The organism is Novosphingobium sp. FW305-C-30-35 (genome assembly GCF_058783135.1).
Genome location: NZ_JBYSYJ010000004.1, coordinates 54,734 through 110,952, shown reverse-complemented (window position 1 = coordinate 110,952; position 56,219 = coordinate 54,734). Strand labels below are relative to the sequence as shown.

General features: G+C 62.9%; 55 protein-coding genes and 4 pseudogenes (2 of these 59 running past the window's edge). 30 read left to right on the top strand and 29 right to left on the bottom strand.

Translation table 11 applies throughout. From position 1 onward, the window contains the following. Nucleotides 1–551: the 3' end of a tyrosine-type recombinase/integrase gene (locus tag AC3WLM_RS21685; protein ID WP_492478744.1), read on the top strand. It extends 727 nt beyond the left edge of the window; only the last 551 of its 1,278 coding nucleotides appear in the window; its start codon lies beyond the left edge, outside the window; the stop codon is at nt 549–551. Nucleotides 552–1,492: 941 nt separating this feature from the next. Here the strand turns inward: AC3WLM_RS21685 and AC3WLM_RS21680 are convergent. The 8 genes from AC3WLM_RS21680 to AC3WLM_RS21645 all read right to left on the bottom strand — a co-directional run bounded on the left by AC3WLM_RS21680 (nt 1,493) and on the right by AC3WLM_RS21645 (nt 11,842). Beyond that, complete coding sequence (locus AC3WLM_RS21680; protein ID WP_324332864.1) at nt 1,493–1,897, bottom strand: RidA family protein; 405 nt, start codon at nt 1,895–1,897, stop codon at nt 1,493–1,495. A gap of 29 nt (nt 1,898–1,926) precedes the next feature. Further along, nucleotides 1,927–3,288 (bottom strand): flavin monoamine oxidase family protein, encoded by a 1,362-nt coding sequence (locus tag AC3WLM_RS21675; protein ID WP_067401762.1) that lies wholly within the window; start codon nt 3,286–3,288, stop codon nt 1,927–1,929. Between the two features lie 137 nt (nt 3,289–3,425). Next, on the bottom strand, nt 3,426–4,190 hold the full coding sequence (locus AC3WLM_RS21670; protein ID WP_006949122.1) for an IS6 family transposase: 765 nt from the start codon (nt 4,188–4,190) through the stop codon (nt 3,426–3,428). A gap of 127 nt (nt 4,191–4,317) precedes the next feature. Continuing rightward, nucleotides 4,318–5,961, bottom strand: coding sequence for a flavin-containing monooxygenase (locus AC3WLM_RS21665; protein ID WP_492478743.1), 1,644 nt, complete (start codon nt 5,959–5,961; stop codon nt 4,318–4,320). A gap of 61 nt (nt 5,962–6,022) precedes the next feature. Beyond that, nucleotides 6,023–6,865 (bottom strand): alpha/beta hydrolase, encoded by an 843-nt coding sequence (locus tag AC3WLM_RS21660; RefSeq protein ID WP_371421232.1) that lies wholly within the window; start codon nt 6,863–6,865, stop codon nt 6,023–6,025. Nucleotides 6,866–7,093: 228 nt separating this feature from the next. Continuing rightward, nucleotides 7,094–8,299 carry a 3-oxoadipyl-CoA thiolase gene (gene pcaF / locus AC3WLM_RS21655; RefSeq protein ID WP_029995533.1) on the bottom strand — a complete coding sequence of 402 codons (1,206 nt, stop codon included), beginning with the start codon at nt 8,297–8,299 and terminating at the stop codon, nt 7,094–7,096. Between the two features lie 22 nt (nt 8,300–8,321). Beyond that, nucleotides 8,322–10,391: an FAD-dependent oxidoreductase gene (locus tag AC3WLM_RS21650; RefSeq protein WP_223806615.1), complete on the bottom strand. Its 2,070-nt coding sequence runs from the start codon at nt 10,389–10,391 to the stop codon at nt 8,322–8,324. After that, on the bottom strand, nt 10,388–11,842 hold the full coding sequence (locus tag AC3WLM_RS21645) for an NAD-dependent succinate-semialdehyde dehydrogenase (protein ID WP_492478742.1): 1,455 nt from the start codon (nt 11,840–11,842) through the stop codon (nt 10,388–10,390). Before AC3WLM_RS21645 ends, AC3WLM_RS21650 begins: the two co-directional genes overlap by 4 nt. A gap of 161 nt (nt 11,843–12,003) precedes the next feature. On the opposite strand from AC3WLM_RS21645, the gene AC3WLM_RS21640 reads away from it, so the two are divergent. The 6 genes and pseudogenes from AC3WLM_RS21640 to AC3WLM_RS21615 all read left to right on the top strand — a co-directional run. Beyond that, complete coding sequence (locus AC3WLM_RS21640; RefSeq protein ID WP_492478741.1) at nt 12,004–12,795, top strand: IclR family transcriptional regulator; 792 nt, start codon at nt 12,004–12,006, stop codon at nt 12,793–12,795. A 20-nt stretch (nt 12,796–12,815) separates the two neighbouring features. After that, nucleotides 12,816–13,976: an acyl-CoA dehydrogenase family protein gene (locus tag AC3WLM_RS21635; protein ID WP_029995529.1), complete on the top strand. Its 1,161-nt coding sequence runs from the start codon at nt 12,816–12,818 to the stop codon at nt 13,974–13,976. Between the two features lie 29 nt (nt 13,977–14,005). Further along, nucleotides 14,006–15,160, top strand: coding sequence for an iron-containing alcohol dehydrogenase (locus AC3WLM_RS21630; RefSeq protein ID WP_029995528.1), 1,155 nt, complete (start codon nt 14,006–14,008; stop codon nt 15,158–15,160). Next, nucleotides 15,157–16,365 (top strand): CaiB/BaiF CoA transferase family protein, encoded by a 1,209-nt coding sequence (locus AC3WLM_RS21625; RefSeq protein ID WP_051170537.1) that lies wholly within the window; start codon nt 15,157–15,159, stop codon nt 16,363–16,365. Before AC3WLM_RS21630 ends, AC3WLM_RS21625 begins: the two co-directional genes overlap by 4 nt. A 61-nt stretch (nt 16,366–16,426) precedes the next feature. Next, the gene (locus AC3WLM_RS21620) at nt 16,427–17,305 is read left to right on the top strand and encodes a helix-turn-helix domain-containing protein (RefSeq protein WP_081663831.1); all 879 of its coding nucleotides are present in this window, start codon (nt 16,427–16,429) and stop codon (nt 17,303–17,305) included. A gap of 46 nt (nt 17,306–17,351) precedes the next feature. Next, nucleotides 17,352–17,891: pseudogene (locus tag AC3WLM_RS21615) on the top strand (IS701 family transposase); the annotation flags it as partial. Nucleotides 17,892–17,944: 53 nt separating this feature from the next. Here the strand turns inward: AC3WLM_RS21615 and AC3WLM_RS21610 are convergent. From AC3WLM_RS21610 to AC3WLM_RS21580, 7 genes and pseudogenes are all read right to left on the bottom strand, one after another. Continuing rightward, a pseudogene (locus AC3WLM_RS21610) lies at nt 17,945–18,292 on the bottom strand (DDE-type integrase/transposase/recombinase); the annotation flags it as partial. 120 nt (nt 18,293–18,412) lie between these two features. Beyond that, the gene (locus AC3WLM_RS21605; protein ID WP_492476953.1) at nt 18,413–20,056 is read right to left on the bottom strand and encodes an IS1634 family transposase; all 1,644 of its coding nucleotides are present in this window, start codon (nt 20,054–20,056) and stop codon (nt 18,413–18,415) included. Nucleotides 20,057–20,219: 163 nt separating this feature from the next. Then, nucleotides 20,220–20,642: pseudogene (locus AC3WLM_RS21600) on the bottom strand (IS6 family transposase); the annotation flags it as partial. 65 nt (nt 20,643–20,707) lie between these two features. Further along, nucleotides 20,708–21,562: pseudogene (locus tag AC3WLM_RS21595) on the bottom strand (heavy metal translocating P-type ATPase); the annotation flags it as partial. Then, entirely contained in the window at nt 21,559–22,167 is a 609-nt protein-coding gene (locus tag AC3WLM_RS21590; RefSeq protein ID WP_004212885.1) for a cation efflux transmembrane domain-containing protein, read from the bottom strand. The pseudogene AC3WLM_RS21595 and the gene AC3WLM_RS21590, both read right to left, overlap by 4 nt. After that, nucleotides 22,164–22,850, bottom strand: coding sequence for a ZIP family metal transporter (locus AC3WLM_RS21585; RefSeq protein ID WP_004212882.1), 687 nt, complete (start codon nt 22,848–22,850; stop codon nt 22,164–22,166). The genes AC3WLM_RS21590 and AC3WLM_RS21585 overlap by 4 nt, the downstream gene beginning before the upstream one ends. Before the next feature lie 3 nt (nt 22,851–22,853). After that, nucleotides 22,854–23,078, bottom strand: coding sequence for a hypothetical protein (locus AC3WLM_RS21580; RefSeq protein WP_492478740.1), 225 nt, complete (start codon nt 23,076–23,078; stop codon nt 22,854–22,856). An 86-nt stretch (nt 23,079–23,164) separates the two neighbouring features. On the opposite strand from AC3WLM_RS21580, the gene AC3WLM_RS21575 reads away from it, so the two are divergent. After that, complete coding sequence (locus AC3WLM_RS21575; RefSeq protein ID WP_001389365.1) at nt 23,165–23,929, top strand: IS6-like element IS6100 family transposase; 765 nt, start codon at nt 23,165–23,167, stop codon at nt 23,927–23,929. A 164-nt stretch (nt 23,930–24,093) separates the two neighbouring features. Beyond that, nucleotides 24,094–24,384, top strand: a complete 291-nt coding sequence (locus tag AC3WLM_RS21570; RefSeq protein ID WP_492478739.1) for a helix-turn-helix domain-containing protein — start codon at nt 24,094–24,096, stop codon at nt 24,382–24,384. Between the two features lie 10 nt (nt 24,385–24,394). Here the strand turns inward: AC3WLM_RS21570 and AC3WLM_RS21565 are convergent, their stop codons facing one another. The 6 genes from AC3WLM_RS21565 to AC3WLM_RS21540 all read right to left on the bottom strand — a co-directional run bounded on the left by AC3WLM_RS21565 (nt 24,395) and on the right by AC3WLM_RS21540 (nt 28,845). Continuing rightward, the gene (locus tag AC3WLM_RS21565; protein ID WP_492478738.1) at nt 24,395–25,345 is read right to left on the bottom strand and encodes a phytanoyl-CoA dioxygenase family protein; all 951 of its coding nucleotides are present in this window, start codon (nt 25,343–25,345) and stop codon (nt 24,395–24,397) included. Between the two features lie 93 nt (nt 25,346–25,438). Then, the gene (locus tag AC3WLM_RS21560; protein WP_492478758.1) at nt 25,439–26,194 is read right to left on the bottom strand and encodes an IS6 family transposase; all 756 of its coding nucleotides are present in this window, start codon (nt 26,192–26,194) and stop codon (nt 25,439–25,441) included. 7 nt (nt 26,195–26,201) lie between these two features. Next, complete coding sequence (locus AC3WLM_RS21555) at nt 26,202–27,398, bottom strand: IS256 family transposase (RefSeq protein ID WP_004207098.1); 1,197 nt, start codon at nt 27,396–27,398, stop codon at nt 26,202–26,204. 232 nt (nt 27,399–27,630) lie between these two features. Beyond that, nucleotides 27,631–27,867, bottom strand: coding sequence for a hypothetical protein (locus AC3WLM_RS21550; RefSeq protein ID WP_492478737.1), 237 nt, complete (start codon nt 27,865–27,867; stop codon nt 27,631–27,633). Between the two features lie 7 nt (nt 27,868–27,874). After that, nucleotides 27,875–28,381, bottom strand: a complete 507-nt coding sequence (locus AC3WLM_RS21545; protein ID WP_492478736.1) for a hypothetical protein — start codon at nt 28,379–28,381, stop codon at nt 27,875–27,877. A 104-nt stretch (nt 28,382–28,485) separates the two neighbouring features. Further along, the gene (locus AC3WLM_RS21540) at nt 28,486–28,845 is read right to left on the bottom strand and encodes a hypothetical protein (RefSeq protein WP_492478735.1); all 360 of its coding nucleotides are present in this window, start codon (nt 28,843–28,845) and stop codon (nt 28,486–28,488) included. A 336-nt stretch (nt 28,846–29,181) separates the two neighbouring features. On the opposite strand from AC3WLM_RS21540, the gene AC3WLM_RS21535 reads away from it, so the two are divergent. The 20 genes from AC3WLM_RS21535 to AC3WLM_RS21440 all read left to right on the top strand — a co-directional run bounded on the left by AC3WLM_RS21535 (nt 29,182) and on the right by AC3WLM_RS21440 (nt 49,282). Beyond that, a complete protein-coding gene (locus tag AC3WLM_RS21535) occupies nt 29,182–29,496 on the top strand; it encodes a hypothetical protein (RefSeq protein ID WP_492478734.1) in 315 nt (104 codons plus the stop codon). A gap of 73 nt (nt 29,497–29,569) precedes the next feature. Further along, complete coding sequence (gene traL, locus AC3WLM_RS21530; RefSeq protein WP_062345589.1) at nt 29,570–29,854, top strand: type IV conjugative transfer system protein TraL; 285 nt, start codon at nt 29,570–29,572, stop codon at nt 29,852–29,854. Between the two features lies 1 nt (nt 29,855). Continuing rightward, nucleotides 29,856–30,473 (top strand): type IV conjugative transfer system protein TraE, encoded by a 618-nt coding sequence (locus AC3WLM_RS21525; protein WP_492478733.1) that lies wholly within the window; start codon nt 29,856–29,858, stop codon nt 30,471–30,473. Continuing rightward, nucleotides 30,473–31,267, top strand: a complete 795-nt coding sequence (locus AC3WLM_RS21520; RefSeq protein ID WP_492478732.1) for a type-F conjugative transfer system secretin TraK — start codon at nt 30,473–30,475, stop codon at nt 31,265–31,267. The genes AC3WLM_RS21525 and AC3WLM_RS21520 overlap by 1 nt, the downstream gene beginning before the upstream one ends. Next, a complete protein-coding gene (locus tag AC3WLM_RS21515; protein WP_492478731.1) occupies nt 31,267–32,646 on the top strand; it encodes a TraB/VirB10 family protein in 1,380 nt (459 codons plus the stop codon). Before AC3WLM_RS21520 ends, AC3WLM_RS21515 begins: the two co-directional genes overlap by 1 nt. 10 nt (nt 32,647–32,656) lie before the next feature. Then, on the top strand, nt 32,657–33,532 hold the full coding sequence (locus AC3WLM_RS21510) for a DsbC family protein (RefSeq protein ID WP_492478730.1): 876 nt from the start codon (nt 32,657–32,659) through the stop codon (nt 33,530–33,532). After that, nucleotides 33,508–34,674, top strand: a complete 1,167-nt coding sequence (locus AC3WLM_RS21505) for a hypothetical protein (protein WP_492478729.1) — start codon at nt 33,508–33,510, stop codon at nt 34,672–34,674. Before AC3WLM_RS21510 ends, AC3WLM_RS21505 begins: the two co-directional genes overlap by 25 nt. 5 nt (nt 34,675–34,679) lie before the next feature. Continuing rightward, entirely contained in the window at nt 34,680–37,286 is a 2,607-nt protein-coding gene (traC, locus tag AC3WLM_RS21500) for a type IV secretion system protein TraC (RefSeq protein WP_492478728.1), read from the top strand. Then, on the top strand, nt 37,283–37,633 hold the full coding sequence (locus tag AC3WLM_RS21495; RefSeq protein WP_492478727.1) for a hypothetical protein: 351 nt from the start codon (nt 37,283–37,285) through the stop codon (nt 37,631–37,633). The genes traC and AC3WLM_RS21495 overlap by 4 nt, the downstream gene beginning before the upstream one ends. Next, complete coding sequence (locus tag AC3WLM_RS21490) at nt 37,626–38,198, top strand: type-F conjugative transfer system protein TrbI (RefSeq protein ID WP_492478726.1); 573 nt, start codon at nt 37,626–37,628, stop codon at nt 38,196–38,198. The genes AC3WLM_RS21495 and AC3WLM_RS21490 overlap by 8 nt, the downstream gene beginning before the upstream one ends. 40 nt (nt 38,199–38,238) lie before the next feature. Further along, the gene (locus AC3WLM_RS21485; protein ID WP_492478757.1) at nt 38,239–38,712 is read left to right on the top strand and encodes a S26 family signal peptidase; all 474 of its coding nucleotides are present in this window, start codon (nt 38,239–38,241) and stop codon (nt 38,710–38,712) included. Next, nucleotides 38,709–39,380 carry a type-F conjugative transfer system protein TraW gene (gene traW, locus AC3WLM_RS21480; RefSeq protein ID WP_492478725.1) on the top strand — a complete coding sequence of 224 codons (672 nt, stop codon included), beginning with the start codon at nt 38,709–38,711 and terminating at the stop codon, nt 39,378–39,380. Before AC3WLM_RS21485 ends, traW begins: the two co-directional genes overlap by 4 nt. Then, nucleotides 39,377–39,643 carry a hypothetical protein gene (locus tag AC3WLM_RS21475; protein ID WP_492478724.1) on the top strand — a complete coding sequence of 89 codons (267 nt, stop codon included), beginning with the start codon at nt 39,377–39,379 and terminating at the stop codon, nt 39,641–39,643. The genes traW and AC3WLM_RS21475 overlap by 4 nt, the downstream gene beginning before the upstream one ends. Continuing rightward, nucleotides 39,643–40,662 (top strand): conjugal transfer pilus assembly protein TraU, encoded by a 1,020-nt coding sequence (gene traU, locus AC3WLM_RS21470; RefSeq protein WP_492478756.1) that lies wholly within the window; start codon nt 39,643–39,645, stop codon nt 40,660–40,662. The genes AC3WLM_RS21475 and traU overlap by 1 nt, the downstream gene beginning before the upstream one ends. 8 nt (nt 40,663–40,670) lie before the next feature. Continuing rightward, entirely contained in the window at nt 40,671–41,435 is a 765-nt protein-coding gene (gene trbC, locus AC3WLM_RS21465; protein ID WP_492478723.1) for a type-F conjugative transfer system pilin assembly protein TrbC, read from the top strand. Nucleotide 41,436: 1 nt separating this feature from the next. Next, nucleotides 41,437–43,563, top strand: a complete 2,127-nt coding sequence (traN, locus tag AC3WLM_RS21460; protein WP_492478722.1) for a conjugal transfer protein TraN — start codon at nt 41,437–41,439, stop codon at nt 43,561–43,563. Further along, on the top strand, nt 43,544–43,963 hold the full coding sequence (locus AC3WLM_RS21455) for a hypothetical protein (RefSeq protein ID WP_492478721.1): 420 nt from the start codon (nt 43,544–43,546) through the stop codon (nt 43,961–43,963). The genes traN and AC3WLM_RS21455 overlap by 20 nt, the downstream gene beginning before the upstream one ends. Beyond that, nucleotides 43,960–44,775: a thioredoxin family protein gene (locus tag AC3WLM_RS21450; protein ID WP_492478720.1), complete on the top strand. Its 816-nt coding sequence runs from the start codon at nt 43,960–43,962 to the stop codon at nt 44,773–44,775. Before AC3WLM_RS21455 ends, AC3WLM_RS21450 begins: the two co-directional genes overlap by 4 nt. Continuing rightward, entirely contained in the window at nt 44,775–46,214 is a 1,440-nt protein-coding gene (locus tag AC3WLM_RS21445; protein ID WP_492478719.1) for a conjugal transfer protein TraH, read from the top strand. Before AC3WLM_RS21450 ends, AC3WLM_RS21445 begins: the two co-directional genes overlap by 1 nt. 26 nt (nt 46,215–46,240) lie before the next feature. Further along, nucleotides 46,241–49,282: a conjugal transfer protein TraG N-terminal domain-containing protein gene (locus tag AC3WLM_RS21440; protein ID WP_492478718.1), complete on the top strand. Its 3,042-nt coding sequence runs from the start codon at nt 46,241–46,243 to the stop codon at nt 49,280–49,282. 4 nt (nt 49,283–49,286) lie between these two features. On the opposite strand, the gene AC3WLM_RS21435 is transcribed toward AC3WLM_RS21440, so the two are convergent. Then, on the bottom strand, nt 49,287–49,484 hold the full coding sequence (locus AC3WLM_RS21435) for a hypothetical protein (RefSeq protein ID WP_492478717.1): 198 nt from the start codon (nt 49,482–49,484) through the stop codon (nt 49,287–49,289). 130 nt (nt 49,485–49,614) lie between these two features. Beyond that, complete coding sequence (locus tag AC3WLM_RS21430) at nt 49,615–50,238, bottom strand: FCD domain-containing protein (protein WP_492478716.1); 624 nt, start codon at nt 50,236–50,238, stop codon at nt 49,615–49,617. Nucleotides 50,239–50,420: 182 nt separating this feature from the next. Here AC3WLM_RS21430 and AC3WLM_RS21425 point away from each other — a divergent pair, with 182 nt between their 5' ends. Continuing rightward, complete coding sequence (locus tag AC3WLM_RS21425; RefSeq protein ID WP_492478715.1) at nt 50,421–51,239, top strand: GntR family transcriptional regulator; 819 nt, start codon at nt 50,421–50,423, stop codon at nt 51,237–51,239. Here AC3WLM_RS21425 and AC3WLM_RS21420 read toward each other — a convergent pair. The 6 genes from AC3WLM_RS21420 to AC3WLM_RS21395 form a co-directional block, all read right to left on the bottom strand. Then, nucleotides 51,236–51,424 (bottom strand): hypothetical protein, encoded by a 189-nt coding sequence (locus AC3WLM_RS21420; protein ID WP_492478714.1) that lies wholly within the window; start codon nt 51,422–51,424, stop codon nt 51,236–51,238. The two genes, AC3WLM_RS21425 and AC3WLM_RS21420, sit on opposite strands and share 4 nt — an antisense overlap. 243 nt (nt 51,425–51,667) lie before the next feature. Further along, entirely contained in the window at nt 51,668–52,012 is a 345-nt protein-coding gene (locus tag AC3WLM_RS21415; protein WP_492478713.1) for a hypothetical protein, read from the bottom strand. Nucleotides 52,013–52,027: 15 nt separating this feature from the next. Continuing rightward, complete coding sequence (locus AC3WLM_RS21410; protein ID WP_492478712.1) at nt 52,028–52,231, bottom strand: hypothetical protein; 204 nt, start codon at nt 52,229–52,231, stop codon at nt 52,028–52,030. After that, entirely contained in the window at nt 52,221–52,460 is a 240-nt protein-coding gene (locus tag AC3WLM_RS21405; RefSeq protein WP_492478711.1) for a hypothetical protein, read from the bottom strand. Before AC3WLM_RS21405 ends, AC3WLM_RS21410 begins: the two co-directional genes overlap by 11 nt. Beyond that, nucleotides 52,457–55,501 carry a MobF family relaxase gene (gene mobF / locus AC3WLM_RS21400; protein WP_492478710.1) on the bottom strand — a complete coding sequence of 1,015 codons (3,045 nt, stop codon included), beginning with the start codon at nt 55,499–55,501 and terminating at the stop codon, nt 52,457–52,459. Before mobF ends, AC3WLM_RS21405 begins: the two co-directional genes overlap by 4 nt. Nucleotides 55,502–55,504: 3 nt before the next feature. Then, nucleotides 55,505–56,219 carry the final stretch of a type IV secretion system DNA-binding domain-containing protein gene (locus AC3WLM_RS21395; protein ID WP_492478709.1) on the bottom strand. It continues 1,616 nt past the right edge of the window, so 715 of the gene's 2,331 nt are visible here — the last part of the coding sequence; its start codon lies beyond the right edge, outside the window; it ends in the stop codon at nt 55,505–55,507.

The window sequence follows — 56,219 nt, the reverse complement described above, 5'->3', positions numbered from 1 at the left end:
TGCACGTTCGGCGCCAGGTGAAGCTCGTCGGCAACAAGCAGATGTTCGGTCTGCCGAAGGGACGGAAGGTGCGCGACGTGCCGCTTCCCGATGCGGTCCTGGAGGCGATCAACTCGCACATGACCGCCTATCCGCCGATCGAGGTGACTCTCCCGTGGGACAGGACGGATGGGAAGCCCATGACCTTCTCGTTGCTCCTTTACAGCCGCGAGAAGAAGGCGCTGGGCCGGAACTACATCAACACCTTCATCTGGAAGCCGGCGCTGAAGCGAGCAGGCGTGCCGGTGACACGCGAGAACGGCAGCCACGCTCTCCGGCACTTCTACGCCAGCACAGCGCTCCATGAAGGTGAATCGATCAAGGCCCTCAGTGAGTACCTCGGTCACGCCGACCCCGGCTTCACCCTGCGCACCTACACCCACCTCGTCGAGGACAGCGCCGAGCGCACCAAGCGAGCCGTCGACGCAGTATTTGGTCATCGTGCATCGGGGCCCGGCGAGGAACAAGAGCAATCGGACGACTGGCCCGTCGCAGGAGCAGATACAGACTGAACGACGGAAAGTGATCGCGAGGCCGGCTGATCGACAGGCACGCCCGCCGACCTGCGCCACTCGGACCATTGCATCACCTGTGACATGCGGCATCGTGCCCAGGGTCAAACGAGTTGAAGGGCGTGGCAGGCTGGCGAACAGGCATTCTGCGCGAGCAGACCACATGCGCTATGGCCGCTAGAGACGAAAGCGCCGCGACTCTAAGGACCAGCTAGAGCGCAATTCCGTCTCCCCGACGTGTGTGACCCGTAGTGCCCGGTTTCCCGAACATTCCAACCAACCCAGTTCGATGAGGCGTGCCGTCAGCACACGGGCGAAGTCGCCCGCGAGGTGTTGGCCCGGCTCGCTGGAGTCGCCGTGGGATCGCAAACGTGTCCCTTCGGCGAACACGAGTCCGACCGCCTGGAGGGCTTGCGCGCCCGCTTGCGTCAGCCTGAATCGAACGGCGCTAGCTCCAGACGCCCGACAACCGGTCAGTTTTTCAAGCGCCGGTGTTGACCAGTCTTAGAGCGCCGCCCACAAGAGCAACATGATTCATTACTCCGACACGACGACAATCCCTCGCCCGGGGATCGCCACGCACGATGGAAGTTCATTTGCCAAGGGCACAGCGCCTGTCCGAGATAGCTGAACGGGTGTCAACAACGTGGCACGAGGGTCTGCCCCTCGAGTTCCACCCTTCGGGAAGCGGGCCGCATTTCTCGACGCTCGGTCACGTATTGCGGCTGTGCGCACGCTCGTCCTCTCGGGAGTTTTGAAAGAACGAATTCGTCGGCTTCCCGGTGCCCTCAATGCGCCGACTGGTGAGGGCGCCGCCGCGCGGGGTCAGGAGGGTCACTACCCGGCCCGACCCCGCGCTCGTCCCAATCGCGCCTGGATCGCCTCCATCCGGTTTGCGGCCGGACGACAGACGAGGATCCACCGAGTGTGCATCGAGGTGCTCAACGCTGAGCGATGGCAGTAATCTCGACCACGAGCCCCGGAAGCGCCAGTCCAGTGACCCCGATTGCCGTCCACGCCGGAAATGGCTCGACGATGAACTCGTCCTTCACCGTCGGAAACCACTCGAGGATGCGGTCGATCTCGCCCACGTGGTGACTTGTGAGGCTGACAATGTCGGTGAAGTCGAGGCCGGCCTTCGCCAGGACCTCGCCGATTGCCGTGAACGCGATCCTTGCCTGCTCCGCGGGATCCTCCGGGGCAGCTCCGTTCTCATCGAGGCCGATCTGGCCGGCGATGAAGAGGAAACCACCAGCCTCGACTCCCGGCGAGAAGTGGTAGTCTGTGTAGTCCGCCTGCATGGATTCGGGAACGATGGAACGCCGGCGGCGACGTGATTCGGACATGACTTCTTCTCCCTTTGTCGGTCGTCGCATCAGGCCAGGCGGGCGAGGACGTCGCCCGCCGCGATCTTCCCTGCTCGTAGCGCCCCCTCGATGTAGCCCGACCACATGGGCGCAGCCTCGGTGCCGGCGAAGTGCAGGCGGTCGACGGGCTCACGCAGCGCCGAACCGGCGCTGCTTAGGAGCCCGGTGGGCATGAAGGTGACCGGCGCGCCGCCGGTCCACGGCTGAACGGTCCAGTCGGTCTCGTGCACGTAGCGGACGTCTCGCGCCTTGTCTCCGAAGTTGTTCACGAGAATCTCGATGAACCGCTTCTCGCGCTCGTTCGGTGACAGGGCATGCCAGGCATCGAGGTGTTTGCCGCCGATGAACCCCACGATCGTCGCTAGGGAGTCGGTGGGCTTGCTCCCATCGAAGAGCCAGAAGGCGAGATCTCCACACTCGAAGGCGGCCCCGGACAGGCCTCGCTCCTGCCAGAACGGCTCGTCGTACCGCACCTGGATCTTCGCGAGTCGGCCCATCGGGGCCCTCGCCTGCAGCTGGGCGCGCTTGGGCGGCAGAGGCGGATCGAAGATCATCCGGGAACCCGCGCTGGGCGGAGCCGCCAGGATCGCGAAGCTCGCCCTGAGCCTGCGCTCGCCCGAGAAGACCGTGACACCGGTCGGGTCCTGTTCGATCCTCGTCACCGGCCAGTTGAGGTGGACGTCGTCACCCAGCTTGTCCGCAATCAGCTCGGTTACCTGTCCCATGCCACCGATGAACCAGGCGACCTGCGCGCCACTGCGGGTCCCGATGAGCGACTCGATCCCTTCGCCCTGGTGGACGAAGTACGCCCAGTAGGCCATCGAGACCTCGGTCGTGCTGGCGCCATTGAGGATGTTGACCATGACCTCGTGGATCAGGCGCACCTCGGAGCTCTGGACGTTCTGCTCCAGCCACTGCGCCACCGTCATGGAGTCGAGCTCGCCCACATGTTCCGAAGCCCAGGGCGCCGCCCAGCCCAGGCGAGTGCCCACCTCGTCGAGCAGCTCGAAGGACCTCGACAGCTCGCCTGCCCAGCTCGCGCCGGACGGGACCTGGTCCTCCTCACCTACTTCCACATCTCCGTTGAAGACGAACAGGTCGTTGCCGGGCTTCACGGATGAGACCGTCTCTAGGCCGAGCTCGGCGCCCAGCTCGGGCAGCAGGACGTGTGTCTCGCCGATCCATTGGCCTCCGAAGTCGATCGGTCCGCCGGGCGCGTCCGACTTGGTCGACCAGGTGCGGCCGCCGACTCGATCCTTCGCCTCCACGAGTTTGACCCTCACACCCTGGTCGTGCAGCAGCTTCGCCGCATACGAGCCAGAAGGGCCGGCCCCGATCACGATGACATCTGCATCTGTTTGGTTGCTCATTGTCTACTCCTTGATGATCACACCGCCGTCTTCGTCGATGATGCGCTTGACGATCTCAGGTGCTGTGCCAGCGGGTACTTCTCTGGGCTCTGTTGCAAACATGGGGCACGGCCGCGCGGCGTCACCCAGTTGGGGGATTAGGCAGCATTGGCGAAATGCTTATTGAGCATAATCATGGTTTCGGTCAGGGCCGAGGGTCCAATTCCGAATGCTCTTTCAACCAGGCGCACCTCCCCCATGATACCTGGCTGCAGGCACCATGCCTGGGCCTGTCCTTTGCGTAGGGCGCGCATGACCTCGAAGCCCTTGATCGTGGCGTAGGCCGTTGGCATCGACTTGAAGCCACGTACCGGCTTGATCAGCATCTTCAGCTTGCCGTGGTCGGCCTCGAGCACGTTGTTCAGATATTTCACCTGCCGGTGCTCGGTTTCCGCCGCCAGTTTGCCTTCGCGTTTCAGCTCAGCGATTGCTGCGCCGTAGCTGGGTGCCTTGTCGGTATTGAGTTTGGCCGGCTTTTCCCAGTCCTTCAGGCCACGAAGAGCTTTGCCCAGAAAGCGCTTCGCCGCTTTGGCGCTGCGTGTCGATGACAGATAGAAATCAATCGTGTCGCCCCGTTTGTCGACCGCCCGGTACAGGTAGGTCCATTTGCCCCGCACCTTTACGTAGGTCTCATCCAGACGCCAGCTCGGATCAAAGCCGCGCCGCCAGAACCAGCGGAGACGCTTCTCCATCTCCGGCGCGTAGCGCTGCACCCAGCGATAGATCGTCGTATGATCGACATCGATCCCACGCTCGGACAGCATTTCCTCGAGATCACGGTAGCTGATGCCGTATCGACAATACCAGCGCACCGCCCATAGGATGACCTCGCCGGTAAAATGCCGTCCTTTGAAATCGTTCATCGCAACTGACCTTGACAGTACATGAGCCCAATCTTGGAAACCGTGTCAGAGTTTGCAACAGAGCCCTTGCGGGGGATGGGGAATGCAACAGTCCGGTCGTTCAGACGCGAACGAATTTCGATGGTCATCAAAGCGCGGTGGTTGCAGTCTGACGATCGAATATCATCGATTCGTAGCCCGAATTCCGTACCGATTGAAGTTCTGAACGGTAATTGCCGAGACCACCGAGATAAAACATCACTGCGTTTTTCTTGCCAGGAATGTTCGCCCCGAAAATCCACGATTCCGCCTTAGGGAACAGTGTCATGTTGGCAATTGTCCGGCAGGTTTCCACCCAGGCATCTTCGGCTTCCTGCGTCGGCTCGATAGTGGAGCGGCCGTCAGCTTCCATGGTTGCAATCGTGTCGGAAATCCATTCCACCTGGCTTTCGAGAGTGGGAGGAAGGTTTGTGAATGGACCGTTGGGGCCCAGGATCATGAACATGTTCGGAAAGTCGGCTTCCATCATCCCGAGGTAACCCAGAGGGCCATCGGCCCACTTGTCCCGGATGGTGACGCCACCGCGTCCCCGAATATCGATCTTCGTATAGTTTCCATCGACCGCATCGAAACCTGTAGCGAAAATCACCGCGTCAAGTTCGTGTTCGATCCCACTGGCCAAGCGGATGCCTCTTGTCGTGAATTCTGCGATCGGATCGTCCTTGACGTCTGCCAGCGATACGTTTTTCCGGTTGTAAACACCGTAATAATCCGTCGCGCACAGCGGGCGCTTGGCATAGATATCGCCGGGCGTCAGTTTCCGGGCGATTTCTGGATCCTTCACGATCTTGGCAATTTTCCGCTTGATGAAGTTTGCCGCCGAGGTGTTAACCTCATCGCTGATCGCGACATCGTTGAAGGTCTCGAACATGAAGCGGAATCCACCACCGCGCTGCCACGCTTCCTCGAATACGCACTCCCGCTCGGCCTCGGGGACGTCGATTCCCGCAACGGTGCTCTCGACAAAACCGAAGGCGACATTCGAACTCTTTATCTGCTTCCAGATTTCGTCATAGTTGGCCTTGTAGGTATCGATCGTCTCAGTGTCTTCGGGCCAGTTTCCGATCGGAACGACGTATTGGGCAGATCGTTGGAATACGGTCAGGTGCTTTACCTGGGGCGCCAGGGCAATGATCACCTGAATTCCGGTTGAGCCCGTCCCGATTATGCCGACACGCTTTCCGCTGAGATCGACCCCTTCAGGCCACGCGCCTGTATGGTAAATGTCACCGGCATAGTCGTCGATGCCACAGAACGTCGGCTTGTTGATCGCCGAAAGAAGTCCCAGGCCGGTAATGAGATACTTGGCCGATGCCGTCTCACCCTTGTCCGTTACTACATGCCATAGCCCAGTCGCTTCGTCGAAACGGGTCGATACTATCTTGGTGTTGAACTGATAGCTGCTGCGCAAGTCGAAGCGGTCAGCGACATTGTTGAGATATTCCAAAATCTCGGGCTGAGTGAGATAGCGGGTCTGCCAGCTGCCTTGATCAAGGAGTTCCTTGTCGAATGAGAAGCGATAGCAGAAGCTCTCGGTATCCGAGAGCGCTCCCGGGTAACGATTCCAGTACCAGGTCCCTCCGACATCGCTCGCATTGTCATAGGCCTTTACGTGGAGACCCTGGTCATTACGCAGCTTGTGGACCGCATAGAGCCCTCCGAAGCCTCCGCCGATCACAATTGCGTCAAAGTCCGCGCCAGGGGTCTTTGTCGCGGTCACATTTCTGATCATATTTACCTCCAGCGCGGGATTTCCGCGCAAACCATTGTTGCAAGATGCGTTTTTCCGGCGGTCAAAGTGCGCGATACCACGCTGAGATCCTGAGCAATTCGTCGTCCGCCTCATGCGCGCGCCCGGCAAGGGCCGGAAAGACATGCTGCATTCCGGGGACGACCGAGAGGGTGACGGAAACGCCTGCGTTGCGAGCTTTTTCGCTCAACGACTCGGCATCGCTCAGCAATGCCTCGGCTCCACCGGCATTGATATAAAGCGGCGGGAAGCCCTGAAAGTCATTCTCGAGTGGATTGGCCAGCGGATCCAGCGGGTCCGCAGTGCCGCCAAGAAACATCGAGATCATGCCCTCGAGTATCTGGCGCCCGACAAGAGCGTCCGTCGCCGCGTTGGCTTCGAGTGTCGCGCCACGCAGCGCCATGTCCAGCCAGGGAGAAAAAGCTATGATGCTGCCCGGAAGTTGCCGGCCCAGCTCACGGAGCCGAAACGCAATGGCAATGGCGAGATTGCCGCCCGCACTGTCCCCCGCAGTCGTTATGAATCCAGGGTGGAAACCTCTTTCGATCAAACCGAGATATGCGGCGATCCCGTCTTCGATCTGGGCAGGGAACGGAAATTCGGGGGACCGCCGGTAATCGGGAATGAACGCAGTTACGCCCAGAGCGCTGGCAAGATGCCCTGCGAGCTTGCGATGACTATCTGCCGATCCCACGGCGAAACCTCCGCCGTGGGTGTAGAGAATGACGCGCGCGGAATCGGCGTCTTGCGGAAATGCCCATATTCCCGGGACTCCGCCGACTTCATCTGATTTGTAGCTTACGCCCTCGGGTTCACGTGCTGGTTTGCCCCACTCGTCGAACATACTGCGCAAATCGGCAATCGACATTGCGGGATTGGCGGCCATCCGGCTGCTCCAATCCTCGTACAATTCGCGCAGGAAATCTGCTTCCCGATTGTCCGCCATTTGGCCTCTCCATCCATCTTTTTTTGAACGCCCCAATCGATCGTTGTCCGAAACTTCGGGCGGCCGAGAGCTGATCCAGTGGAGAAGCTATGTCGTGCTTGGCTTCAGGTCTTGAATTTTACTGCGCGTTCCGTTGTCGTTTTTTGCGGCCACCCAGAGGCAGGTCTCCTAGACCCGCTCCAGCAGCAGCGCGCTTCCTTGTCCGACGCCCACGCACATAGACACAATGGCGTAGCGCCCGGTCCCTTGAGCAAGTTCAATCGCTGCGCTGCCCGTAATCCGTGCCCCGGACATGCCCAGCGGATGACCGAGCGCGATCGCTCCGCCGTTGGGATTTACGCGATGATCTTCATCATCCAGACCCAACGACCGCGTGCAGGCCAGCGCCTGGCTGGCAAAGGCTTCGTTCAGTTCGATCACGCCGATGTCGCCCATCGTCAGCGATTGCCGAGCGAGTATCTTTCTGATCGCCGGAACCGGACCGATACCCATGATCCGGGGAGGAACCCCAGCTGCCGCAGCGGTCACCACTCGGGCAAGGGGTGTCAGCCCATATCGACGAACAGCTTCCTTCGACGCCAGCAGCAATGCTGCGGCACCATCGTTCACCCCGGATGCGTTTCCTGCCGTGACGGTCCCGTCGGTACGCACGATTGGTCGTAGTCGAGCGAGGTCATCTATGGTCGTGTTCGGTTTCGGATGCTCGTCAGCGTCAATTATCGCGGCTTGCCCCCGCTTCACTGGGGCGCTGACCGCCACGATTTCCCGCGCCAATCGTCCGTTGCTGCCTGCTCTGGCAGCCTTGGCCTGCGACCGCAGGGCAAAGGCATCCTGATCGGTCCGCCCGATCGAATACTCCATCGCGACGTTTTCGGCGGTCTCGGGCATCGAGTCGACGCCATAGCTCGTCTGCATCGCCGGATTGACGAATCGCCATCCAATGGTCGTATCCTCCATGGCGACAGCGCGTGAGAACGCGGTTTCGGCTTTTAGCTGAACAAACGGGGCTCGACTCATGCTCTCCACGCCGCCAGCGATCACAAGCTGGAGTTCACCGCACCGTATCGACCGGGCACCAGTGATAACCGCCTCAAGACCTGAGGCGCAAAGGCGATTCAGGGTCAGGCCGGGAACTTCCTCGGGTAGGCCCGCGAGCAGGGCAGCCATGCGGGCCACGTTTCGGTTGTCCTCGCCTGCCTGATTTGCGCAGCCAAGCAGGACCTCATCGATCTCGACCAGGTCGATCGACCGATTTCGCTCGATCAGGGATCTGATCGGAACAGCGGCCAGATCGTCGGCGCGTACCCTGGCAAGGGCCCCGCCGTGGCGGCCGATCGGCGTGCGGATGAAATCGCAGATGAACACATCAGCCATGTCTTCAGACCTATCTTCAAGTTCAGGCATCCGCGAACGACCTGGCGTCGCGAACCAGGTTCGTGATCAGTGAAGGGACTCTCCAGCCCAGAGGGTCGGCGGACGAAAACTCGGTGATCCTTGCAACCACGCAAGCCGGAGTCAATGTGTCCGCGTGATACATCAGTCCCCCTCGCCAGCGAGGGAATCCGTAGCCATGAACCAAGACCAGATCGATGTCCTGTGTCGAGGCGGCGATTCCTTCTTCAAGAATAAGGCAGGCTTCGACGATCATGGACGTGATAATTCGATCGACAATCTGCGCCTCACTCAAAGTCCGACGGGCAAAGCCTTCTTTCGCCGAGATCGCCACGATGAGGTCTTCGACCAAGGCGGACGGCCGGAGCCGACCCGCGTCATCGTAATCATACCAGCCAGCCATCGATTTACGGCCAAGTCTACCATGCTCTTCGACCAGGCACTCGAGTATGGGAAGCATTCTTGCGTCGGCGCGGCCGTCCAGGCGTTGTCGCTGGCGATTGGCATATGCAATATCGAGACCCGACATGTCCTGGGCTTCATAGGGGCCCATGGCCATGCCGAATCCCCGCATTGCCGCATCGATGCTCGACGGTGTTGCGCCCTCGGCAAGAAGGATGTCCGCCGTTTGGCGATATCGGGTCAGTATCCGGTTTCCGATGAAGCCATCGCACACACCGGCCACGACCGGCACTTTGCCTAGCATCCTGGCGAGCGCGATGCCCACGCCAAGAGTTTCCGGAGCCGTTCTGCCACCACGCACGATCTCGAGCAGTTTCATCACGTGCGCAGGACTGAAGAAGTGCAATCCCAGGAAGCGCGCGGGCTCGGGAACACTTTCCGCCAGAAGATCGACATCCAGGTACGAGGTATTCGTTGCGAGAATTGTCGAAGGCGGCAGATTGTCACCAAGGGCTGCAAAGATAGCCTTTTTGACAGCGAAATTCTCGAACACGGCTTCGATGGCGATGTCAGCCGCCCCGAGATTTTCGAGCCCCACCACCACGTTCGTCAAACTGCTGATACTGTTAGCCTCTTTCTCGGTCAGGACCCCCTTCTTTGTGCCTTGTTCGACCAGCCCCGAGAATCGCCGCCGGGCATCTGCTGCCCGCTGGGCATCCATCTCGACCAAGGTCACCGTGATTGAGGCTCGGGCAAGGGCGTAGGCTATGCTCGCGCCCATATTCCCCCCGCCTACGACAATCGCCCGTTCGATCGGACGGTCTGGTCTTGGGTAACATGACCGGGTTGAAGCGGCGCGCTCGGCGAAGAAGATGTGGCGCAATGCCTTGGCCTGATCGGATCCGCGAAGTTCGAGGAAGGCCTCCCGCTCGCGATTCATCCCGACATCAAGGTCCCAGTCGGTACTCCCGGCCACCAGTTCCAGCGCGCGCTCGGGGGCCTTCTGCCCTCGGGCGCGGCGGGCAGCATCCCTGGCAATGGCCGACACCGCATCTGGATGTGCCGCTGGCGCGGGACGCCGGTCGGCGACCAGCATGGTATCGAGTTGATTCCGGTCCATGCCGAGAGCGGCGGCGACGGGATCGGATGCAACACTATCGACAAGTCCGATATCATGCGCCTCCCGTGCCGACAGCAGCCTTCCGTGCACAATCATGTCGAGCGCGTGGGGGATGCCCACAATACGGGGCAGACGCTGCGTTCCACCAGCGCCCGGCACTACCCCGAGCGTCACTTCGGGCAGGCCCAGCCGGGCCGAAGGTGCGGCAACCCTGCACCGGCAGGCCAGCGCAATCTCGAGGCCTCCGCCAAGCGCGCTCCCATTGATCGCAGCGATGGTCGGCACGGAGAGTTGCGCGATCTCCCGCAGCACGTCGTTCAAATGCGGCTCTATCGGAGCATCGCCAAATTCCCGGGCATCGGCCCCGGCCACGAACGCCTTGCCTGCCCCGGTTATGACAATTCGCTCGGGATCGCTGGCGGCGGCCGTGCGTATCGCCGCAAGCAGGGCGGCACGTACCGCAGCCTTCAGGAGGTTGAGCGGAGGATTGTCGATGGTCAGAAGCGCAACACGATTTCGCCACTCGATCCGCACCAGTTGCCCATCGCTCACGCACAAACTCCTGCGAAACGCGAAACGAATTTCGTGTTGAGGTAGCCATCGAAAGTCTCGCTGCCGCCTTCGGTGCCATATCCACTGTCACGGACCCCTCCGAACGGGGTTTCGGGCAAGGCCAGTCCAAAATGATTGATGCTGACCATGCCGGCCTGCAGGCATGCCGCAGCGCGGTCCGCGCGTTCAAGCGAGTTGGTGAAGACATAGGACGCCAGGCCGAACGGCAATGCGTTTGCCCGATCGATGGCATCGCTCATGTCGTCAAAGCGCGAAACCACGGCGATGGGGCCAAAAGGTTCATCCCGCATCAGCGCGATACGATCGTCCGCAGTATCGACGATAGTCGGTGCGAAGAAATAGCCCGCATTCCCCTGTCGTGTGCCGCCGGCAAGGATGGCGGCTCCACCGGCGCGCGCGTCGTCGACCAGGCGTTCCATTTCGGCAATCCGCCGGGCGTGACACACTGGCCCCATCTGGATATCGGGCTCAAGGCCGTCACCCACTTTGACCGTCGCAAAGGCATCAACCAGAGCTGCGACAAAGCGTTTGTGAACGCTCGCCTGCACAAAGAACCTGGTCGGCGATATGCAGACCTGTCCTGCGTTGCGCAGCTTGTTGCCGGCCAGCACCCTTGCGGTCGCCTCGGCGTCTGCATCATCGAAAATCAGGACAGGCGCATGACCGCCAAGTTCCATCGTGGCGCGCTTCATGTGACGACCAGCGAGTTCGGCAAGGCTCTTGCCGACTTCGACCGATCCGGTGAAGGTGATCTTGCGAACATCGGGATGGGCCACCAATGTTTCTGAAATCATTGCGGCATTGCCCCAGACGAGATTGAGGCATCCATCAGGCAATCCCGCTTCCTGCAGATAGCGGGCGATGGCCATACACGCAGACGGGGCTTCCGCAGGGCCTTTCAGGATCATTGTGCAACCGCAGGCCAATGCTGCGGCAACCTTTCGCACTGCCTGGCTCAAAGGGAAGTTCCATGGCGTGATTGCCAGGCAGACGCCCACCGGTTCCCGCAGAACCTGCTGCTGTACAGCAGGGGATCGCGATGGGATTATGCGACCGTAGATGCGACGCCCTTCTTCGGCGTGCCAATCGATATGATCGGCCGAAGAACGCACTTCAACAATCGCTTCGGCCAATGGCTTTCCCTCGTCGAGGGTAATGGCGGCTGCAATTGCCTGTTCGTTCTCACGAAGCAGATTGGCAAACCTGCGCAGTATGGCGCTGCGATCAAGCGGCGAAAGCTGCCGCCACCCTTCGAATGCCACGCGGGCCGATTTCACCGAAGCCTCGAGATCATCGGGCGTCGCTTTCGCGATAAGCCCGATCTGCTGGGCGGTCGCCGGGTTGATGACGGGCTGGGTTTCGCGCTCTTCCGGGCCGATCCACGTGCCTGCGATGAACAGTGCGATGTCTGCATAGTCATGTTGAGTCATAACAATCCTCTTCACCGTCGAGTTTTGGCAACCACGCGGAACTGGACAAACCCGATTTTATTCCGCTCTGCGGAAATATATTCCGCAATATTGACAAACCTCTTACTACCAGTGTAGAGACATTTCAAGTCGGCAACGGCCGGGGTGAGAGGAGTATTGCGGTGCGACCGCGCAAGGAGCTTTCAAAACAGGAAGGTACGGACCGCGATTTCGTGGTTGCCCTGGCGCGTGGACTCGAGGTCTTGCGCGCTTTCCGCAGGGAGGGTGAGGCGCTGGGCAACGGCGATTTTGCCGCTCGGACCGGCTTGAGCAAATCGACCATATCGAGATTGACTTATACGCTGCACCGCCTTGGCTACCTCAGCTTCGACCCGGAAACAGCCCGATACCGCCTCGCCCCGCCGGTACTTTCGCTGGGATTCTCATGCCTTGCCGGATTGCCGGTCATAGATCTGGCCAAGCCGTACATGCAGGAACTTGCAGACTATTCGGGCATGCCTGTTGCGCTGGCAGGCAGGGATCGCCTGACGATGATATACTTGGAGCGTTGCCGCGGCTCGAACCCGATCACGCTCGCGATCGACGTGGGAGCCCATATCAAACTGGCGACCACGGCCGTGGGCCGCGCCTTTCTGGCGGGGATATCCGAAGAGCGCAGATCTGAAATTATCGAGGACATCCGCCACCACGAGGGTCAGGCATGGCCGGCAATCGAGAGAGGGATAAATGATGCTCTCGAGACCTACGCCAAACACGGATGCTGCCTCTCGATCGGCGAATGGAAGGCGGATGTGAACTCCGTTGCCGTGCCCTTCATCCCTGCAAACGGTGCGCCCGTTCTGGCCTTCAATTGCGGCGGGGCGGCATCTCATCTGACTCGCGACTGGATCGAAACCGACATTGCTGCCCGGCTGATTGAACTTGTCCGCAACGTCAGCGCCATTTCGCCCTGAGCCTTTAGGAAGCCCATTTCATGTCAATGGACAACGAAACTCTTTCACAGTTCCTGGACACGCTGGATCGCTTTGTTCGCGAGCGGCTCATTCCGTGCGAAACCGAGGTGGCCGAGAATGATGCAATTCCCCAGGCTCTTGCCGAGGAAATCCGGAACATGGGTCTTTTCGGCATGTCGATACCCGAGGCGTTTGGTGGCCTCGGCCTGACCATGTCCGAAGAGGTAAAGGCGGCATTTATTCTTGGTCAAGCATCTCCCGCATTCCGATCTCTGTTCGGCACGAACAACGGCATTGGATCGCAGGGTATCATCATTGACGGCACGCCTGAGCAAAGGGAGCACTACCTGCCTCGCCTAGCCACGGGCGAATTGATTTCATCCTTTGCCCTGACAGAGCCCGATGCTGGCTCCGACGCTGGCTCACTTTCCACATCCGCGAAGCGGGACAGCGAGCACTTTGTGATAAATGGCACCAAGCGCTATATTACCAACGCTCCGCTGGCAGGGTTATTTACGGTGTTCGCCCGTACCAAGCCGGGAACCAAAGGTTCCTCCGGGGTCACCGCCTTCCTCGTGGACGGGACTACCCCTGGTATCTCGTTCGGTGCACGCGATCGCAAGATGGGACAGAAGGGATCGCAGACCTGCGATGTGATCTTCCAGGATGTGCGTGTGCATGAATCGTCGATCATCGGCGGGCCTGAATTCGAAAACAAAGGGTTTCGGACAGCGATGAAGGTCCTTGATCGCGGCCGCTTACACATATCAGCTATATGCGTCGGGGCCGCCGAGCGGCTGATCAAGGAAAGCCTCGCTTACGCCCTGGAGCGTAAGCAGTTCGGTGAACCCCTAGCCGAAAAGCAGCTTATTCAGGCCATGCTGGCTGACAGCAAGGCCGAGGCTTTTGCCGCACGATGCATGATCGAGGAAACCGCTCGTCGGCGCGACGCGGGCCAGGACGTGTCAACCGACGCGGCGTGCTGCAAGATGTTCGCCAGCGAGATGGTCGGCCGGGTCGCGGATCGCGCAGTCCAGATTCATGGCGGCGCGGGCTATATGTCTGAATACCCGGTGGAGCGGTTCTACCGCGATGTGCGCCTGTTCCGTATCTACGAAGGCACCACCCAAATTCAACAACTGATAATCGCCCGAAACATGATCAAGGAAGCCGCCTTCTGATCGGAGCAACTTCCTCACCGGAGAAACTTATGGACCTCAACTTCCTGTCTTGTCCGCGCATTATTTGCAAAGCGGGATCGCTGTCCCAAGTCGGTGACCTCGTCTGCGAGCTGGGAGGCAGCCGAGTCCTGCTCGTCACCGATCCTGGCATTGTGGCTTGTGGATTTTCCGAACAGGCCATGTCCAGCCTCGGTGCGGCAGGCATCGCGGTCGAGATTTTTGACCGCGTAGCAGCAGATCCGCCCATGGCAATCGTCTCGGAAGCTGTTGGATTCGCCAAATCGTTCGGAGCCGACGCAATTATCGGCCTAGGTGGAGGAAGCTCCCTCGATACGGCCAAGGTGGTCGCGCTGGCAGCGGCGAGCGGCCAGACTATCGACGGCATGATTGGTGTCGGCAAAGCAATCGGCCAAAGGCTTCCACTCATCCAGATTCCCACAACCGCCGGCACTGGCTCGGAAGTGACGTCGGTTTCCGTCTTGACCAGTGCCAAACAGGAAAAGCTGGCTGTTTACGCGCCGCAACTGCTTCCAGACATTGCGCTGCTGGACGCAGCGCTTACACTCGGCATGCCTCGCAAGATCACGGCAGCGACCGCACTCGATGCCATGGTCCACGCCATCGAGGCTTCGACGAGCAGGACTCGCAAGAATTTGATTTCCGACGGTCTGGCAGACAAGGCCCTTTCGCTCCTGGGGCAAAACTTGCCGCGCGTCCTCGACACCCCATCGGATCTAGCCGCACGCGAAGCAATGTTGCTGGGCGCAACCCTTGCAGGCATGGCATTCATCAACGCCAGCGTGGGTTCGATCCATGCACTATCGTACCCGCTGGGAAGCCATTTTCACGTGCCGCATGGACATGGCAATGCTCTGGTTGCTGCACCAGTGATGCGCTTCAATCTGGTAGTCGCAGAAGCTGAATACGCGCATCTTGCCAAGGTATTCTTGCCGAATCGGACCTTTGCAAGCAACGCGGAGGCTGCCAATAGTCTCATTTCGGCAATGGAGGAAATGTTCGCAGCGAGCGGTCTGGAAACGCGGCTATCGCAGCTGGGCATTTCTGCCGATGCCGTTCCGGCGATGGCGCGCGAAGTCACCACGGGACTTACTCGCCTGATAGCCAACAATCCTTGCGACATGTCTTATGATGATGTCGTGTCACTATACGAAAACGTGCTATGACCTCGGGTCCCCTCACAGGAATCCGTGTCGTTGACCTCAGCCGTGTTCTCGGCGGACCATACTGCACGCAAGTTCTCGCCGACTACGGCGCCGACATCATCAAGATCGAACCACCTCAAGGAGACGAGACGCGAGGATGGGGCCCTCCATTCAAGGATGGTCTCAGCGCCTATTTTTCGGGCGCAAATCGCAACAAGCGATCGATCGGCATCGACGTTGGCAAGCCCGAAGGACGCACGGTCGTGCTCAAGCTGCTGGAGAGCGCGGATGTGCTGGTCCACAACTTCAAGAGCGGGACTTTGGAAAAATGGGGGCTGGGCTACGATCAAGTGCTTCAAGCGCTGTTCCCGAAGCTTGTCCTTTGTCATGTGACGGGCTTCGGCGCTGACGGTCCCCTGGGCGGACATCCGGGTTATGACGCGGTGGTCCAAGCAATGACCGGATTGATGAGCATCAACGGCGACCCCGGAAACGGGCCGGTCCGTATGGGCACTCCGGTGGTTGATATCGGGACCGGCCTTATTGCCTGCAATGCAATCCTTGCCGCATTGATCGAGCGCGGCAGATCGGGGCTTGGCCAGAAAATCGAGGTTCCGCTCTACGACTGTGCGATCAGCATGCTGCATCCTCAGGCCGCCAACGCCCTGATGTCAGGCAAAATTCCGGTAGCAACGGGCAACGGACATCCGAACATCGTGCCTTATGACATGTTTGAGACGCGCACCGGAAAGATCTATCTTGCCGTTGGCAACAATGGCCAGTTCGCCAAACTTTGTGCAGTTTTGAAACGCCCGGATATTGCCGTGGACGCCCGCTTCGTCGATAATGCCGCAAGAATCGCGCATCGCAGGGAACTTGGCGAGTTGCTGACGCAATGCCTTGCCGAGCTTGAGGCCGAAACTCTCGAACATATGCTGCTGAATGCCGGCGTGCCGACAGGCGTTGTGCGCAACGTGAGCGAGGCGCTGGCGCATCCCCATACCATTCACCGAAACATGGTGGTGAAGATGGGCAATTACAGCGGCACGGGAATTCCGGCACTGTTCGGCCGGACGCCCGGGTCTATCCGCAGTGCACCGCCAAGCTTCGGGCAGGACAGCCGGTGCATTCTGCTTGAATCTGGGTACAGCGAAGCTCAAATTGCACAGATGGAAGAGCAAGCCATAGTGTTTGGTGCAGGAGAGAACGAAACTGGCCAGGTTTGAAATGGCCGATCTCGACTGAGATTTTTCCAATCACCATGCGCTCTGGGTTGGGGGGTGAGCCATGAATGATCTAATTCCGCCAGAAGATATCACGAAATGGATTCCTGGACGCAAAACGATCGACAGCACTGCACAAGGCTGGCGCGGATTAACATTAATGGGTTATCGTTACGCTGGCCTCGAAGTCGAGATTCCGCCGATGCGGGATTATATGATCGTGGTCTATCAAGACGCCGATACCAGCATGCGCCGTCGTTGCAATGGCCCTTGGCAAACCGAGAAACTTCGGCCGGGCTCCATTTCCCTGCTCACACGGGGTGAACAATCGACGTGGCAATGGGACGATGCGATCAACGTCAGGCATATCTATCTTGGCCATAGTGCGATCAGCGAAACCGCTGCCCAAATATTTGACCGGGACCTCGCGAGCATCGATATTGCAGACCGTGTTTGTACGACGGATAATATGATCCAATTCTGTCTAAATATGCTTGAACAGGAATACAGTGGTTTTGGAGTAGGCGAGTGCCTCTTCATTGATGCATTACGAACGCAACTTGCAGTCCACCTGATCAGAAACTATGCTGATATTGCAATAAAGGAAACTCATATTGGTACTTTAGGATCAAATTTGCGGAAGGTGGTTTCAGAGTACATCGAGGAATCGCTAGGCGATCGAATTCATCTCGAGGATTTGGCATCGATCGCGGGATTAAGCCCGTTTCATTTTTCCCGAAGGTTCAAGCTCGAATTCGGCGTGACACCACATGCATTCGTAATTCAACGAAAAATTAAGAAAGCAAAGGCATTGCTTCTCAAACGGGATCTGCCTTTGAAAGCGATTGCGGCTGATTGCGGTTTCTCCGATCAAAGCCATATGAACAGAACATTCAGAAAGGTGTTAGGCATTACACCAGCGGAATATCGCCGATCTGCCTAGCACTACTTTGGCAGAAATGTGATTTTGGGGATTCCCCTGACGTCGAATGCGTGATTCATGGAGAGCCAGCTTTGACGGAGGCTGGCGATGGGCGAGAACTGGCAGGCAGACTTGGAGCGGTGGCTTGGAGCGGTGGCTTGGCCCGTATTTGGAGGGGCTGGGGAACAAGACAGGACGTCGGATGTGTCCGGCCTATATCGCCGGCCTGATTGGGCCGGGTGATCGCAAGAGCATTCAGCCCATGGCGGCCCGGTCGGACGCGGTCGCTTATGACCGGCTGCATCATTTCATCGGTGCCGGCCTGTGGGACAGCGCCCCGCTGGAAGCGACCTTGTGGAGCCAGGCGGACGAACTGGTTGGCGGTGACGACGCTTGGCTGATCATCGACGACACCGCCCTGCCGAAGAAGGGCAAGGCGTCAGTGGGTGTCGCACCCCAATACGCCACGGCGCTGGGCAAGAACGCGAACTGCCAGACGCTGGTGTCAGTGACGTTGGCCTCCGGCGAAGTTCCACTCATGCTGAGCTTGCGTTTGTTCCTACCGGAAAGCTGGACGAGCGATGTTGGGCGGATGGACAAGGCCGGCGGGCTCTGTTGCAAACATGGGGCACGGCCGCGCGGCGTCACCCAGTTGGGGGATTAGGCAGCATTGGCGAAATGCTTATTGAGCATAATCATGGTTTCGGTCAGGGCCGAGGGTCCAATTCCGAATGCTCTTTCAACCAGGCGCACCTCCCCCATGATACCTGGCTGCAGGCACCATGCCTGGGCCTGTCCTTTGCGTAGGGCGCGCATGACCTCGAAGCCCTTGATCGTGGCGTAGGCCGTTGGCATCGACTTGAAGCCACGTACCGGCTTGATCAGCATCTTCAGCTTGCCGTGGTCGGCCTCGAGCACGTTGTTCAGATATTTCACCTGCCGGTGCTCGGTTTCCGCCGCCAGTTTGCCTTCGCGTTTCAGCTCAGCGATTGCTGCGCCGTAGCTGGGCCCAAGTTGAACAGTGCCTTCATAGAACGGATTTTATATCAATAGGATACGCGAGTGTGCGCGGGTGTTACCACTACATTTTGCGGCTGATGTGTGGGACGCGCGAACGCGCGGCGGAGCTTACGTTGCGGTCTGCTCAGCAATGTTGGCTGGGAGTGCGATGCCGACAGCCTTGAAGACGTTGCCCACGTCACCTGTGACGTGCGTGCGTGTGGTAATGGCCTTGCCATCCTTTTCGATGGTGGCCTGCTGGAGACGATCGAGATCGTTGAGAAGCGGCTGCCATTCGGGCTGGAAGCCCTTGTCCTGGCATAGCCGGGTCAGTTCCTTGGCGAGCGTCAGGGCAAGGAACGAGACGAAGACATGGCCGCGGATCGCGGCATCGGACTGATGGAAGATCGGCCGGGTATCGAAGCTGGCCTTGGCCACGCGGAACAGGGCTTCGACCTGTAGCAAGTCTCGATAGCGGATGACGGCCTGAAGCGGGGTGATCCGGGCATTGGTGCGCAGGACACTGATGCCGTCGAAGCGGGCCTCGTCGGCGAGTTTGCCCAGATCGATTTCGAAGCTCTTGCCGCTGGCTTTGAGATAACGCCGATAGGCCGAGTTACCGACCAGCGCCTTGTCGCCCTTCTTGAGCTGGGCCTGGAGCCCGTCGATGATGGCCTGACGGTCCGCCTTGTCCTTCTTGGCTTCGGCCTCGTTCAGCGTGACGATGTAACGCTGGGTGTCCTTGCCGCTGCCGACACGGACCTCCTTGACCCACAGCTGGGTCTCGCCTGCCTGCCGCTCGAGCACGAGCGGAACCATCGGAGCAGTGTCGTTCAACACGACATCGCGGATGACGCTGCTTGATCGCTCGCGGGCGCCGAGGATGTATTCCATGCCCAGCTCTTCGAGTGCGGCAATAGTGTCGGCGCTGATCATGCCGCGATCGGCCACGACGCAGGACCGGGTAATCCCGAAGCGCGTACGCAGGCGCGTGACGATGGGCAGGAGGACTTTCACATCGGCCGTATTGCCCGGCACCATCTCGGTGCAGATCGGCCGCCCCTGGGCATCGATCACCACGGCCAGGATCATCTGCGCAAGCTCGGGCCGGTGATCCTTGGAATGACCACGCCGCCCCAGCGTGTCACCGCCTGCGCCGTAGAACGATAGTGAGGTGGTATCCATGAACACGAGGCTCAGATCCGTGAACAGGTCCCGGCGCCTGTCGAACAGCTTCTCCTCGATCACGTCCTTCACGCATCGGGGTGCCAACGCGCCTTCAGCCTTCTCCTCGATCTCCTCGCCCAGCCAGGCCATGGCACGGTAGAAGTGATGGAGCGCCAGATCCTCAACTCCGTCGATGGCATAGCTCTTCATCCAGTCGGTGCACGCCCGGTCCGAGCCTGACACGAACAGCCGGTGCAACATGGCAACGAAAACCGCGCGTTCGACATCAAAGCCAAATCCACGCCCTGCCGCCACCTCGGCCAGCACGGCATCGACACCAAGCCGCTGCCACAACCGGCCAAACAGCAAGGGGCCGCCGATGCGGTGGGCGGTTATCTTGCCATCATCGATGTCGGAAAGGATGATGCTGCGTTCGGCGTGCCGGGCAATCGAAGCTGCCAGCCTGTCCAGTTCGCCACTGGCGGCAAGAGCATCCTTGCGGCCCAGCGCCTTGATGGTGCGCTGACGAACGACCTTACCCTCGCGCACGCTTTCGACGAGATAGAGGTAGCGGTGGCCCCGGGCGACTCGTTCGACAACAAACATGCATGTGTTGTTATCGCCGACCTGCACAATACTCCACAGAAACACCACGTTCAGCGCAAATGTTGTTACTACACCCAATCTCCGCGCCAAATCCACATCACGCAAATTCAATCACTTACGAAGCAATGTTCGACACCTGTTCCAACGTCACTGTCCAACTTGGGCTGGGTGCCTTGTCGGTATTGAGTTTGGCCGGCTTTTCCCAGTCCTTCAGGCCACGAAGAGCTTTGCCCAGAAAGCGCTTCGCCGCTTTGGCGCTGCGTGTCGATGACAGATAGAAATCAATCGTGTCGCCCCGTTTGTCGACCGCCCGGTACAGGTAGGTCCATTTGCCCCGCACCTTTACGTAGGTCTCATCCAGACGCCAGCTCGGATCAAAGCCGCGCCGCCAGAACCAGCGGAGACGCTTCTCCATCTCCGGCGCGTAGCGCTGCACCCAGCGATAGATCGTCGTATGATCGACATCGATCCCACGCTCGGACAGCATTTCCTCGAGATCACGGTAGCTGATGCCGTATCGACAATACCAGCGCACCGCCCATAGGATGACCTCGCCGGTAAAATGCCGTCCTTTGAAATCGTTCATCGCAACTGACCTTGACAGTACATGAGCCCAATCTTGGAAACCGTGTCAGAGTTTGCAACAGAGCCCTCAAGCGCATGGCCGAGGCTGAACAGGAACAGCAGCAGCGCACCTTCGGCCCATGCGCCCAGCGCAGCGGCGCCGGCCGCAGCGACCAACATCAGCGTGTCGATCTCGAACTTCTTCATCCGGAGGTTGTCGATCGCCTCGCGCAGCGTGAAGAATCCGCCGAAGAAATAGGCTGCGATATAGCAGGCGGTCGGCAGCCATTCGGGCGCGCCAGCGACCAGCCTCTCGATCGCGTAGCCGATCCCCAGCAGCGCGCCACAGGCGAGCGCGAAGATCAGCTCGGTATTGGGGCCGAGAAATTCGGCGTGGCTATGGTCGTGGCCATCGCCGGGGCCGTGCTTCTCTTCGCCCGCGCCGTGGCCCCCGGGGCCGTGGTCGTGGCCGGCATGTTCATCGGCAGCGACCCGCTTGCCCACCCTCACCTTCAGCTTGCGAAGCGCAGCGCGCACCTCCTCTTCGGTGGTTTCGCGGCGATCATATTCGACCCGGACAGACCCGCTGGTGCTGGCGCTTGCCTGGACCACGCCGGGCAAGGCGCACAGCGCATCGCTGACCGTGCGCGCCCGACGTTCGTGGTTGATCCCCGTCACCTGCCAGATCGCATGGCCGTAGCGCTCGGTGATTTCGGCACCTGCGGCGCGCACCATTTCGCGCAACCGTGGCAGCGGCAGCTTGGCGGCATCGAAATGGATGCACAGCGCCGCTGGCGTGTTGCCGTCGAGACAGATCACATGCGCCCGCTCGACACCTTCGCGCTTTGACAGGGTTGATACGAGACGGTCCAGGCAGGCATCGGCCGCGTCAGGAAGGTCCGGCAACAACACTGGAATGTCGAGTTCGAGCTTGTCGTTCATGACGACCTCCTTTCGCTTTTCTTGGTTTCGGCGCGCGCGTCGCGCAGGATTTCGACACCGCCCTTGATGGCGATGATGGCGGTGGCGAAGCCGACCAGCAGGTCCGGCCAATTGGTACCCAACCACAGCACCAGCACGCCGGCGATCAGGATGCCGCCGTTGGAAATGAAGTCGTTGAAGCTGAAGGTGGTTGCGGCCCGGAGATTGACGTCCGGATCCTTGAGGCGCTGGAGCAGCCGCAGGCAGAGGTAATTCACGACGCCGGCGATCGCGGACATGACCATCATGGTAGGTCCGATGGGCTCGCTGCCCTGCACGTAGCGCCGTCCGACATCGATCAAGATGCCGCCCGCGAAGATCAGCAGCATGACGCCCGAAGCGACCGCGGCGCGTGTCTTCCATGTCTGGCCCCGGGTGAGCGCCACAAGGCTCAGCGCATACACAGCCGTATCGGACAGGTTGTCGACGCCGTTGGCGATCAGCGCGCTCGAGTCCGCGAAGAAGCCGGAAACGAAGAAGCCCGCAGCGATCGCCGCGTTCAGCAGCAGGACGATCCACAGTGTGCGGCGCTCCTGCCCGCCATTGTTGTCGTTGCCCGGGATCATCCCATCATCTCCTCAAGTGTCAGCAGGGCCAGGAAGCCGACGAAAAACATCGAGCTGATGAGCGGGGTGTCGGGTTTCTCGTGCGCCTCGACCAGCAACTCCTCCGTGACGAGGTAGAGCAGCGCCATCAGCCCGAAGCTGAGGAAGCCGGCGATCATCACCGGCGACAGCGCGGCGACCGGCACGGCAGCGAGCGCGCCGATCGGCAGCAGCAGGGCCAATGCCGAGACGATCACGATGATGCGCAAGCGCGAGCGATAGGTTTCCGCCAGCTCGTCGGTCAGCGTCAGTCCCAGAAATAACACTTCCAGAGTGAGCGCGATCGTCAGCAGGAGACCTGCCTTCTCGCCCGCCACGAAAGCGAGGCCGAGCACCAGGCCGTCGACCAGAATGTCGATGCCGATCGCGGCGAGTAGCGCCATCGGCCCCTTGAAGCGGGCCTCAAGAGCCTTGAGCCCCAGCATGGTCGCGACGCCCGCCGCCCCGCCGATCAACGTCGCGCTGGGCGATGCCTCATGCTTGACCTGCGGCAGGATTTCGGTCGCTGCCGCCGCGAACACGACGCCGGCAGCGAGATGCTGTAGGCCCGCCACGAGGCCAGGTTTCAACTTGGTGCGGCTCGCGACAATCGCGCCGAGCACGACCGCCAGCACAGGCGCAAGCGTATAGAGCAGTGCCTGCATTTCCTAGGACTCCTCCGGGGTTCGGTGGCAGACGCGGATCTTCCCGCGTCGCGTGAACGCGATCGATCCGCCCGCCACGACAGCCCGCGAATGGTCGCCGCGAAACTCGTCACCGGTTCGCTGCGCGCGCAGGATCTCGGTCCTGCCCTTCGGCAGCCAGGTGACGGCCATTTTCAAGCCGTCATCGATGAAGTCGACATCGGCGCGTGTGCCGTCGTCGCAGTACATGATGCGCTGCGCGATTAGTTTCGACGGCTCTGTTGCAAAAATCGTGAAGCTTGAGCATGCTTGGCGGAGATTGGACGGACGGAACGATGACGGATTTCAAGTGGCGCCATTTCCAGGGTGATGTGATCCTGTGGGCGGTGCGCTGGTATTGTCGCTATCCGATCAGCTATCGCGACCTTGAGGAAATGCTGGCGGAACGCGGCATTTCGGTCGACCATACGACGATCTATCGCTGGGTCCAGTGCTACGCCCCGGAGATGGAGAAGCGGCTGCGCTGGTTCTGGCGGCGTGGCTTTGATCCGAGCTGGCGCCTGGATGAAACCTACGTCAAGGTGCGGGGCAAGTGGACCTACCTGTACCGGGCAGTCGACAAGCGGGGCGACACGATCGATTTCTACCTGTCGCCGACCCGCAGCGCCAAGGCAGCGAAGCGGTTCCTGGGCAAGGCCCTGCGAGGCCTGAAGCACTGGGAAAAGCCTGCCACGCTCAATACCGACAAAGCGCCGAGCTATGGTGCAGCGATCACCGAATTGAAGCGCGAAGGAAAGCTGGACCGGGAGACGGCCCACCGGCAGGTGAAGTATCTCAATAACGTGATCGAGGCCGATCACGGAAAGCTCAAGATACTGATCAAGCCGGTGCGCGGTTTCAAATCGATCCCCACGGCCTATGCCACGATCAAGGGATTCGAAGTCATGCGAGCCCTGCGCAAAGGACAGGCTCGCCCCTGGTGCCTGCAGCCCGGCATCAGGGGCGAGGTGCGCCTTGTGGAGAGAGCTTTTGGCATTGGGCCCTCGGCGCTGACGGAGGCCATGGGCATGCTCAACCACCATTTCGCAGCAGCCGCCTGATCGGCGCAGAGCGACAGCCTACCTCTGACTGCCGCCAATCTTTGCAACAGAGCCATTTTATCGATCATGGCGAATGCGACCGGTGGGCACCGCCGTCGACACGCGATTATATCGTCAGCCGCGGTCGAGAAATCATTGAAGCAGGCCTCGGCCAGCCAATACGCATGGCCGACATGTGTCGTGAACTGCGTATCAGTCAGCGGACGCTGGAATACAGCTTTCAGGACGTACTTGGCGTATCGCCCGCCAGCTATATCAATATGCGCCGACTCAACGCCGTACGTCGCGATATCATCGCCCATGGCGATGCCCGCTATGTCAAAAGCTGCGCCCTTCGCTGGGGCTTCACGCATCTCGGCCGGTTCGCACAGAGCTATCGGACGGCATTTGGCGAGATGCCGTCCGATACGCGCTATCGTTCGGCGGCATCCTCTCGGGGAGGCATCGCCGCGTGAAAGCCGCCGGTCAAACGATCCTGATCGGCATATCGGAGCGGTCGAGCTGGTCGCCGTCCTGGAGCAGGGTGATCGGGTCCACCATCTGGCCGTCAACCTCGATCCAGCCCATATAATTCTTGCCGGCCGACCAGCCTAGCAGGCGCTGGATCTGCTTGGGGTAGGATTTCACGACGTCGCTCGAAAGCGAAAGATACATGTTTTCCTCCTGGCGCAGATTGGCGGCATCGAGGGTCATCGACAGCCCGGTGCGCGCTTCATCCGATCGGTTTTCACCACCGGCATGATAGACCGATCCCACAAAGATCATTGCCGATCCCGCCTTCATCACCGTTGGAACCGCTTCCCAACGTTCCGGCTTGCGCTCATCGTCCCAACGATGGCTGCCGGGGATGACAAGAGTTCCGCCATTTTCGGCCGTGAAATCCGACAGCGCCACCATGATCTGGCATCGCGCCTCGCGTTCATAAAGCGGGTGCCGCCACATGAAGACCAGGTCGTCGCGATGAAGCGGTTGTGCCTTTTGACCTGGCTCGATCTGGATCGCTTGCGTCGCGCCGACCCTCAGCCCTGGCGTGATGCTCACCCGATCCTCGCCAACCCACATATGGACCGGTTGTTCGATGATGGCTTCAGCAGCGCCAATATATAGCGGGTGCAGTGCGACAGCGGCCATATGGCGCGAATGCGCAAAGAGGCGGCCCAGACGGCGTGTGCGGACGCCAGCGATGCCATCGTCGGTTCCCACCGGGGTTGCGGCGAGGCGCGGATAGAGATCGGCACGCAGGCCTTCCAGCGTATCGGCGCTGAGAAAATCTTCGATGATGACGCCGCCGTCACGCTCGATGATTGCAACCACCTCGGCGACAGTCGCCTCGTTTGAAATTGTCGTGACCATGGCATCGCTCATGGGAATCTCCGAATGGCTGTAATGTGGACTAATGAGGAACGGGCCTGCCATGTGCGCGCGCTGCTGTCAACGGCGGAGCAAAAGTCGGCCGGCTCTGTTGCAAAGATTGGCGGCAGTCAGAGGTAGGCTGTCGCTCTGCGCCGATCAGGCGGCTGCTGCGAAATGGTGGTTGAGCATGCCCATGGCCTCCGTCAGCGCCGAGGGCCCAATGCCAAAAGCTCTCTCCACAAGGCGCACCTCGCCCCTGATGCCGGGCTGCAGGCACCAGGGGCGAGCCTGTCCTTTGCGCAGGGCTCGCATGACTTCGAATCCCTTGATCGTGGCATAGGCCGTGGGGATCGATTTGAAACCGCGCACCGGCTTGATCAGTATCTTGAGCTTTCCGTGATCGGCCTCGATCACGTTATTGAGATACTTCACCTGCCGGTGGGCCGTCTCCCGGTCCAGCTTTCCTTCGCGCTTCAATTCGGTGATCGCTGCACCATAGCTCGGCGCTTTGTCGGTATTGAGCGTGGCAGGCTTTTCCCAGTGCTTCAGGCCTCGCAGGGCCTTGCCCAGGAACCGCTTCGCTGCCTTGGCGCTGCGGGTCGGCGACAGGTAGAAATCGATCGTGTCGCCCCGCTTGTCGACTGCCCGGTACAGGTAGGTCCACTTGCCCCGCACCTTGACGTAGGTTTCATCCAGGCGCCAGCTCGGATCAAAGCCACGCCGCCAGAACCAGCGCAGCCGCTTCTCCATCTCCGGGGCGTAGCACTGGACCCAGCGATAGATCGTCGTATGGTCGACCGAAATGCCGCGTTCCGCCAGCATTTCCTCAAGGTCGCGATAGCTGATCGGATAGCGACAATAGGTCGTGTCCCACGGGGTGGTGTAGGAACCGTCGATCCGCAGTAGGATCAGGTTCGGGTCAGGCAGCCAGAGCTGGCAGGCTGACAATGGGGTTATGGCTCACCGAGCCGAGGGTTTCCAGCGTCATGTAACGGCGTGACACCGCCCACTCATCATTCTGTTCCAGCATGAGTGCTCCGACGAGGCGGACGACGGCGGCGTCATTCGGAAAGATGCCGATGACATCGGCCCTTCGCTTGATCTCCTTGTTCACCCTTTCCAGCGGGTTGGTCGACGCGATCTGCGCCCAGTGCTCCTTCGGGAAGGTCATGTAGGCAAGCACGTCCTCGCGCGATCCGGCCATCATGTCGGCCAGCTTCGGGAACTTCTCGCGCAGGGCATCGGCGACCTGTTCCCATTGCTGGTGAGCCGCTTCAGCCGTTTCCTGCGCAAAGATCGTCTTGATCATGGCGATGACTGCCGGTCGCTGCTTAGGCGCGGCATGTGCCAGCGCATTGCGCATCCAGTGGACCCGGCAGCGTTGCTGGCTCGCGGCGAACACCTTGCTGGCGGCGGCGCGCAACCCCTTGTGGTCGTCCGCGATGACCAGCTTTACCCCGCGAAGTCCCCGGTCGGCGAGCGAGCGCAGGAAGGCTTTCCAGAAGGGTTCCGCTTCTGAAGGGCCGGTGGCAACGCCCAGAACCTCGCGCCGACCATCGGTGTTGACGCCGACGGCGATTATCGCCGCCGTCGAGACGATCCGCCCGCCCTCGCGGACCTTGAGGTAGGTGGCGTCGATCCACAGGTAGGGCCACTCGCCCTCGATCGGCCGCTGCAGGAAGGCGTTCACCCGTTCGTCGATCTCGGCCACCAGACGGCTCACCTGGCTCTTCGAGACGCCGCTGGCGCCCATCGCCTTGACCAGATCGTCGACCGAGCGAGTCGAGACACCGTGGACGTAGGCTTCCTGGATCACCGCCGCCAACGCCTTCTCAGCCGTGCGGCGTGGCTCAAGGAAGCTCGGGAAGTAACTGCCCTTCCTGAGCTTGGGGATCGCCAGCTCGATCCGGCCGGCCCGAGTGTCCCAGCCCCGTTCGCGATAGCCGTTGCGGTGGTTGAGCCGCGCCGGGCTGCGACTGCCCGCAGCCGCACCCGTTCTGGCCTCAATCTCCAGATCCATCATGCGCTCGGCGGCAAATGCCAGCATATCGCGCACCAAATCGCTGTCTGCCCCTTGCTCAATCAGCTCAACAAGGGCCATTCTGTCGTCGGTCATCGTCTTCTTCTCCAGGTTCGAGTTCGCATCCGAACCCTACCAGAAGATCGACGGTGGCCACCCTCTCAGAGAAACCTTCCTACACCACCCCGTGGGACACGACCCGACAATACCAGCGCACCGCCCACAGGATCACATCACCCTGGAAATGGCGCCACTTGAAATCCGTCATCGTTCCGTCCGTCCAATCTCCGCCAAGCATGCTCAAGCTTCACGATTTTTGCAACAGAGCCTACAGCACTGCGATCGCCAGTATGCTCGGAAATCCGAGGAAGTACGCGAGCTGGAAGTGCAGCCACACGCGCGGCAGCCAAAGGATCCACCCCACTGCAGACTTCTGCGGGGGCCGTAGCACGCCCGTTCGAATGTCATAGCACGTCTTGAGCGCAGCACAGGCCGAGCAGATCGCGGCGAGCACCGCGACAGCGCCGTAGAGCTTCTGCCAAGCCAAAATGGTCTCGGGCACCATTGCGCGCTCAAGCTTGGAGAGTCTGGTGGTTCTGCATGACCCGCTCCTGGTGCGAGAGCAGCAGATCATATGCCCGGCGCGCGGCCTCGTGAATAATCGCTGGCCGCAGGTCGACCTCGATCGAGCCGCGCCGGCAGGTCATGACCTCGAGATAGAAGCTCTTGAGGCTCTCTGTTGCGAGGAATACCGCCTGATTGGCGTAGGCATCCGGATCATGGAGCAGAGCCACGCTGATCTTGGCGCGCACGTGATCCATCCCGAGTTCGTTAAAAATTCGGTCGCGCAGGCCTTCTGGAAGCGGATTGGTCTGTTTGAGGATCTTGTGCAGCCTGGGCCGGGACATCCCCATCCGGTCCGCGAGATGCGCGGGCGGGATGCCCTGCCGGGCGAGCTCAGCGTTGATCAGCTGTTTGTATTGGTCTTGTTCCCCAGGCGCCGGGCTCGGATTGGCAAAGATAAAGACCGGTTCCGTCTCGGGATCAGTGCTCGGCTTGAAGACCGTCTCAGGCGTCAAGTTCCTGTGAGGCATATTCCATCCCTCCCGAGGCAAAACGTCTATGGGATGGCATAACCTGTCAAGAGTCTTAAGAAGCGCGTAATACTGCTCCGGAGCTCTACCTAGATGAGATTATGGTGCTCCGCGAGATAGACGGCGAGCGGGACAAGGAGCTTATCCACGCCCTGTTTCTCTCCGATGTTCTTTACCTTGTCGCGCAGCGCATCGTAGTCAGCCGACCACTTCGGAGTGACCTCCAGCCACACCGCGATATCGCCATCGACCGCGAATTCGCTGAGGAACAGGTCCAGGTCATCCTTGGAAATCCCGTGGGATTTAAGGCGTTCGCAGGCCCTCTGGACCGTCATTCGCATCGTCTGGAAGCGCCCGGTACGCTTGGAATAGGCGCACATCACCTCGGCCAGCAGGTCGAAGCACTGCTGGCTCAGGTGGATCCGGACATTGCGGTTGCCTGTAGCCATAGGCGGGTGATCCAGGACATCTGACGCGGCGCATAATGGGCCGAAATTGTAAATTTAGCGAATCCGGTCCGGGCGGGGCGAGTCGCCATGCTCGTTTCCTGCAGCGGGAACCGCAATTCCGCTTGGGGCAAAAACGTTTCCCGCAAAGGAAAATGCAGTTCCCGCAAAGGGGATTCCGTTTCCCCGAAAGGGAAACAAACCTCGTCCGAAATTGACGTTTCGGGAAATCTTCCGATTCGCAAGGGCACCTCAACCACCTGTTAATTGCTAGCAGCAGCGCTCCTCTGTTCATTCTGAAGGCCGTGAATGACGCGGCTTTTGGAAAAAGGACGAGAGATGAAACGCATCACACAAGGGAAGGGGCAGATCCTGCTCCAGGGCGCGGCGGTCGTCGCAGTCGCGGCCGTCTTCGGCAGCGAGGTCGCGATGGCCGGCGCGGACGCCACCTTCAACACGGCGCTCACCGCCTTCACCGGCTTCCTCGAAGGTTCGGGCGGTAAGATCATCACCGTGCTGAGCCTGGCCGGCGGCATCGTCGGCCTCGCCTCGGGCCGCTTCAGCCTGGCGCAGGTCGCCATTCCGGTGGGTGTCGGTGTGGGCGCCGGAACCGGCGTGCCGATCGTCACCGCCGCGGTCACCGCAACGATCTGACCCAAGCGGTCCCCCTCCGGCCTCGCTCCCGAAACGAGGACTGGCCGGACAAACTGGAGGGCGGTGTCGTCTCATGAATCGCTACACGGTTCCCGCGCATCTCGATGATCCCGAGCTCATCGGCTTTTGGACGCTCGATGAATTTCTCGCGATGATCCTGCCCTTCGCGTGGGGGATCCTGTCTCAACATATTCTGATTGGGATTTCAGCAAGCGTGCTGGCCTGGTGGGGATTGCGCAAGTTGAAGGCGGGACGTGCCGTCTCGTGGATCATTCATTCGGCCTACTGGTACCTGCCCGGTGCCTTCATGGGCCTCAAGGCGACGCCGCCCTCCCATCTTCGACTGATGGCGGGCTGACATGGACCTCTCGATTTCCCACGGCCAGGCGCAGCGGCTCCTGAAACAGCGCAACCTCCTGGCGATCACGGCAACCGGACTGTTCGGCCTCAGCGTACTGCTGACGCTCACCGCAGCGCACCGCGACCGCGAGGTCGTGCTGCAGCCGGTGCTGGCAAAGCCGCTGACGCTGTCCTCCAGCCACGTCGACAAGGACTATCTCGAGCTCGTGACGCGCGACGCGGCGCTCCTCACGCTCAACCGCTCGCCGTCGAACCTCCAGTACTGGATGGATTCGATCCTCGCCATCACGGATCCCAGGACCCACGGCCGGATGAAGGCCGAGCTCATGAAGATCTTCAATGAGCAGAACGGCTCGAGCGTATCGCAATATTTCACGATTCAAGCGCTGAGCGTCGACCCCGATGCCCTGACCAGCGAGGTCAATGGCGTGCTCCATACCGTCGTCGGCTCCAAGGAAGTGACCGCCGAGGCGCGGACCTTCCGCTTCGTATGGAGCTACTCGGGCGTCAGCCTCAAGCTCGCCGGGTTCGGACGCGTCACCAAGGACGGCGCGGGTGGCGCCACGGGAACGGAGCCCGGCAAAACGAGCAACGAGAGTGATGGAGGAGAGGGGTGATGGCCCAGCTTGGATGGGGCGCGATCGGCGTGGGGGCAGTGCTTGCCGGCAGGCCCTACGCGATCACCGGACGGCCGGTGGGCGCGGCGCTCATCTGCCTTGGCGCACTATGCCTCGCTGCGCCCGCCGTGGCCGACCAGAGCATCCCCGCAGCCGACAACGGCACGGTCGCCTGCGTGGCCTCGGCCAAGGACCTCACCCGCATCAGCCTGGCCGGCGATCAGTTTGCCTCGGTCTCGAAGATCAGCACCGGCAACCCGGCCGAGGACTTCAAGATCGTCAACGAGCCGGTGCGCGGCGACATCTACCTCTCGGTCCCCGACGGCTTTGTGAAGCCCAACCTCTCGTTCTTCGGCACCACCCGCAAGGGCTACGTCTACAAGTTCGTCTGCCAGGTGCGCGGAAACGACGCAGAACAGGTTTTCGTCACCAATACTGCGATCAAGGCCGAAGCGGCACGCGACTGGGAAGTGCGAAGTTCGCCCGAGGACAGCGCGGTGCGTCTCGCCCAAGCAATGTACCGCAGCGAGACCATCGAGGGCTTCGAGGTGCGCCAGGACGTGCTCGAGCCGGTCACAGTGGGCAAGCTCGAGGTCCAGCAGGTCGGTGAATACCGCGGCGCGGACCTCAAGGGCGTGGTCCTGCGCGTCCGCAACACCGGCCGCGACGCGTTGCCGCTCGACGAGAACATGCTCGCCGCCAAGGGCGCGGTCGCCTTCATGACCCCGGTCAGCGAACTCGCGCCGGGCCAGGCCGCCGCCGTCTACCTCATCCAGTCGAATGGAGGCCGCTGATGGATTGGAAGAACCCCTTCCGCAAAGGGCCCAAGGCGCTCGACGGACCCGCCGGCGACACGGAAGGCAGCGATGCTTCGCCGCTCGGCGATGCGATTCAGGCCAACGAGGCGGTCAAGAAGAAGCAGATGCTGCTGCTCGGCGCGGGCGGTCTCGCCGCACTGCTGATCGGCTCGACCTACATCTTCTCAGGCGAAGGCAAGAGCAGCGATGCACATGTCAAACAGGAAGTCGGCGAGGTCTCAGTCGACGAGATGGTCAACAAGAACATGGCCGAGAAGGAGTGGCGCGCCCAGTCCGAGGCCCAGATGATGGCGATGGACAACAACATGCGCGCGCTCGCCGCCCGCGCGCAGCGCGCCGACCAGCTCGAGGCGCAAATGGCGCAAAGCCAGGCACAAGCAGCGGGAGTCTCACCGGACACCGAGCGGGTGCTTTCAGCCTATCAGAGCGAGAACGAGCAATTGAAAGCCGCGCTCGCGGCGGCGCGCCAGCCGCCGGTGATGGGACAGCCAATTGTCGGACCCGGCGCAACCCCGATCGGGCCCAACGCCATGTATGGCCGCACCAGCCCGCCGAGCTACCAAAGTGCGCAGGCCACTCCTGCAGGGCAGGCTGCGGCGGCTGCTGCGGGGCTCCCGAGCGGACGGGGCAGCGAGGTCAGCCTCGTCTCGTTTGGCGAAGGCGCGAGCGGGACCGGCAGCCCGGTGCCGAAGGGCAACACGGTCTATACCGACAGTGCCAACTACCTGCCGCCGAACTCGATCGCGGTCGCCAAGGTCATTGTCGGGGTCGATGCCGCCGCCGGCGTGCAGAGCCAGACCGACCCGCTTCCCGTGGTGCTGCGCATCACCGGGCCGGCGCGGTCGGTCTATGATAATGGGCGCCTCCTCACCACCAACATCGCCGGGTGCCTGGTCAATGGCGCGGCGCGCGGCGACCTCTCTTCCGAGAAGGTCTACGTCAAGCTGCAGCGGATGACCTGCCCGCAGCCAAACGGCCGCTACGCGGTCTCGGACGTGAAGGGTTTCATCGCGTTTGGCGGCAAGACCGGGGTGAGGGGGCGCGTCGTCAGCCGCGAAGGCTCGCTGATCGGCCAAGCGTTCCTCGCGGGGCTCGCCGGCGGGTTCGGGCGCGGGTTCTCGGCCAACACCAATTCGATCCTTCAGGGCACCAACGTCAATGTGAACGGTCAGCGTCAGAAACTAGGTGCCGGAGAGATCCTCCAGGGCGGGCTCGGCGAGGGCGTCGCGACCTCGGCCGACACTGTGTCCAAATACCTGATCGAGCGGGCCGAACAGTATCAGCCCGTGATCGAGATGCCGACCGGGATCGATGTCGAAATCGTGTTCCTCGAGGGCGTGTTCATAAACGGATGAGGTGGGTGCCATGAAGCTGAAGTCACTGAATTGGGGGCCGATAGCCCTTCGCAAATTGGCGATGCCGCTCGCGGCGATCGCGCTTGGCAGCGGGGGCTCGCTAGTCTGGGCGAACGCCAATGCCAATGCGCCAAACGCCCCGTCGGAAGCCGATCTTGCGGTGACCGCGGCGCTCAAGGAGCGCTTGCCGCGCACGCAAGTTGCCCACGTCAATTGCCAGGTCGTTGACGGGGTCTGCGAGGTCACGGCCGGATCGCAGCTGTTCTACGTCGACAGGACCGCGCGCTATCTTCTGATCGGGCGGGTCTATGACATGCAGACCCGTCAGGACCTGACCGCCGTGCGGCTGCTCGAGGTCAACCCCGACCTCCTGGTTGGCGGGGCTGCGGGCAGCCGGCAGGAAGCCCAGGAAGTCGAGACCCCGCGTCGGGGCGTGAATACGCCCTCGGCGAGCGGTGCCCCCCGGATGATGTCGCTCGCCGCACTGCCCGAGGCGGGCGGCATTGTCTGGGGAGCAAGCTCGGGGCCGACCGTCACCGTCTTCAGCGACTTTCGCTGCGGCTATTGCCGGGCGCTTTCGGGGGTTCTCGAGACCATGAATGTGCGGGTGATCGAGCGGCCGATCTCGGTGCTCGGCAGCCGTGACCTTGCCAACCAGGTGTTCTGCGCGCGCGACCGGCGCAAGGCGGTCAAGGCCGCCTATGCCGGTGCCCCAATTACCGATACGCGGGCCTGCGACACCTCGCCGCTCGATGCCAATGAGCGTTTCGCCCGCGAGCAGGGTCTGGCCGGCACGCCGGTCATCGTGCGCTCGGACGGGGCAGTGATCGAAGGCTTCCGCCCGCGCGAGGTCCTCGAGCAGTGGCTGAAGGGCGCTCGCTCGTGACCGCGCTGACGCCGGGGCAGCTTGCCGGTCTGGGCCGCGCAGTGACACGAAGGTCGCGCGGGCAGGTCTCGCTGCCGCCAGTCGCGATCGAACGGGCCGAGGCTATAGCGCTGTGGCACGAGGTCGCCGCGAGCTTCGCCAATGCCGAGGGCCGGCTTCTTGCCGCGCGGGATCTCGAGCGCTTACGCCGCCGGTCCTGGCAGGTTTCGCACGGGTACGCGGCGCTTGGCGAAGCCAGCCTCAGCTTGGAGGCGGGCCTTGCCTTCTGGCGCCTTGCCTTGCGCCTCGGGAAACTGGCCGAGCAGCGCAAGGCAGGCGGCCTCGCGCGAGCGGCATCGGTCGCTGCGCTCGGTCTCGCCGCAACCCAGCTTGCGGCCTGCACCAGCCTGTTCGGCGGCAACATCAAGGGCAGCTTCGCCTGCAGCGCGCCGAACGGCACCTGCGCGCCCTCGACGGTCATTGACGACCAGGCCCTGTCAGTTATCCAGAACGCCCGGCCGATGACCCCCGCTGGCCCCTATATGCGCTCGCCCACCGCTGCGCGGCCAACAACTGCGGCCTACGTTCCGACCGGAACCGGCCGCATCACGCCGGCGCAAGGCGGCATGGCGCACCGAGAGCGCCGGGTGCTTCGCGTGGTGTTCCCATCGTTCGTCGATGGCGGCGGCAATCTCCATGAGCCGCGGATCGTGCATGCGGTGGTCGATGATGGGGCCTGGATGCAGCTCTCAGGCAGCGAACCCACGGCGATCGACCAGATCGAGGGCCGCACGGCGAGCCTGGCGAGCGCTACTTTCACCCCGCCATCGTCCTTGCCGGATGCAGCAACACTGCCGAGCGACCTGTCGCTCGCACCAGAGGTCAAGCCCGCACCTGCTGGGCCGCCAAGCCCCGAAGCCGTTGCGGCGGCGCGCGCCAAGGGCGCAGCGCTGAAGGCAGGGAGCGCGATCGACGCGATCCGCGCCGAGGTGCAAAGCCGCCTCGCGCAAACCGCAAAGGCCCCCGCTGCTGCGGCACAGATACCGGCTCCTGCAGCCAGAGCAGCGCAGGGCGCGGCTCCGGCCGATGCCCCCAAGCCTGCTGCCGCCGTGACGGGACCGGTCAACGGGCCCGCTGCTTTCCCAGCCAAGGTCGAGGAGTAGGGCCCATGGTTTCGCGCGGGTTCTGGGACCGGTTCCTCGACATGATGTTCGGCGAAAGCGCGCATCCCGAGGCGACACGCCCGGTGCTCGGCGCGCCGATGCTGTCGAACTGGCTGCCCTATCGAAGCTACGACAAGAAAAGCCGGATGTTCATCAACACGGAATCAGTCGGGTTTATCCTCGAACTCGCGCCGATGATGGGGGCGGACGAGCGCAGCGGCGAGATCCTGACCCAGTTCCTCTCCGACGCCGTGCCCTCGGGCTGCGAGATCCAGCTGATCCACTGGCAAAGTCCATCGGTCGGGCAACGCATCGCCGACTGGGTCATGCCACGCATCGTCGCCAAGGGCGTCTATGGCCGAGCGGCTACCCACCGCGCGCGCTGGCTGCGCCGGGCGGCATGGATGTCGATCTCGCGCGATGCGCCCTTCTACCTGCGCAATACCCGCGTGATCCTCTCGGTCGGCGCACGGCTCAGCGGCCCGATCGGCACCGACGCACTCGGCTCAGTCCGCGAAAGCCTGCACGGGACGCTCCAGGCGCTGTCAATCCCGGCGCGCGACGTCGGCCCGGTCGAACTGATCGCCTTCCTCGACGACTTCCTCTGCCCCGCGGTCGACAATGCCGACCGGCCCGAGCACTATTCCGAACTCGATCCGATCAATATCCAGTGCGTGCGCCGCGACCTCGAGACGCAGGTCACCCCCGATCGCATCGTGCTGCAGACCGAACGGTTCCGTGCCACCGGCGAAAGCCAGGACGGCGCGCCGGTGATCGGCGAGGTCGTCCCCGACAAGTTCGACTGGCGCTTCTTCTCGGTCCGCAACCTGCCCAAGCAATGGGCGCCCTGGGACGTCCAGAAGATCATCGGCGACGTCATCAACGACAAGCTGCGCTTCGGCTGCAACGTGATGACCGTGCTTGGCCTCGTCTTCCAGGACGAGGAGGCGGCGAGCTCGCGCGCAGGGCTCAAGGTCATGCGCACGACCAGCCTTGCCGACAGCCGCTCGGCCCGCTTCCTGCCCCAGCTCTCCGAGCAGCGCGACGAGTGGCAGTATGTGCAAGGACAGATGCGCCAGGGCCGCAAGCTCGCGCAAGTCTATTACGGCGTCGGCGCGCTCTCGCCGCTCGGCAAGGGCGACGTCAACGAGCGCATGGTGAAGTCGGTCTACAAGGCCTCTGGCTGGGACCTCATCGACGAGCGCTACCTCCAGGTGATGGGGCTGCTCGCTGCCATGCCGCTCTCGTTCCCCAACGGCCTGTCGGCGGATCTGAAGCGCATGAAGCGCTTCAAGACCATGCTGACGACGACGGCCGCCTCGATCGCGCCGCTGCAGGGCGAGCATACCGGCGGGCACATTCCGCACGTGCTGCTGATCGGGCGGCGCGGCCAGCCCTTCTTCTGGTCGCCGTTCCAGAACGCGGCCGGCAACCACAACGTCGCAGTGTTCGGCAAATCGGGCTCGGGCAAGTCGGTCTTCCTGCAGGACGTCTGCGCGGCGATGTCCGGCGCCGGTGCCAAGGTCATCGTGATCGACGACGGGCGCTCGTTCGAGCACATGGCCAAGGCCTTCGGCGGCGCCTTTGTCGAATTCAAGCTCTCCTCGGGCTTCTCATTGAACCCGTTCGACATGATCGATGGCGAGGCGCTGTCCTCGGACGAGGACGGCGAAGACTACGAGGTCGAATGCCTCGCCATGCTCAAGTCGATCGTCGGGCAGATGGCGCGCCAGCAGGACCGCCTGTCCGATACCGAGCGCGGCCTGATCGATTCCGCGGTGAGCAGCGTCTGGCGCGAAAAGCAGCGTGCCGGCACCATCGACGACGTTGCGGCGGCGCTCCGCGCGCTCCCATCGCCCTTTGCCGGCGATCTCGCCGATGCGATGTCGCCGTTCCTCAAGGGCGGCACATACGGTCGCTTTTTCGAGGGTTCCTGCTCGATCGACCTGTCAGCGGGCCTCACCGTGTTCGAGCTTTCGGACCTTTCTTCGAAGCCCGAGCTGCGCTCCGTCGCGCTCACCGCGCTCATGTTCCTGACCCTGCGGGTCATGCGCGATCTCGACCGTTCGGTGCCCAAGCTGACGATGATCGACGAGGCCTGGCAGCTGCTGGGCGGCGGGCAGATGGGCCAGGCAATCGAGACCTATGCGCGTACCTGCCGCAAATATGGCGGCTCGCTGATCACCGCGACCCAGTCCTTGAACGACTTCTACAAGTCCGAAGGCTCGCTCGCCGCGCTTGAGAACTCCGACTGGTCGATCGTCCTCCAGCAGAAGGAGGAGACGATCAATGATCTCGCCAAGCACCAGCGCTTCGAGATGGACCACTACACCGAGAGCCTGCTGCGCTCGCTGAAGCGCAATGGCACCGAGTATTCCGACGTCCTGATCAAGGGGCCCGAGACCCTCGCGGTCGGCCGGCTCGTGCTCGATCCCTATTCGGCGACGCTCTACTCTTCGAGCCCGCGGGTCTTCTCCGAGATCGAGGAGAGGGTGCGCGCCGGCCTGCCGCTCCCCGATGCGATCGAGCGGGTGGCCTTTCCCGACTTCGTGCCGCCGCAGCCGGGAGCCCCTGACTTTACGGACGGCGAACTTGCCGAGGCGGCGGAATGACCGCGCTCCTCGCCTCGCCCCGCCGACCCATGCGGCTCGCCGATGCCTGCTACCATGGCCTGCGCTTGGCCGGTTGGCTCGCGGTCACCCTGGCCTGCGTCGCCGCGCTGTGGCTGTTGTTCTTCGCTGCGCTCGGCAATTTCAGCTTTGTCGGGACCGTGCTCCAACTCGAGAATTTCGCCTCGCGCTATGTCGCCGCGAGCGCGGAGCGCCAGGACCGCTTCTCCCATTTTTTCTGGCTGACCAGCGCCGGGCTCTTCGTCGCGGTCGGCTTCTTTCGCCGCCACTCGCTGCTCACGCGCGATGCCGCGCCAACCTCAGATCCCAGGGAGAACCATCATGGCTAGAAGCCCCCGCATGTCCGCAAGCACGGGCGCCGGCCCGCTGTTCGAGGCCGAGGTGAGCACGGCCCGCCCCGCGCCCCGCGCCCGGATCGGACTCGTCCCCGTGGCCATGGTCGGCGCGCTGGTTGCCGCAGGGCTGTGGGGCGCCTGGGTCACCAAGAACGTACTCGGGGCAGGGGACCGGCCGGCCATCGCCAAGGTCCAGCTTTCAGGCATTGTCGGCGAATATGTCCAGGCTCAGGCTCGTTCGGCCACACCGCCCGAGCAGGTCACCACCGAGACCCGCGCGTTCATGGGCGAGGTCCAGAAGAACCTCGAGCGCCGCGGAGCCTCGGGCCAGATCGTGCTGGTGGGCGAGGCCGTGCTCGCCGGCAATGTCCCCGACATCACCGCCGAGGTCCGCCGCGAAGTCTATGCCAAGGTCAAGATGCCGCAGCCTGCAGCAGCGTCGGCCGGCGATGTCATGGGCGCGATGCGCGCGGCGATGAACGGGCAGGGGGCCCCGCAAGCAGCCGCCCTGATGCCGGGCGCTGCCTTTGGAGGACAGGGCAGTGCTCTCGCCAACTGAGCCTCTCACTCAGCGCTTCTCGCACGGTCGGCGCTGGCTGGTGATCGGCGCGCTTGCCGCGACGCTGGCGGCCAGCTCCTCGCTGGCGAGCTGGCGCGACGATCACGCGATCCTCATCAACACCACCCAATCGCTCCCCAATTGGGCCTTCTGGATCGACAAGCACCGCGCGCCCATGCGCGGGGATTTCGTGGTGTTTGCCCCGCCGCAGACCCCGCTCATCACCGTGCATTTCGGGAAGATCTCGCCGCCCTTTGCCAAGCGCGTCTACGGCATGCCGGGCGACGTGGTCACCCGCGAGAACGACGTGGTGCGGATCAACGGCGCCGAGGTCGCACGGCTAAAGCCGGTGAGTTCGCGCGGCGAGAGGCTGGAGCCGGGCCCCACGGGCCGCATCCCCGAGCACTGCTACTATGTCGGGACCGAGCACAAGGACGGGCTCGATAGCCGCTACGCCGACATCGGCTTCGTTTGTGCAGGGCGGATCATCGGCACCGGGGACGCGGTGCTGTGAGCCGGTTGGCCCTTCTGTCCGCCACGGGCGGTGCCGCGCTGCTGATAGGCTGGCCGCTGATCTCGGCGGTGAGGGCCGCCGACTATGGGCAAATGGGCCAGACTTTCCCGATCATCGAGGCCGATCTGCTCACGACGATCGAGACCAGGCTCAGGACGCTGGAAGCAAACGGTGGGATCGAGCGGCTGCAGCGCGAGATGCAGGAGCAAGCCGTGGCGAGCGTGCGGCGGCCCAAGCGGGTCGATGGCATGACCCCGGCGACTACCAGGCGCGAGTGGCTGTTCGATCCCTCGATCGTGACCGAGGACGATATCGTCGACGCCAAGGGCAATCTAATCGCCGCGCGCGGCACCCGGGTCAATCCGCTCGACATGGTCCAGCTGCGCCAGGCGCTGGTGTTCGTCGACGGTGACAATGCGGCTGAGCTGCAATGGGCGCTGCGGACCTGGAGCGACACGGCGGCCAAGATCATCTTCGTTTCCGGCTCGCCCTTCGATGCGATGAAGCCGTGGCAGCGCCGCTTTTACTTCGACCAGGGCGGCATGCTGACGAGCAAGTTCGGGATCCGCCACACCCCTGCGGTGGTGAGCGCAGCCGGCTCGAGCCTCAAGATCAGCGAGGTACCGTTGCCGCACCAACCGGCGACGCCAAGCGGCAAGACATCATGACCCACCCGCTCATCACCTTCCTCAAGACCCCGATGGCGGCCCCAGAGACGCGAACGTTGCGGTGCATGCGCAGGCTCTGGATGGCGCTGTGCTGGTCGCTCGCGCTTGCCGTGCTGCTGCTCCCGCTGCTGAAGGTAATGCTGGGGCCGTGGGCTGGGCTTCCCGCACTGCTGCTCTTGGCTGCGGCGATGCTCCACGGTCTCGTCTATTCCCGCGCCAAGGCACGCGCGGACGATGCCTTTGGGCGGGAGGCGCGGCCATGATGCGCGTACCCGCGAGATTCATGGCGCTGCTCGGCGCGCTCGCGCTTGCCTTTGCCGGAACCAGTCCGGCCCGGGCCGACACCGTCACCTGCCACGGCAAGTTCATCAATCCGATCACCGATGTGTGCTGGTCGTGTCTGTTCCCGCTCTCGATCGGCGGGCTCTCGATCTGGAAGGGCTCGCGCCCCGATCCGAAGAACCCGTCGTTTCCCTTGTGCGCCTGCGGCTCGCCGATCCCGCGCATCGGCATCTCGGTGGGCTTCTGGGAGCCGGTGCGCCTCGTCGATGTCACCAACAAGGCGTGGTGCTTTCCCAACCTCGGCGGAATCCGGCTCAACCCCGGGTTCGACATCGGGCACGGCCACGTCCAGGGGCGCAGCCAGATCGGCGGCAAGACCCAGAATTCGTCGCAGTGGCAGTCGCACTACTACGTCTATCCTCTGCTCTACTGGATGGAGATCCTGACCGATTTCCTCTGCTTCGAGCAGACCACCTTCGACGTCGCCTATGTGACCGAGATCGATCCGCTGTGGCAGGATTCCGCGCTGACCTCGATCATCAACCCCGAGGTCGCGCTCTTTGCCAACGGAATCGCCACCGCGGCCTGCGCGGCTGACTGCGTCGCGGCGACCGCGAAGCTGCCTATCGACCAGATGTTCTGGTGCGCAGGCTGCAACGGCGGAATGTATCCCTTGAACGGCCACGTCTCGGCCCACGTCACCCCGATCCAGGCCTCGCGGCTCGTCGCCGAGCGCATGCTCTACAAGATGCACCGCGAGGCGCTGGCCTGGGGCACGATGGGATCCAAGGCGCTGTGCCACAAGTACCTGATGCCGGTGATGCGCAAGCAGCAATACCGGCTGCAGATGACCAATCCGATCTCGATGGTGAAGGGCCGCTACGCCTGCGCGCCGGTGGGCGCTGCCACCATCATTCCCCAGACCGGCAAAGGCTACCCCGTCAAGGGCGAGGACTTTGGCTACCTCGTCTGGCGCAAGCGCAACTGCTGCATGCTGTGAGAACGCCCATGACCTTCGCGCGGCTCCCGCCCAAATCCCGCCTCTTCGGACTTGCCGGTTTCCTCGCCCTGACCGCGGTCTCGGCCGCGCTTGCCCAAACCATCGACGGCCTCGACCTGAAAGCCGTGAAAGCGCGCGGCACCGAAGCGACGAGCGATGCCCAGACCCTGGTCGATGCCGTCGCCGGCAAGGGCGAGGCGCACCGCGGCGAAGCCGAGCAGCTACGCGAGGAAGGCCTTGCCGCGGTCGGCCGCATCGATCCGGCCGATCTTCCCAAGGGGCCGGGCGGCGCGGTCGATTTCGACGAACTCCTGAGCGGGGCGGCCGCCAATAGCAAAACCCCGATGGGCGAAGGGCCGATGTTCATCGTCTTTGCCAGCCTGTCGATGCCCGAAGCATCGCTTACCCGCCTGATCGCCGAGACCACGAGGGCCGGCGGGGTCGTGGTGTTCCGCGGCTTTCCGGACGGGAGCACCAAGGCCTTTGCTGATGGGCTCAAGCGGGTGGTGACCAACGAGGGCGAGGAAGCTCACATCGCCATCGACCCGCGCCTGTTCCGCGCCTTCAAGGTCAGCGCCGCCCCGACCTTCGTTGCCGCGGGCCGCGAATACGAGCTCTGCGACGGGCTCGACTGCACCAGCGCGACCCCCGATCACGACCGCATCACCGGCAATGTCACGGTCGAGTACGCCCTCGAGACCTTCGCCGGCGGGCGCGGTCCCGGGTCCGGCGTTGCGCGCGTCGCGCTCGCCCAACTGGCCAAGGGCCAGTGAGATGGGTGGCCGCCGCTTCACCAACCAACGGCGAACAGCAGCCTTCCTGGCTCTGGCGCTGCTCGCGCCGGGCTCAGCGAGCGCGCAGGTGTACATTCCGCCGCCCGACGACCTCATCGAGCCGCAGCCTGCATTGCCGCCCGCGACCGACCCCGGCGTGCCTTCTCCAGCCCCGCCGCCACCTTCCGCGCCGGCCACCATGACCTGGGACGAGGCGAAGGCGCAGGCGCGAGAGCTCGGATCGAGCGTTCGCGGCGCCAACCAGGGGATCACCGATGCCCCGGGCGCGGCCGGGCAGATTCCGGGCTACCAGGCCAACTATCCCGGGCTCACCCAGTATTATGACAACCCCGGCAACATGTATGCCGATGGGGCGGCGGCAGGCTACAACAACGATGCCTACCGCACCGCCAATTCCACGACGCGGCCGACCGTCGATGTGAAGCGCAGCGACCTCGCGCGCGCCAACACAGTGACCGAGGACCCCAACGCGTACTTGACTGGCATGAGCGCCGACGGCTCGACCGGAAACTGCGTGCCGCTGCCCCCTGGTTCCGGCGGAACGAACATGGCCGAGTGGACCTGCAACGTCGGTTCAACCGTCGTCGAACAGCCCAAGACCTGCACCCGCAGTCTCTCGGTCTCGGCGTGGAACGAGACGCTCTACCAGTACCTCTGCGTCATCGCCCCTGGCTTTTCGGGCTGCGCCGCGCTCGAGGGGAGCAGCCTCTGCCGCAAGACCGGGACTTACCCGGTGCCGCAGTACAATCTCACCGTCGACTATTACGACTGCGACGCGGCTGTCACCGATCCCAACGTCTATCTCATGGGCACGGTGGCCAAGCCGCCACCGGCCAATGCCTTCCAGGTCGTCAGCAACGTCTACCGCTGCAACAACGAAGGGATCACTGACGCGCTGACCTTCGATCCGGTGACCGGCTTCCCGCTGCAATATGTGACGGGGCTCCAGCAATGCGGCTCACTCGCAACCGAGCCCAGCTGCACCCGGACGACGGCCAGCGCCGCAGGTCTGGCCGAGCGGCAGCTGTGCAAGACCTGGGACTTTGTCGGCGATCCCTTCGGCGGCGGGGGCTATCTGTACTGCACCGAGCCGGCGGCTCCCGAAGACGTCTATGCCTGCAGTGCCAATGTCGCCGGGATTGTGCCCGAAAGCTCGGTCTCAATGTGGTTCACCGAAACCTGGACCGACAATGCCTGTTCTCTCGATCTTGGCACCTGCACGCTCGCCAGCGAGACCTGCACCGCGCCGGGCGAAACCCGGCTGATCGACGGCGTGCCGGTAACCCGGCCGTGCTGGGAGAGCACAAAGACCTATCAATGCCAAACCGTGATTGGCGGCGGCAACGACTGCGGCAAGCTCGATGCGACCCCCGGCTGCACATTCGACCACGAGACCTGTCTCGACGATCCGCCAAGCACCGATGGCTCCTGCAAGGTTGCCGAACGGGTCTACAAGTGCCCGATCCCGGGGAGCGAGACGCAGCCGGCACAGTACATCTGCGGCGGCGACGTCTACTGCGTAAACGGCGACTGCGAGCCCATCGTGCGCGAAGCCTCCGATGAATTCAAGGATGCGGTCGTGGCGCTGAACGCGCTCGGCCAGGCCAATGCCGAATTCGACGAAAGCACGCTCACCCTGTTCAAGGGCACCGCCGAAAGCTGCGCGCATAAGGTCTTCGGCCTCGCCAATTGCTGCTCGGGCAAGGGCGTGCCGCTCCTGACCCCGCTCTTGTGCAGCCCGTCCGAAGTCCTGCTCGACCAGAAGGACGATGCCGGGCTCTGCCACAAGATCGGGACCTACTGTTCGTCGAGCTTCCTCGGCATCTGCCTCACCAAGCGCGACGTCTATTGCTGCTTCCAATCGAAGATCAGCCGGATCCTTCAGGAGCAGGGGCGACCGCAGATCGGAAAAACCTGGGGTACGCCAAAAAAGCCCCTCTGCGATGGCTTCACCATCTTCGAGTTCCAGCAGCTCGACCTCTCGGTGATGGACTTCCGTGAGATCTACGCGGAGTTCGTCGATGCGGCGAAGCTCCCCGACGAGGCCGCCACCCTCATCGAGATCCAGGCAAAGATCGAGGCCTACTATGCCGCCCACAAGCCGTGACAATGCGTGCCTCCCATCGGGCCCGCGAGAGGGCAACGTCACCTATGGCGACTTTGGCGGCGCATTCGGGGTGCTTCGCGACATCTCGCTGCTCGAGTTCTGCCTCGGCAAGGCGCTTTCGCGCTGCTCGCCGCTCGGGCCGGGCGAACTGGCCGGAGAGCTGGCCCACTGGTTCGAATCGTCGGTCCGGGTCAGCGCGCTGCAAGCGCCGCTCAAGAGCCTGGCTGACCGGGGCTGGGCTGCGCTGGGCACCGAAGGCTGGAGCCTGCTCGACAGGGGGCATGGCGAGCTCAGCCACTTCGACCGCGCACTCACGCGAATGTTCGGCGTCGACAACCTGGTGGGCGAACTCGCGATGCTCATGAAATTGATCAAGGTCTTGGAGAGGAGCGGATCATGAACCACCGCCGCATTACCGCCCTGTGCCTGGGCGTCAGCCTGACGCTTACCGGCACTGCCCCGCTGCACGCTGCCAATGAGGACGGTGTCGAAGTCCGCCAGTCGGAAGACGCGCTTTATTGCAAGGAGCGCAAGCTCGGGACGTGGTTCTACTGCGAGAAGCCGAGGGAAGAGCCGCGCAAGGCTGCGACGGCCGCGCAGCCTCCCGCGCGCGAGCGACTTGCCGCGATCGGCACCCAGCTGGAGGAACTGAAGGCGCGCGCGATCCTCGAACCCAGTCCCGAGAACGTCACCGCCTATGTGCGCTTCCAGCGCGAACAGCTCGACCGCTCCTCGATGTTTGCCGACGTGTGGCAGCGCGCGCTGTGGCAGGATCCGGGCCTCGACTACACACTCCAGCGGCCGGTTTCGACGCTCGGCAAGCGGGCCTGGCTCGATGAACGCAAGACCGACCGCGACCGGGTCATGACTAATCTTTCGCAGCGCTATGGGGTTTTCTATTTCTTCTCGTCGAGTTGCGGCGCCTGCGACATCTTCTCGCCGATCCTGAAAGCGGTCAGCGACAAGTTCGGCCTTGCCGTCCTCGCGGTCTCGATGGACGGCGGCCCCTCGGCGACCTTCCCCGGCTACATGGTCGACAGCGGCCAGTACGAGAAGCTTGGGCTAGGGACCGAGCGGCAGGTGCCGGCGCTGGTTCTGTTCGATAGCGTCACCAAGCAGCCGATGCCGATCGGCTACGGCATCTTGAGCCAGGACGAGATCATGGACCGGGTATTCCAGCTGACACAGGTCCAGCCCGGGAGCGATTACTGATGCGCCCGCGGCTCAACCAGGTCTCGCGCCGTGCGCTTGGCACCGTGCTCGGCGCGGCCGTCCTGCTGGCTTCCCCATCCCCCGCGATGGCCGGGGTCGAGGGCGAGATGCAGAACTTCATGTCGGACATGGGTGCTCAGGCCAATGTCACGGGGCCCAGCGCCTACCAGGGCCAGTCGGCGGGCTACTACTCGGGCGGAGCTGTCTGGTCGCGCTTTCCGCAGAAAAACATCCAACCCTTCAATATCCAATTGCCCCACGCCCGCGCTGGCTGCGGCGGCATCGACCTCTTTGCCGGCTCGTTCTCGTTCATCAACACCGCCGAGCTCGTCGCCATGCTCAAGGCGACCGCCAACAATGCGCTTGGCTTCGCCTTCAAACTCGCGATCGACACGATCTCGCCCGAGATCGGCAAGGTCATGGATGAGCTTGCCCAGAAAGTTCAGCAGATGAACCAGATGAACATCTCGTCGTGCGAGACGGCGCAGGCGCTGGTCGGCGGGCTGTGGCCCAAGACCGACACCGCCTCGTCGGTGATCTGCGAGGCGATCGCCAACAGCCAGGGTGCGGTCGCCGACTGGGCCCGTGCGCGCCAGCAATGCAACAACGGCGGCCAGCGCGAGGCGCTCAAAGCTGCCAATTCCGACCCGGACATGAAGGAACAGGCCGGGATGCCCAACAATTACACCTGGGAGGCTCTCGGCAAGAAGTATGGCGGGTTCGACACCCAGTTCCGCGAGTTCCTGATGACGCTCGTCGGCACGGTGATCTACGATCCGCAAGGCTCGGGCGGAAAGCCGCGGGTGCAGTTCATCGGTCCGGCCGATCCGGCGCTGATCAGCGCCATGCTCGATGGCACTTCGCAGGCCCCGCACAAGTACTGGAGCTGCGGCGGAGACACCACCAAGTGCATGGCGCCCGCCGAGACCGACATGGTGATCGGTCCCAACGCGGCGATCAAGGCGCGGGTACGCACCCTGATCGAAAGCATGGCCTTGAAGGTGCGCGATCCCGGCGCTTCGCTGACCCCGGCCGAGGTCCAGTTGCTCGGTATGGCGAGCGTGCCGGTCTACAAGATCATCACGGTAAGCGCCGCGGCCGAGTTCGGCATCTCCGCGCAGGAGATCAACGACCTCTCCGAAATCGTCGCGGTCGATCTCGTCACCACCATGACCATGCGCTTCATCGACATGGCCGTGAACGCGCGCTCGGACTTCAACGGAGCGGACGCGGATAGCTTACGAGAATGGCGTGAAGGTCTGTACGAGACCCGGCGCAACTTCTTGGGACTCGCGGCGCATACCTCGCAGCGCTTCGACCAGACCTTCGCGCTGATCCAGCGCACGCAGATGCTGGAGAAGACCCTGCGCACGCAGCTCTCCCCGCAAATGTCGGCGGCGCTGCGCTTCTCGCGCACCCTCAATCAACAGGTCCAGTAGGCCCGCGAAGAAGGAAGGCATCTCTCATGCTCGAGGTCTTCACGGTTGGGGGCGGCGACTACCTCGTCAACACCTTCAATGCGATCGCCGCCTGGACCGGTTCGGGCGGGTTCAAGGCGCTGATCCGCGTCGTCATGGTGATGGGGCTGATCTACGCGCTGCTCGTCACCGCCATGGACCTCGACTGGCGGGCCTGGTTCCGGTGGTTCATCCAGTCGACGCTGATCTATCTCGTGCTGATGGTCCCGACCGTGACCGTGAAGGTCACCGACCGCGTCAATCCGGATCTCGCCCCCGCGACGATTGACAACGTACCGATCGGCCTTGCCGCGATGGCCTCGTTCACCAGCCAGGTCAGTGACTACCTGACCCGCACCGCCGAGACCGTCTTCGTCATGCCCGCAGCGCTCAATTACTCGAATGGCGGGTTCGTCTACGGCGCGCGGATGTGGGACAAGATTCGCGGCTTCGAGATCCGCGATCCGGTGTTCAAGGCGAATGTCGACGGCTATCTCAAGCAATGCGCCTATTATGACATCCTGCTCGGCACCAAGAGCTTGAAGCTGCTCAGCGAAGCGCCGGACCTCTGGGCCGAGCTCGGGGTCAATGCCGCGACCAACCGGGGGATGAAGTACCTCACCGACACCGGCGCTGGCACCGTCGACATCGAAGGCAAGACCTGTGCCGAGGCCTGGACGCTGATCAACAATCAGTGGGACGCGCAATTGGGCGCCTACGCGCTGCCCTTTGCCCACACCATGTATCCCAAGCTTACCGAGGCCGCCGCCGGGGCCAAGCTCGCCGCCGACGTGCCCGTGGTCTCGCAGCTCCTGACCGGGACGGCGATGACCCGGAACCAGTTCTTCAAGCAGAAGAGCATGGTCGATGCCTTCGAGGCGGCCCAGCTCGACTTCGGTAATGCCGACGCGGATTCCTTCGCGCTGCAGCGCGCGGACACCCAAACCCGCAATGCGATGACGACCGCGGCCGAGCAGGGCCTGATCTGGATCCCGGTGCTCGGCGTGGTGCTGACGGTGGTGTTCTACGCGCTGTTCCCCATCGTCTTTCCGCTGCTGCTCTTCCCGCGTACCGGGATCGCAACGCTCAAGGGCTATTTCTCGGGCTTCTTCTACCTCTCGGCCTGGGGACCGATCTACGTCCTCATCCACTCGTTCATCATGGACCGGCTTGCCAGCCAGACCAACGCGGTTGCTGCCGGCAGTGTGAACCTCGCAAACTGGGCGGGGATCGATGCGGTCAATCAGGACATCGCCACCATGGCGGGGTTCCTGATGATGTCGGTGCCGGTGCTGGCGCTGATGGTGATGCGCGGCACCATGTCGGTTGCGAACAACCTCGGCTCGATGCTCGCCCCGGTCCAGGCGGGCTCTGACGCGGCCGCGCTCGAACGGACCACCGGCAACTATGCCTATGGCGATGTCAGCTACGGCAATCTCAATGCCGACAACCGGCAGATGTCGCAGTGGAACACGGCGCCGAACCTGCTTGCAGGCAGCGCACACTCGGGATTCCGCGAAGCCGATGGCCGCATGTTCAACGAATATGGATCGGGCCACAGCGTGATCGACACCAATGCCGCGATCTCGCAGCTGCCGTTCAAACCGACCATGACGCGCGGGTACGCCTCGGACCTGCGCTCGCAGGGCCAGTGGTACATGAACGAGGCCGACAAGATCGAGAACGGCACCTCGACGAGCTGGACCAGTTCGAAGGGCAGGTTCGGCAGCGCTGTCACCGCGACCAGCGACGTATCGGGCTCGCGCCGCGAGAACGGCTCGCGGGCCTCGGACACGCACAATGTCGGGGGCAACGTGGTGGTCGAAGGTGCCTCGGGCAGTTCGACCCGCGAGGTCACCAATAACGACCTAATTTTGCGGGAGGGGAACAGCAGAAGCTCCGGCGACTTTGCAAGCCGCACATTCGGATCTTCCGCCAGCCTGACAGGATCCGGCACAATCGGAACACCTGGGAAGGATATCGCAGGAAGTGGAGCATCGGCCACTCTCCAAGGCTCCCTTTACGGACGCAAGGAGTGGGGAGACGACGCTCGTGCTGGATCGGAGCGGTCGGCAACGAACCAGACCACCCGTGGGACCGACAAGTCGGACGAGACCAGCAACCGCGTGGTTGTCAGCGGCTCGAGCGGCGATCTTCAGTCGTCGGGCACCTACAACCAGAGCTCGGACTACGCCGACCATTCTCGCTCGCGGACCAGCACCGATGGAACCGACTGGCGCACCTCGGAAGCCGAAGAACGACGGGCTGCCGCCGCACGCTACCGCGAGATCGGCAGCCGGATGATGTCGGAGGCAAGTTATGCCGAAAGCCATGGCTTCCAGATCTCGAGCGACATGTCGAACCTCATCCAGGATCGCTACGAGACGCTGCAACGCGAGCATCCTGAATGGCACTTGCCGGACCTGTCCAACCCGCGGCTCGAATACCGCGACGTCTCGCGCCGCGACCAGGCCATCGCCTATATCATGGACGACCTGATGGGCGATCTTCGGGCACACCGGATCAACGAACTCAGCGATGTCGCTGGGATTGCCGGGACAGGGGCACTGGGCTCTAACGGCGACCTCGGCATGCCGGGCACGCCGCACCTGCCGTCAGGGACGGTTGCCACTGCGCTTGTGCCGTCACCGCTCGAAGGGGGAACACTCATGGCAGTTCCTGATGGACCGGTCGACGGGGCAACCCTCGCCAAGGATCTTGGCATCAAGGTCAAACCCGGCGCGCGTCTCGGTCACATGGACGGCGCGCTGGTGCCGGCGATGGGGGTAGTCGCTGAAGAAGCGCGCTCCCTTGGCCTGCCCACCCCAGTGGTGACCTCGGGCAATGACAGCACCCAGCACAAGACCGGGTCGGCCCACTACGACGATCGCGCGCTCGATTTTCGCGGGAACAACATCTCGAACGAGCAGGGTGAGCAATGGGCAGCCAAGGTCCAGAGTCGTCTCGGAAGCGCCTATGCCGTCGACTTCGAGCGGTTCCCGGACGATCCTGCCAGGGATCACCTCCATGTTGCGAAGCGCCGGAGCTAGAGGTTCACCCGAAAATGTTGGACTGCCAAATGAAGATGGCCACGAACAGGGTCATCATGATGGCGAGGAACGGTCGCAAATGCGGGATACCTCTCGCATCCGCCTTAACGTAGCGGGGAAGTTGAATACCCGTGACAGGATCGCAGTCTGCGCCGCGACACGAGATCGGCATTCCATCGAGTCCGTAGCGATCATGGTCCATCGAGGGTCTCCTCGCCCTGACCATGATTACCCCGAACGGACTGTCTTTTCAATCATGTGCCAGGAACAATTGGAGCCCCCGCACCACGACTGCACCCTCTCTTCTTTCACAGCGCGTCAAGCGCTGGAGGTCAGGAAGCGCCGGCGGGATAGCTCTCGATCCGCGCTTCCCCGGCTCGCCGGATCTGGGATGCAGCTTCCTCGAAATGGAACGCCACCGCGTCGCGTGCCCGCAGCGTGTCGCCGGCCTTCATGTAGGCAACGAGGCGCTCGTGCTCGGTCAGTGAGCTGCGCGCTTCCTCAAGCTGGAAATAGTTCGCCCCTGCGATCCACACCGCAGGCGGGATCGCCTTGGAATAGGCGGCCAGTGCTGCCCGATTGCCGCTGATCCGCACCAGTTCAAGGTGCCACTGGTAGTCGATGTAGGCTCCGGCGAGGAGGTTACCCGGGTCGCGGTCATCCATGCCGCGCAGCACGCTGTTCAGCCGCTCGAGATGGGTGAAGTCTGCGCGGCCTGCATTACCTGCAACCTGCGCAGCGGCCATGGCCTGGATCGCACCGGCAAGATCGAGGTGCTCGACGATCCGCTCGATCGTCCAGTCGTTGATCGAGTAGCGGCCGTGATCGCGGGTAAGGAGGGCGAGGTCGACGAGTTCCCGCGCAAAATGCTCGGCGCTGTCAGGCGTCAGGGTGCTGAGCCCCGGGATATCCGATGGACTATCGAAACGGCGACGTTTGTGGGGCTCGCGAAGCACAGCAAAGAGGTTCTGCGCCGGACACGCAATTGTTAGTACACCGTCCAGTTTCGTCTGGGTTCCCAAGGCTTCGAACTACTCCCTCATCGCAAAAACGGGATAATCGGAAGCGGCAGGATTCGGAAATCAAATCGGTCCTGTGCTATGGAAGGGCAAATTATGCGGCGGGCAAGAACTCGCCCATGGGGGCTCGTCACTTGGCCAAGGCGCATTCTCTTGCCGAACTCATGTTCCTCGAAATCAGGTTCGGGGTGCTCTCGGCGCGCTATCTGCCGGGCCAGACCATTCCCAAGGGCGAACTGGGCGAACTTTACGAATGCCGTCCTGCTGGGGTCGCCGAAGTCCTCAACGCACTGGCCTTCGAAGGCTACCTGATGCGCCTGTCCCGCAGCGAGTTCGTGGTGCGCGCATGGGCAGCCGAAGAGGTCGAGGATCTTTTCGAGATGCGCGCCAACCTTGAGGGGCTTGCCGCTTCCCGGGCGGCGACGCGCGCCAGCGCGGCCGAGATCTCGCTGTTGGGGGCGCTCGCTGCCGAGGCTTGCGAGGCAGCGCCCGACAGCCCCGAAGACCTCGAGCGCGTCATTCACGAGAACCTGCGCTTCCATATCGAGGTCATGCGCATGTCGCGCATCCCGCAGGTCGCGGAGATGGCACGGATGGCGCTGCCTAACGCGCTTCACCGCCGGATCGCCTGGTCGCAGCGCGCCGAGGATGCCGAGCAGTCGTTCCGGATGCACCAGAAGATCGCGGCCGCCATCGCCGAGCGTTCGGCCTCGATGGCGCGCCTGTTGATGCGCGAAGACATCTACTCGGCGCGCGAGGCGGTGCTGGCCGCGATCGCAGCGATGGGATCGCATGAGGGCGAAGTAGCCGCCATCGTCCGCCTGGCGCCAACTCTGGAAATAGACGGGCGCTTCTACGGGCAAGGAACGCGCGAGGTCGGCGCGGACGGCCGGCTTGTCCCGTTCGGCGTTCCCGCGCGGAGCTTGGGACAGGGTTAGGTTTTCAGCGCGGCAGGAGGGTCGTCTGCAAACAATCGCGAGCGGTCTGCTTCGAGTTGCTGAAGCACCGTCATCATTAGATTGGCGGCCTGAAGCAGCCCAGCGGCATTCAGAACACCCAGAAAATCGTTGCCGTCGGAGACGATCAAGTCGAGCGTACTCCGATCGATCAGAAGTCGCTGCATACGCATCAAAGCCGCCCCCGAAGCCAAGAGAGCAAACGATTGTTGAATAAAGACATTCTGTCAATATTGCGGGAAGTTAAATCTGCCGAGATATCTCTATTTTGGAGCGAGTTAGGTAGGCGCCCTTAAAGGCTGATGCCGCAACTGCGATAGCACCGCGGATCGTCTCATTCACAATTGCAGAAAACTTGTCAGGCCGACGCGGTCCGGTGGGAGGTGGCCCGGACCGCGCCGACGTTCCGGTCAGGCGTAGATGGCCTGCTCGACGCAGTGAATGCAGTCGACCTGGCGCTCTTCGCTGGCGGAATGACGATGGGTGGGCGCCGTCTTCTCCGGGCAGTCCGAACAGAGGCCATTGGCGTCGTGCTGGGCACGAGCGGCCGCATCTTTGAGCGCTTGCTTGCGCGCCTCGAGCGCTTCGCGCAGGCGGGCGAAGGTTGCTCTGGTCAGTTCAGGGGTGGCCCGGCTCTCGACCTGGCTCTGGATCAAGGTTGCCGCCGCGGGCGCTCCGGGAGCGGGTTCGGCGGCGAGGGCAGGGGTGGCGGCCGCCGCAAACAGCGGGGCGAGCAGATAGGCATATCGTTTCATGCGTAGTCTCCTTGTTCAGAAAAAGCCGGTCCGGCGGCCGTATGAGAGGTCGCCGCGCGACGAGTCCCCGAGCGCTGACCGGCGCACGCTCAGGGTGACGCCCCGCCTTCCGCGGGCGCGGAAGTGGAGATCCTGGGGATCGATGTTGTTGCGTTCCGCCCAGTCCTGGGCGTCGCGCTCGCTGGGAAAGTCGCCGACTTCCTCGTGTTCATAGGCCATGATCGCTCTCCATCGTTTCGGACTGGGGTTCGGATGGGGGTGCGGTCGGCGCGAGGAACGCGACGGCCGCCGCGGCAAGGGCGACGGCGACCATCGCCAGGATGGCCAGGCCTCGCGCCGCAGGCTCGGGCAGAACAAAGGCGAGGACGGTCAACCAGACGAGCGTGGAATATGCGCGGTCGAACACCCGGGCGGCGGCAGCGGGGGCGAGGGCGGGCAGGGACCTCACAGGTCGAGACCCAGCGACTTTTCGGGCACGGGGAGTTGCCTCACCGGAGCTTCGGGTGCCGGCCCCAATACCGCGTCGAGCTTCGCCTTGAGCTCGGGGCTCATCTTGAGTTCCGGTACCTGGCGCGCATCGACCGGATTGTGGTGCCGGGGTTCGACCTGGACCTTGCCGGTCACCTCGAGCGCCGATGTCTTGTTCCCCGGCGTCCGGTCGAGCTGCTGTTTGAGGCCCTCGAGATTGTTGGTGACGACCATCATGTCGTCGGTCGCGCGGGTGTTGAGCACATTCTGCGTGCGCTGGGTCGCCAAATTGCGCTGCGACGAGGAAATAACCTCGATCGCCTCCGGTTTCGTCATGCCCTGCGCCATATGGGCATTGAGCGCATAGCCGAGGTCGAGCCGGCGCAGCATCGGATCGCCCGGCGCGAGCACCAGTTGCCGCTTGTCGGCAAGCTCGACCCGCACGGCTTCGGGCCGGGCCTCGAGCACTGTCGCGTAGGTCGACTTGGCGATATCGCGGGACCCATCCTTGTCGCGCCAGAACACGGTCTCGCCGTCATGGACCTTCAGCTGCTTCTGCTCGTAGAGCCCGATCCGGTCGAAGCGATGATCGGGGTCTAACCGGTCAGGGTCTATGACCTTGCGCCGCCCCCCGGCCTCGAGCACGACTTTGCCATCCTTGCGGATCTCGCGGACCTCGTACTCCCCGCGCTTCAGCCCCAGTTCGCGCACGTCCATCCGCGCGTCGAACACCTGGCCCAACCGGTAGGTCGAGGCAAAGCGCAGCTCCTCGCGCGTGGTGTTGGCGCTCTGCAGGGTGGTGAGCGTGAGACCCGGCCCGGTAAGTGCGCCCTCCTTGAGCAGCCCCGCCTGAACCCGGGCATTGATCTCGGCGCGGTCATCGCGCCCGGCCGTGAAGATCGCGGTCGCCTCGCGCTTGTCGGGACTAAGCGACAGCCACAGCTCGGCGGCGCGGGCGACGTGGTCGGGCCCGGCCTCGATCACCCGTCCGTGGGCGGCAAGTAGGTCGAGCGCGAGGCTGGCATGGCCTTCGTTCGAGAGCCCGGCGACGGCCAGCAGCAGGGGCGAGCTCTTCTGGCGGATGTTCTCGTCCATCCGCACGGTTGCTTGCCCCGCGGCCTGGCTGACGGCAAACATCTTGCCCTGTTCGATCGCCGACAATTGCTGGCGGTCTCCCATGAACGGCGCCTTGGCGAGATCGAGCTGCTCGGCGAGCGCGGTCAGCCGCAGCATGTCGCGCGAGGAGACCATCGAGCTTTCGTCGGTGATGATGACAGTGTTGGCGAGCGCCGCCCTGGCGGCCTCGAAGCGCTCGCCCGATCCCGCAGCCGCACCCCCGCCATAGGTGCTGAGGAACTTGGCGATCGTGTAGGCCTCGATCCCTGCCTCGCGCATCTGCTCGGCCGACATGCCCTGGCCGCCCCCGCCGCGCAGGTCGGCAACCATCTTGTTCTGGAAGGCAAGCCCGACGAGCTTGACGCCTTCATCACCCAGGACCTTGCCCAGCGCGCCGAGCAGCGTCGATTTGCCCGCACCCGCGACGCCCTGGACATTGAGAAAGCGATCGGCGCCCGAGAGGATCGCGACGCCTGCGGCCAATTGGCCTTCGTTGAGCTGCCAGGTATCGACCCCGGCACGCGCCTGACCGAGTTCACGCGCCGCGTCCTGCAGTCGCGCCATGGCCTGCTCGGGCGGCATGAACGCGCGGCCCTTTCCGGCCCCGGCATCGATCCGGTCCAGAATCTGTTGTTCCATGGCGAGCGCCGCCGGGGTCGTCACCAGATCGAAGTGGCCATCGAGCCGGTCAGTCTTGCCCGGGATCAGGTGGCCATCGCGGATGAGCTCGCCGATCCGCTCCACGACGGCACCGCCTTCGAGACCCTTGATCTGGAAACCCAAAGCAGCACTGAGGATCGCCTGCGGCGAGAACGCCGCCTCGCGCTCGGACAAGTGGCGGATGGCCGACGCCGCCGCGTGCTGCGCCTTGATCGTTCCCGCGGGAAGGAACAGAGCGGCCGCGCCGCTCACCGCCAGCGGGCTTGGCGTGCGCAGCGCAGCGCCGATCCAAGTCGAGACTTCACCGAGCGCTGCGGTTGCCGTTTCGCGGAAGGTCGGGCGCGCCTGCACCTCGGAACGCGCTCTGGCCTCGGCGATGAGCGCCTTGCCATCGAACCCCAGTACCGCAGAGCGATCCTGCCAAGTCTGGACGAGTGCCGCGCGGTCCTCGACCGTCAGTTTGGGATCGCGGGTGTTGACCGTCACCCGGTCCTGCCCCTGCGGCGATGCAATGCCGAGTTCCTCGACCTTGGTCAGGATGTCCTCGCGGCGCTGGCTGAACTCCTTGATGACCTCGCTCGGCACACCCTTGATCTCGAACGAGCCATGCTTGCCCGCCGCCTCGGTTTCGTAGCCGAGCTTCTGCAACTGGGCGCGGAAGGCGGCATGGTAGAACTGGCCGATCGTCGTGTTGTTTTTCCAGATCTCGCCGTTCCACAGCGCCTTCCAGGTGCCCTTGGGATCGCGGGTGAGGTTGGCGACGACGGCGTGGATGTGGCCCTGCGGATCGAGCGCGCGGCTCGTGTCGTGGGCGAACAGCGCATAGAGGAGAATGCCGGTCTTTTGCGGCTCGCCGCTGCGCGAGCGATCGTAATTGCGGCTCTCGGCAAATTGCTTTTCGACGAGCTGCGTCATGGTCGATTTGACGGCGGCGAGGTGCGCATCGAGGATCCGCGTGTCGCCGCCCACCAGCGCCAGGATTGAGGCGGACTTCGGCATCGAGAAGGTAAGGTCGAGACCCAGGCGCCGGCTCTCGACCTGACCCACCATCTCCCCGTCGGGCAAGCGCCCATTCAAGATCGCTTCGAACTGATCGCGTTCGACCTGACCCTCAAGTCCCAGTGCGCGCGCACCCTCGCCGCCCCAGACCCCGGCTTCCGCGTGTTCATCGGCCGTGTAGTAGTTGTCGTTCGCGAAATAGTCGGCTGCGCCGCTCGACGACCTGACGGAGGCGATGGAGTGCATGGGCTACAGCTCCGGTCCGTCATCGAGGTCGGGCCCATCCATTTCCGCGCCCCGGGACACATCTTTCCCCCGTCCGTCCGCGGCCTCGCGGTCGATCGCTTCGGCAAGCTCGCGCGCAGCCTGCGTGGCCCGCTGGGCGGGGAGCTTCAGGGCGGCGCTGCGAGGGGCTTTGGATGCGGTTTCGGGCTCGTTGGCGCGCGCAGCTGACGCGCTCTTCACGATCTCGGCGCTGGCGATCATCGATCGGCCAAGGCTGGATTGCGGCGCTGCCGTCGGCTCGGCTTGCGCGGCAGCGAAGTTCAATTCTTCCTGTCGGGGAGCGGGCTGCGGCTTTGCCGGTTCGTCGTCGATCGCGGGTGCAGGGGCGAGTTCAATTTCATCTTTGTTTTCGCGTCCGCCGGCTTCGGTTTCGGCGTCATCATCGGCATCGCGTGCGAACTCGATCGGCTCGACATGCGCGCGCAGGACATAGCCGTCGGCAACCTTGGGATAGTCCTTGTAGGTGAGCTTGATCCGGGCGGCATCGAAGCCTTCCGGGAACACCAGGAAGCCGCGCAGCGAGGGCAGTTTCATGATGTCATCGGGCAGCACCAGCGGCTGCACTTCGGAGCGTGGGGTGATCGTCGCCGCGTCGCGGATGTTGGAATAGCCGTAGCTGTAGGCCTCATCCATCATCCTGACTTCACGGTGGCCGATGTAGTCCGAGCAGTGCTCGGCG

Excerpts from the sequence above, each read along its gene's own strand:
- AC3WLM_RS21585 (WP_004212882.1), bottom strand. The coding sequence starts at position 22,850 with ATGCAGGCACTGCTCTATACGCTTGCGCCTGTGCTGGCGGTCGTGCTC.
- AC3WLM_RS21490 (WP_492478726.1), top strand. The coding sequence starts at position 37,626 with ATGGCTAGAAGCCCCCGCATGTCCGCAAGCACGGGCGCCGGCCCGCTG.
- AC3WLM_RS21645 (WP_492478742.1), bottom strand. The coding sequence starts at position 11,842 with ATGACTCAACATGACTATGCAGACATCGCACTGTTCATCGCAGGCACG.
- AC3WLM_RS21535 (WP_492478734.1), top strand. The coding sequence starts at position 29,182 with ATGAAACGCATCACACAAGGGAAGGGGCAGATCCTGCTCCAGGGCGCG.
- AC3WLM_RS21450 (WP_492478720.1), top strand. The coding sequence starts at position 43,960 with ATGAACCACCGCCGCATTACCGCCCTGTGCCTGGGCGTCAGCCTGACG.
- traC (WP_492478728.1), top strand. The coding sequence starts at position 34,680 with ATGGTTTCGCGCGGGTTCTGGGACCGGTTCCTCGACATGATGTTCGGC.
- AC3WLM_RS21550 (WP_492478737.1), bottom strand. The coding sequence starts at position 27,867 with ATGGTGCCCGAGACCATTTTGGCTTGGCAGAAGCTCTACGGCGCTGTC.
- AC3WLM_RS21510 (WP_492478730.1), top strand. The coding sequence starts at position 32,657 with ATGAAGCTGAAGTCACTGAATTGGGGGCCGATAGCCCTTCGCAAATTG.
- AC3WLM_RS21565 (WP_492478738.1), bottom strand. The coding sequence starts at position 25,345 with ATGGCAGGCCCGTTCCTCATTAGTCCACATTACAGCCATTCGGAGATT.
- AC3WLM_RS21590 (WP_004212885.1), bottom strand. The coding sequence starts at position 22,167 with ATGATCCCGGGCAACGACAACAATGGCGGGCAGGAGCGCCGCACACTG.
- AC3WLM_RS21570 (WP_492478739.1), top strand. The coding sequence starts at position 24,094 with ATGGCCGACATGTGTCGTGAACTGCGTATCAGTCAGCGGACGCTGGAA.
- traN (WP_492478722.1), top strand. The coding sequence starts at position 41,437 with ATGGGTGGCCGCCGCTTCACCAACCAACGGCGAACAGCAGCCTTCCTG.
- trbC (WP_492478723.1), top strand. The coding sequence starts at position 40,671 with ATGACCTTCGCGCGGCTCCCGCCCAAATCCCGCCTCTTCGGACTTGCC.
- AC3WLM_RS21455 (WP_492478721.1), top strand. The coding sequence starts at position 43,544 with ATGCCGCCCACAAGCCGTGACAATGCGTGCCTCCCATCGGGCCCGCGA.
- AC3WLM_RS21660 (WP_371421232.1), bottom strand. The coding sequence starts at position 6,865 with ATGGCCGCCAATCCCGCAATGTCGATTGCCGATTTGCGCAGTATGTTC.
- pcaF (WP_029995533.1), bottom strand. The coding sequence starts at position 8,299 with ATGGCTGATGTGTTCATCTGCGATTTCATCCGCACGCCGATCGGCCGC.
- AC3WLM_RS21580 (WP_492478740.1), bottom strand. The coding sequence starts at position 23,078 with ATGTACTGCGACGACGGCACACGCGCCGATGTCGACTTCATCGATGAC.
- AC3WLM_RS21575 (WP_001389365.1), top strand. The coding sequence starts at position 23,165 with ATGACGGATTTCAAGTGGCGCCATTTCCAGGGTGATGTGATCCTGTGG.
- traU (WP_492478756.1), top strand. The coding sequence starts at position 39,643 with ATGCGCGTACCCGCGAGATTCATGGCGCTGCTCGGCGCGCTCGCGCTT.
- AC3WLM_RS21415 (WP_492478713.1), bottom strand. The coding sequence starts at position 52,012 with ATGAAACGATATGCCTATCTGCTCGCCCCGCTGTTTGCGGCGGCCGCC.
- AC3WLM_RS21670 (WP_006949122.1), bottom strand. The coding sequence starts at position 4,190 with ATGAACGATTTCAAAGGACGGCATTTTACCGGCGAGGTCATCCTATGG.
- AC3WLM_RS21605 (WP_492476953.1), bottom strand. The coding sequence starts at position 20,056 with ATGTTTGTTGTCGAACGAGTCGCCCGGGGCCACCGCTACCTCTATCTC.
- mobF (WP_492478710.1), bottom strand. The coding sequence starts at position 55,501 with ATGCACTCCATCGCCTCCGTCAGGTCGTCGAGCGGCGCAGCCGACTAT.
- AC3WLM_RS21665 (WP_492478743.1), bottom strand. The coding sequence starts at position 5,961 with ATGATCAGAAATGTGACCGCGACAAAGACCCCTGGCGCGGACTTTGAC.
- AC3WLM_RS21440 (WP_492478718.1), top strand. The coding sequence starts at position 46,241 with ATGCTCGAGGTCTTCACGGTTGGGGGCGGCGACTACCTCGTCAACACC.
- AC3WLM_RS21520 (WP_492478732.1), top strand. The coding sequence starts at position 30,473 with ATGGCCCAGCTTGGATGGGGCGCGATCGGCGTGGGGGCAGTGCTTGCC.
- AC3WLM_RS21555 (WP_004207098.1), bottom strand. The coding sequence starts at position 27,398 with ATGACCGACGACAGAATGGCCCTTGTTGAGCTGATTGAGCAAGGGGCA.
- AC3WLM_RS21425 (WP_492478715.1), top strand. The coding sequence starts at position 50,421 with ATGGGGGCTCGTCACTTGGCCAAGGCGCATTCTCTTGCCGAACTCATG.
- AC3WLM_RS21515 (WP_492478731.1), top strand. The coding sequence starts at position 31,267 with ATGGATTGGAAGAACCCCTTCCGCAAAGGGCCCAAGGCGCTCGACGGA.
- AC3WLM_RS21620 (WP_081663831.1), top strand. The coding sequence starts at position 16,427 with ATGAATGATCTAATTCCGCCAGAAGATATCACGAAATGGATTCCTGGA.
- AC3WLM_RS21680 (WP_324332864.1), bottom strand. The coding sequence starts at position 1,897 with ATGTCCGAATCACGTCGCCGCCGGCGTTCCATCGTTCCCGAATCCATG.
- AC3WLM_RS21495 (WP_492478727.1), top strand. The coding sequence starts at position 37,283 with ATGACCGCGCTCCTCGCCTCGCCCCGCCGACCCATGCGGCTCGCCGAT.
- AC3WLM_RS21630 (WP_029995528.1), top strand. The coding sequence starts at position 14,006 with ATGGACCTCAACTTCCTGTCTTGTCCGCGCATTATTTGCAAAGCGGGA.
- AC3WLM_RS21435 (WP_492478717.1), bottom strand. The coding sequence starts at position 49,484 with ATGGACCATGATCGCTACGGACTCGATGGAATGCCGATCTCGTGTCGC.
- AC3WLM_RS21410 (WP_492478712.1), bottom strand. The coding sequence starts at position 52,231 with ATGGCCTATGAACACGAGGAAGTCGGCGACTTTCCCAGCGAGCGCGAC.
- AC3WLM_RS21625 (WP_051170537.1), top strand. The coding sequence starts at position 15,157 with ATGACCTCGGGTCCCCTCACAGGAATCCGTGTCGTTGACCTCAGCCGT.
- AC3WLM_RS21445 (WP_492478719.1), top strand. The coding sequence starts at position 44,775 with ATGCGCCCGCGGCTCAACCAGGTCTCGCGCCGTGCGCTTGGCACCGTG.
- AC3WLM_RS21420 (WP_492478714.1), bottom strand. The coding sequence starts at position 51,424 with ATGCAGCGACTTCTGATCGATCGGAGTACGCTCGACTTGATCGTCTCC.
- AC3WLM_RS21525 (WP_492478733.1), top strand. The coding sequence starts at position 29,856 with ATGGACCTCTCGATTTCCCACGGCCAGGCGCAGCGGCTCCTGAAACAG.
- AC3WLM_RS21635 (WP_029995529.1), top strand. The coding sequence starts at position 12,816 with ATGTCAATGGACAACGAAACTCTTTCACAGTTCCTGGACACGCTGGAT.
- AC3WLM_RS21475 (WP_492478724.1), top strand. The coding sequence starts at position 39,377 with ATGACCCACCCGCTCATCACCTTCCTCAAGACCCCGATGGCGGCCCCA.
- traL (WP_062345589.1), top strand. The coding sequence starts at position 29,570 with ATGAATCGCTACACGGTTCCCGCGCATCTCGATGATCCCGAGCTCATC.
- AC3WLM_RS21675 (WP_067401762.1), bottom strand. The coding sequence starts at position 3,288 with ATGAGCAACCAAACAGATGCAGATGTCATCGTGATCGGGGCCGGCCCT.
- AC3WLM_RS21540 (WP_492478735.1), bottom strand. The coding sequence starts at position 28,845 with ATGGCTACAGGCAACCGCAATGTCCGGATCCACCTGAGCCAGCAGTGC.